This is a genomic window from Mumia xiangluensis (assembly GCF_010994095.1).
Taxonomy (GTDB): domain Bacteria; phylum Actinomycetota; class Actinomycetes; order Propionibacteriales; family Nocardioidaceae; genus Mumia; species Mumia xiangluensis.
This window is the reverse complement of the sequence record NZ_WJYO01000002.1, coordinates 794,855-852,525: the sequence shown is the minus strand read 5'-3', so window position 1 is coordinate 852,525 and position 57,671 is coordinate 794,855. Positions and strand designations below refer to the sequence as shown.

Genomic DNA, 57,671 nt, shown 5'->3' with positions numbered 1-57,671 from the left:
TCGCGACGTTGCTGCTTCTGCTCGCGACCTCGATCGCCACTCCCCAGAGGGCGTCGGCGATGTACATCGACGAGAACCCGGGTTATGGGCCGATCGGGAGCGGGCTACAGTTCGCGGACTGTCCGTGGGGCTACGCGTGCGTCTGGGAAGGGCTCCACGTCATCGGCAACCCGCCGACGGAGCACCGGTACTACCACTACGGCGCCTACAGCTTCGTCGCGGAGTACGGCGACCACGTGGTGTGGAACCATCAGACGGGCGGTGCAAAGGTCATGCTCTGCTTGGGGTACAACGGCACGAACTGCCTCGTCGTCCTACGCGCGGGTCAGGCTTTCCACGGTTCCCTGACGCCGTTCAACTCGATCAAGCTGACGGCTTGATACGGGCGCGTTCGAACCAGTCGATCGCGAGGTGGTCGAACGCGCCGTGCGCGCGCTCGCAGGCTCCTGACCGGAACGTGCGACGTCAGAGATCGTCAGGACGGTCGGCGGTCGCGATCGTGACGGCGTCCTCGGGGGGAACGATCTCCGGATCGGGCAGATCAGGGTTCGGCTCCCGCGGGTCGACGTCGGGATCGATCGGGACTGGGTCGCCCGAGGGCACGACCGACGGGTCGGGATTCGGTTCGTCTGGTGTGATCGTCATTCCGCCCTGGTACCCGCTTCCCGGCACCTCAGTCTCACCTGATCTCAGGCAGCTCCTGCGCAGCGCCGAGCAGGACGCGGAAGGGATCGCCGTCAGACTCCAGCCGGTCGAGCAGGGTTCGGATGGTCCACCGGTCGGGGCGCAGGTCAGGGTCGTCCAGCTCGTCCCAGGCGAGCGGCACCGAGACCGGTGCGCCGAAGGCCGGGCGGGGTGAGTACGGCGCGACGAGGGTCTTGTTGACGGCGTTCTGTGTGTAGTCGAGTCGCGCGAGCCCCTTGCGCTCCTTCACCTCCCACTTCCAGCTGACCAGCTCCGGCACGACCCGACCGACCGTCTTCGAGAGCTTCTCCACCCACGCGCGGGTGTCGTCGAACGAGTAGCCCGCAACGATCGGGATCCAGATCTGGATGCCCCGGCGGCCTGTCACCTTGGGTCGGCCTGTCACGCCGAGGTGCTCGAGCGCCGTACGGTGCAGCCGCGCGAGCACGAGCAGATCCGCCCAGGAGGTCGACTCCCCAGGGTCGAGGTCGATCAGCGCGTACGTCGGCTCGTGCGGTGCCGTCGTACGGGAGGTCCACGGATGCCACTCGAGGGCGCCGAAGTTCGCGGCCCACACCACCGTCGCCGGCTCCTCGGCGACGACGTACGTGGTGGTCTCGCCGTCGTCGGCCTCGGCGTTCTTCCAGGAGCCGAGCCACTCGGGTGCGTGAGCGGGTCGCTGCTTGTGCCAGAACCCCGTCTTGTCAGCGCCGTCCGGATAGCGGTGCAGGTTGAGTGCGCGGCCCTCGAGGTACGGCAGCGCGACTGGGGCGACGCGCGCGGCGTACGCGAGCAGCTCGCGCTTGGTCACCGGCGGGTCACCGGGGAAGAGCACCTTGTCGAGGTTCGTGACCTTCAGCGGTCGGCCGAAGACGTCCCACGTGCCCTGCTTGCCCAGGGACTCGAGCTCGCCGATCGCGTCGTCCGGCAGCGGATCGGGCAGGAGCGAGACGCTGGCCTCCGCGGCCGGCGCGTCCGAACGCCAGAGGAAGTGTGGGTCGGCCTTGACCTCGTCGTTCGTCCGTCCGCTCAGCACCGAGCGCGGGTGCTCCTCCGGGTCCCAGCCCTCGACGGCGTGGTCGTCCCGCTTGTGGAGCAGCATCCAGGCGTCACCGTCGCCCTCGCGCCGTACGAGGACCAGACGCCCGCGGAGCTTCTGGCCGTGCACCTCGGCGTGCAGCTCGCCCTTCTCCACGGCAGCGCGCGGGTCGTCCGTCTTGACGGACTCCCAGGTGCCGGTGTCCCACACGATGACGTCGCCCCCGCCGTACTCCCGCGACGGGATGACGCCCTCGAAGTACAGGTACTCGATCGGGTGGTCCTCGACGTGCATGGCGAGCCGGCGTGTGCCGGGGTCGAGTGTCGGCCCCTTGGGCACGGCCCAGCTGACGAGGACGCCGTCGATCTCGAAGCGCAGGTCGTAGTGCAGCCGGCTCGCACGGTGTCGCTGGACGACGAACCGGCCGGGCCCACCCGCGGCCGGCGCGTCGCCCGCCGGCTCGGGGGTGTGCGTGAAGTCGCGCTTGCGGCGGTAGACCTCGAGCGGATCGCTCATGCATGCCCCGTTCCCCGCGCGCGCCGCTCCATGCCGAGTCGTCGCAGCGATCCCGCAGATGGCCCAGCCTGCACCCTGATCAGCCGAAGCGCCCGCTCACGTAGTCGGCGGTGCGTGCATCGGCCGGGTTGTCGAACATGACGTCCGTCGGACCCTGCTCGACGACGACGCCCGGGGTGCCGTGCGAGGCCAGGAAGAACGCGCAGCGCTGCGAGACGCGGGCAGCCTGCTGCATGTTGTGCGTGACGATCACGATCGTGACGTCCTGCGCGATCTGGGTGATCGTCTCCTCCACGACGCGGGTCGACGTCGGGTCGAGCGCCGAGCACGGCTCGTCCATCAGCAGGATCTTCGGCTTCACCGCGAGAGACCGGGCGATGCAGAGGCGCTGCTGCTGGCCTCCGGACAGCGCCGAGCCGGGTTCGTCGAGCCGGTCGCGCACCTCCTTCCAGAGGCCGGCGCGGGTCAGTGACTCCTCGACGAGGTGGATGCGCTCGTCCTTGCCGATCCGCGAGCCGGTGATCTTCAGGCCCGCGAGGACGTTCTCGCGGATCGACATCGCGGGGAACGGGTTCGGCTTCTGGAAGACCATCCCGATCGACTTGCGCGCCTCCGTGAGCCGGCGTTCGGGGTCGTAGACGTCCTGCCCGTCGAGCAGGACCTGCCCCGCGAGCCGCGCCCCTGGCACGAGCTCGTGCATCCGGTTGAGGATCCGCAGGAACGTCGACTTGCCGCACCCGGACGGACCGATCAGCGCGGTGACCTGACCGGCCGGCATCTCGATCGAGACCCGGTCGAGGACCTTGGCGCGGCCGAACCACGCGGACACCTCCCGTGCGTGGAGGGTCGAGGCGAGCGACGGAGCCGGAAGCGTGCCCAGCGCGGGCACGATGACGGTCTGGTCAGTGGTCATGGTTCTGCTCCCGGTGTGTGCCCTGCGGGGACGCCGTACGACGTCCCCGCAGGGCGATCGGACACGTGCTCACTTCTTGGCGACGACCAGCGTCTTCGCGGCCGAGCTGCGCGGCAGGTAGACGGTGCTGCCGAGGTACTTCACGGTCACCTTCCACTTGCCGGCCTTCTGCTTGGGCACGGTCACGGTGACCTTGCCCGAGCTCGAGAGGGCCTTGTTGCGGATGACGACGGTCTTCTTGCCGCGCTTGAGCACGACGGTGACCCTGCCGGTGGGCTGGACGAGACCCGCTGGCCTCGCGACGGAGACGAGGAGCTTGCCGGCCTTCCTCGCCGTCACCTTCTTGCTCACCTTCCAGGTCGGCGCGGGAGCGGTGCCCCGGGCGACTGCGTACGCGTGCTCAGCGGTCGTCGCGGACCGGACGACGGCCGTGTTGGTGGACGTGAAGACGACCTTGACCCTGCGCACACCGGGACGCAGCACGCCCCGCGCGATCGTGAGCGTCGCCCGGCCGGATGCGTCCAGCGCCTTCGTGCTGCTCACGGCAGTGGACCCCGAGTACAGCCGTACGGTGCCCTTGGCGGCCGTGCTGCCGCCGCCCACGGCGACCGTGACGTTGCGCGTCGCGCCGTACGCGAAGCCGGCGCCCCACGTCGGCCGCACCGTCGCCACCGGCGCCGGTGGGGGCGTGGTCGGGACACCGCTGGGCGGGTCGGTCAGGGTCCAGCTCGAGCCGGTGACCTTGACGTACGCGGAGGCGTACGCGTTAGAGACGCCGCCGGTGGCCGAGCTGGTGCGCAGACGCAGCGCGTACACGCCCGGGAAGGTTCCGGTCGTCTCCGTGCTCGGCAGTGCCTCGACCGTCTGGTCCAGCGGAAGCGAGCCCGCCAGCGAGACGAACGGCTTCGCACCGACCCCGGTGGGGCCAGGGACGGCGCCGCTGCCGCTGAAGCGGGTCGTACCGGAGGCTTGCTGCCCGCTCCAGGCACCCGCCGCCGTCGCCGCCGAGGTGAGGTGGACGAACAACGACGCGGACGTGTCGCCGGCGCGGACCTCGTCCGCCGCGACGGCGAACGCGCCGAGCGGGTCGTCGAGCGTGCCCGAGGTGACCTCGGTCCCGTCGGCCCTGACGATCTTGAGTGTCGTGACGTCGTCGGGGTCGGCGACGGTCGCGCTGTCACCGTCGTACCAGTCGAGCGGGTCGGCGGCGACCGCGACGCCGCCGGCGCCCGCGACGAGCGCGAGGCTTGCGGCCACGCTCGCCACTGTTCGTGGAGTGATCTTCATGGTGGATCTCCTGATGGGTCGAAGAGGTCTGGTAGGGGCGACTCAGTCGCCGAGGAGGGCCGCCGCGCCGGTGCAGTCGGCGTGACCGCCGCGCACCACGTGCCACGATTCGCCGTCCACCTTGATGTCAGCGGTGTCGTACGACGTGGTGTTCGCGCCGAAGCCGCTGACGCTGGTGATCAGGCGGAGCTGGACGTAGCCGTCGAGGTCCGCGGGGAACACCTCGACGAAGTTCGCGATGCTCCACGCGTCCGGTACGACCCGCGTCGCCGGCCGTTCGTGATCCACGAACGGCACAGGTCCGCCGATCGGCGACCCGCTGAACTCCAGCGGCTCGATCGCCTCGCGCGGCTGGTAGCCGTAGAGCGTGGCGTTCGCGACCAGGTCGCCGGGAATCCGGCCGTCCAGGGGCGTCGCACCGACGACGATCGGCGCGAACGGGGTGTCGTCGACCCTGCCCTCGGTGACGGGCTTGCCAGACTCGTCGCACAGCGTCAGCAGCCCGGTGGACTGCGGATCGGTGTACGGGACGACCTGGTCACGGCTGGCGAACCACGCGACGGCCGTGGTGACGACCACCACCGTGGCGATGACGAGGACCCCCACCCGCCGGGGCATGCGGCGTACGCGTGCCCCGGTCGGGTCGGACTCGACTGGCCCGGACTCGACTGGCCCGGACTCGAATGGCTCGGAGTCGGTCGGTGCGGATCTGTTCAGCGAGGTGCTCACGGCTGGCTCTCCTCGAGATCGACGTCAGTCGACGTCGATCTCCTGGTTGTCGGTGCCGAAGACGCGGTAGGTCGGGACCTGGCCGGCGGCCTCGATGAGTGCCTTGCCCGCAGGCGTCTGGACGAACGGCGTGGCGCCACCCGGGTTGTAGAACAGCGTCCGCGCCCAGTTGAGCTTGCTGCCCGGCTGCCACGGGGTGGGGTCCTCGAGGTCGGACTCGCGGAAGATCGCGCGCAGCGCGAAGTTCTGACCGTAGGGGTCGGACGCGGTCGTGCCGGTCGAGGTCGCCGCGAGCAGCTTGATGCCCGAGGCGGTCGCGGAGACCCGGTGCCGGCCGAGCGTCTGCCCGCCCGAGGTGAACGAGCCGGTGTAGGTGCGGGTGCCGTTGTACGGGTTGGTCTGCCCCGCGCCGTCCTGGGCGACCGTGTAGTAGCCGTTGTTGACGACCGTGGCGCGGCTACGCGGGAACGGCACGATGGCGTTCCTGCGCTGGGCCTCCGGCAGGTTGGTGATCGCCGTCGGGTCGTTCTGCTGGACGTTGAAGCTGTTCGGGTTCGAGCGGGCGTCGGCGTCGGTCCACGTCGTCGAGGTCAGCTGGTTGGCGGCGCGGATGCCGGCGAGGAACGTGTTCCACATGCCCGCGTCGTCGGGCAGCGTGAGCGGGATGATCGTCTCGGGGCTGCCGCTCTCGTTGCCGGGGACCTGGTTCCACTTCGTGATCTCGCCCTTGTAGATCTTCTTCACCGTCTCGGCGGACAGCGTCGCCGGGGCGTTCGTCACGGCGGCCGTGGCGATGACCTGCCGGTCGGTGCCGAACTGGACGCTGTAGAGCTTCGTGCCGAGCTGTGCCTGGGCCTTGTTCTGGTTGGCCACCCCCGACGCGTCGACCGGGTCGGGGCTGCGGCCCACGTCGATCCAGTCGCCGATGCCCTTGTCGTCGACGTAGTCGTTGATGATCGCGTCACGGCCGCCACCGCCACCGCCCGAGGGACGGACCACCAGCGGCTGTCCCGCACGCAGGGACACCGTCGGGTTGAGGACCTGGACCTCGCTCTGCTTGACGTACTTGACGCCGCTCTCGCCGACGGTCCCGTTGCCGGTGATCGTGGTGAGCAGGCGCGGGTCCGTGTAGGCCGTACGTCCCTGGGCGTCGCCGGAGGAGTCGAAGTTGATGAAGCGCCAGCGGTTGCCGGCGGTGTTGTAGCCGGGCAGGTCGCCGTAGCCGTCGGCGAGGAAGTTGTACGCGGTCTGCAGGATGTCGGAGCCGGTCGAGACGACGTCCTTCTCCTGCGGGGCGGTATCGGCCTGGGCCGGGGTGGTGGCCAGCAGGGCGGTCGATGCGACCAGCCCGGCGACCGCCGTCGCGGCGAGGGTCCGGGTGCGGAACATGGTGAGCCTTTCGATATCGGGTGTGAAACGGGGACTGGGGTGGGTTCGGGTGTTGCGGTTCGGTGCCCTGGCCTGGGTGCGCACTCAGATCAGGCCGGGGATGAGGTGGGCGGACAGCGACGTCGCGAGCCACAGCGCGGCCACGACCACGGGGATGCCTGCTGCCCACACGACGCGGCGGTTCCCGCGGTGCCAGCCCCAGGCGAACCCGGCGACTGCGAGCAGGAGGAGCTGGAGGGCGAGGGCGAGCTGGGCGAGCGTCGGTACGTCGAGCCGGCCCGACATGTACGTCGCCTCGAGGTCGGTCTGGCCGACCGGTCCGGCGGCGACGGCACCGGACTCCAGCGCGGCGTCGACGTAGACGGTGTTCGCGGGTCGGAGCGCTCCGAGCGGTCCGGGTCCGGGCAACGAGCTGACCAGGGTCAGCCGGCCCTGGCCCTCCTTCGGGGGAGCGGGGACCGGGTCTCCCTTGACCCTGACGGCGACGACGTCGTACCGGAACGTCCCCTGCACCGTGGTGACGACGATCGGGTCGCCTGCGCGCAGCTCGTCGAGGCCGCCGAACGGTCCACCGAACGTCGTCGAGCGGCCCGCCAGGACGCTCACGCCGATCTGACCGGGGAGCACCGTGCCGGTGACGTGTCCGGGGCCGACCCGCAGCTGCTCGTTGCGTGATCCCTCGACCACCACCTCGTCGCCGAGATCGAGGGCGGGGATCGACAGCACGGCGAGGGGAGTGCCGGGCACGATCGGTGCACCGGACGGAGCCTCGCCGAGCGCGAGCTCGGTACGCAGCTCGGCGTACAGGCTCCGCTGCGCGTGGCCGTGCTGGAAGCTGCTCAGGACGGTCAGGTACAGCAGCAGCCACACGATGAGCAGTGCCAGCGCCTGCAGCACGGTCGCCACGGTGACACGGCTCGGGACTGCGGTGGACGAGGGCGGAGGCGACGCGTCGACGACCCCGTCGTGCAGCTGCGTCCGGGCCCGTTCCTCGAGGAGCGTCATGGTCGCCTGCCGCGCGTGATCGATCGTGCCCCTGAGCGGACCCGGCGACTGAAGGTGTCCAGCTGCTCGGGGCTCAGCCGCAGCACCGACCCCGCAAGCCCGGCGGCCAACGCCAGGACGAGCAGCAGCGGTGCTCCGATGCTGCCGAGACGCGAGTGCTGCCCCGAGGTCAGCGTGACCTCCTCCGAGACCGCGGTCGCCACGTCGACCGGCGCAGCCTTCTTGACCGGCACGTCAGGGGCGGCGAGCGGCGCCACCGGGGCGGGGGCGGCGGTCGGAGCGTCCGGAACCTTCGCTGTGGCCGGGGGATCAGAAGGGGCTCCCGTGGTCGGTGTCGGCGTTGCGGCGGTCCTGAAGCTGCACACCGAGTCGTACGACAGCGTCTTCGCGTCGAGCGCCGGGACCGACTTGGTCTGGTTGCGGATGGCCGAGACCGCGTTCAGGGTGTACGCGCGCTGCGCCCCGAGCCCGTTCGAGTCGGTGAGCGCGAGGTACCCGGCCGGGAGCGTCCCGTTCGCGGTGCCCTGCTTCGCGCCGCGCTCGGGGTCGACGGCGTAGCAGAGGAGCTTCGCCAGGTCTTGAGCGTTGGCGTCGGTCAGGCCGGTCGTGGGTGCGGCGAGATACACCGGCAGCGCACCGGGGTACGCCTGCTTGCCGTCGTCGGTCTGGAGCGTGGAGTAGTCGAACGACCACACCTTCGTCTCAGGGTCGGCCTTCAACCCGGCGGCGGCGGCCTTGAGGGCGGCGGTGTCCCCGTGCACGAACGTGCGGCCGGACGCGTCGGTGAACGTCGCGCCGTCGGGAACGGTCGACGCGGTCTGGAGGTCGGCCGTACGGAGGTTGTAGCGCTGGGCAGACGACAGGGTGACCAGGCCGAGGACGAACCGGTTGCCGATCGCCTGGCGTCCCTCCTTGCGCAGCGGTAGCGAACCGATCGGGTCCTCGGTGAGGAAGTTGCACGCCGTGAGCACCGCGGAGCTGGCGTACTGGAGGTTGATCGTGATGGCGGAGAGGTTCGCCTGGGGGTTGGCGACGAGGTTGAGGTAGGGCGACGGCGAGTTGCCGTAGCACTTGTTCGCGGTCTTGTACCAGTCGGGAGCCTCGAAGGTGTCGAGCAGGAACCCGTCGATGCTCGACAGCCGCTTGGCCTTGTACTGGTCGTTGACCCGCATGCCCCACGGGTCAGCCGAGCCGTCGAGCCACGCGCGCGCCTCGGGGTCGGCATCGATCCACGCCGTCAGTGCCGCGGTGAGGTCCGCCCGCTCCGACAGCAGCTGGAGCGCGCCGGCGGAGCTGAGGTCGGTGTCGGACTTCAACCCCGGGTTGAGGGCGCGGAACTCCGGGTCGACCGACATGTTGAGAGGGTTGTCGGCCAGGTCGTCGCGTCCCGACCGGAGCCAGGTCGTCACCGGGTACGACTGCGTGACCAGCTTGGCGACGAGCCTGGCGTTCAGCTTGAGCGTCTCCTGCCGGTTCTTGCTGGCGTCGTCGATCGCGAACGCGATCGCGAAACCACCGACGGTGACCGGCGCCGGCACGACGGGCCTGCTGAACTCCGTCCCGCGTGCCGTGCTCGCGAACGCCGCCGGCAGGGTGCCGCTGTCGACCTGGTCGAGGGCGAAGAAGTCGGCTTGCTGCACGTGGCTGAAGGCGAACAGCGAGTCGTCGGCGCAGAAGGCGGGTCGCCACGATGCGGTCAGCTCGTTGAGCACGACGGAACCGCCGATCTCGACGGCGTCGCCGGCGCCCGTGGCCGAGCATGCGTCGCCCGTCGGGGCGAAGGACAACGGCACCGTGACGCGGTTGCGCCAGTTGGACGCCGACCACCAGTACGCACCTCGTACGGCCTGGTCGGAGCTCTTGGTCGAGTCGCGTGTCTCCCCGGGGGCATAGGCACCCGTGCGTCGGCACGTCGCATCGGCGTTCGACTTCTGGGTGCTGGTCAGGGGAGTGCCGTTGGCCTGGAGCTGCGGTGCTCGGAGGTTGTTCCCCCAGGCGTCGCAGCTCAGCCCGGCGATCGGCACGACGACGAGTGCGCACCGGACGCTGGCAGAGCATCCGAGCGTGGCGTTCTCCGAGCGCGTCCAGACCGCGAACTCTGCCTGTCCGGTGCCGTCCTTGGCGGTCGCGCCGTACACGGTGTTGCTGGGCAGGCCGACGTCGGTCGTGTCGCTCGCCTCGGGGGCGGTGCTGGCACAGCCGACGCCGGGGTCGGGTCCGCCGTAGTAGGTCTCGCCGTCGATGGCGAGCAGCGGGAGCCAGCGCGCAGTGATCGGCTTCGAGAGGCGCGAGCACGCCTCCGGCAGCGGGTCGGGGGCGCCGACGGACGGGGCGCGGTCGGCAGCGCTCGCGTACGCGTCGACCCGCCACGGCGGCGTCTGCGACGACGAGGCGAAGTAGCGTTCCGGGGCGCTCTGGGTCCAGCAGGTCTCCGGGCCGAGCCGCGACTGTCCTCGTGGTACGGCGCCGGTCGTGTCGACGCCGCGGCACTGGAGCACGACGACCGGGTACTCCTGGTCCTTCGCCTCGGCCGAGGTCGGGTCCAGCACGACGCCCCCGGTGGGGTGAGCACCGCTCCACGCGACCCGCACCGACTGCCGGCCGCGGAGGTTCTCGACCGCGGACACCTTCACGTCCACCCTGGTCTGAGTGGCGTCGTCCTTCGACGCCGACCCGTCCTCGCCGATGTGTGCGCGCTTGGCGACGACGGACCCCGAGAAGGCCCAGTCGTCCGCTCCGGCGCTTCCGGCGAGCTGGACCACGCCGAGGGTGCCGGTCACCACGGCGGTCGCGAGCAGGACGCGCGACCAGCGTCGGGTCCTCATCGGCGACCCCTGGTGGAACGGCCGGCGAGGGTGACGACAGCGGCGGGCGCCGCGACGACGCCGACGAACAGGGCGACCACCAGCGCCGTCAGGAGCGGCCCCGGACCGGAGCGGGCGTCGCTGCTGAGGGTCGTCGGGACGACGGCGACGTCGCCCGCGGCGACGGCGGTGTCGGAGGTGACGACACCGAGGTCGTTGGGCGGCGCCGAGCCCGCCGATGGTGCGGCCGCGGACGGGCCGCCGCCCGCCGGCGGTGCGCCGTTCGCCTTCGGGCCGCCGTTCGCCTTCGGGCCGCCGCTGCCGCCGCTGCCGCCGGAGCCCGAGGGGGCCTTCGGGCCGGACGCCGCCGGCGCCTTGCCGTCCGACGTCGGGTTGGCGATGACCGCGTCCTCGTTGTTCTCGCAGGGCGGGTTGCCGGCCCTCGCGCACGCGGGCGGGTTCGGGGCGATCTGTGCGAGGTAGTTCTGGTTCGGCTTCCCCTTGATGAAGGTCGGGTTGTTGCACGTCGAGACGTTGCGGTCCTTCATCGTGGCGCCGAACGTCGTCAGCTTGCCGATCTGCTCGAAGCCGGCCTGGACCAGGTTGATCGGCAGCGGCGAGTAGCCGATCGGGCCGATGCCGCGCTGACCCTGGCAGATCGAGTGGTAGAGGAAGTCGGCGAGGCTCTGCGACTTCGCCTTGGTCATGCGCCGGTCCGACTTGGCCGTCGGGATGATCGCGTAGACGTAGGAGGACAGCGGGTACGTGCGCCGGTCGGCGTTGACGTAGACGTTGTCGAGGTCCTGGGTGAGGTAGTCCGGCGAGCCCTTGTCGGTGTTGATCTTCGCCTTCGTCAGGGCGACCGCGACGTTGTACTGGGTGGGCAGCACGTAGAAGCCCGCCTTGTTGAGCATGCGCGCGACGGGGTAGTTCGCGAGCAGCGGGTAGGAGTACTCCTCCATGGCGATGGAGCCGTTCGCGCCGCCGGACTTGATGTAGTTCATGACGCCGTCGGAGCCGGTCTGCGCCTTCTGCGGCCCCGATGACTTCCCGCAGTTGAGCGGGAAGTAGTCGGTCGGTGCGTTCGTCCCGCCGTTGCAGCCCCGCCACAGCGTCGGGAACTGGTCGCTCATCCAGGTCGTGAACTGGTTCGTGACCCCGGCACCGTCGGCGCGGACGACCGGGATGATCGGGATGGACGGCAGCTGCTTGCCGTTGTTGTCCCGGGTGACCGCAGGGTCGTTCCAGTTGGTGATCTGGTTCGTGAAGATCTTCGCGATCGTCTCGCCGGAGAGTCGCAGGCTGCGGTGCATCTTCCCGTTGACCTCCAGGTGGTACGGGAAGGAGGTGCCGCCGGAGACGACGGGCAGGTAGGCGAAGGAGCGCCCGAGGGACGAGTCCGTGGCGCCGGTCGTCGGGTCCTTCCCGCGGTAGGGGGAGTCGGTGATGCCGAACTCGGTGCGCACGTTGGCGTAGTCCTTGCGGCCCTGCGCGGCACCGTTGGCGGTGTAGACGACCTTGAGATCCTGGGCCGCCACGTCGGCGACCCACTGGTTGACGGCATTGGCGGCCCAGCTCGAGCCCGAACCCTGGATCAGCGCGTAGCCGGCCGCTTGCGCGGGGCCGGTCGGGCCGAAGAGACCGACCAGGACGAGGCTCACCGCCACGGCGACGGTGCGTCGTACGAACATGGCGGGCCTCATCCTCGGGCTCCCTTTCGGCGGGCGATCAGTCGGGCGGTGGTGAACAGGGTGAGCACGACGACGAGCAGCACCGCGGCAGCGGCGTTGGCGCGCTCTGCCATCTGGGGGATGCCCGACGACGCGCTCGAGTAGATGTAGAGCGGCAGCGAGTTCATCGGCTCGCTGAACGGGTTGGCGTTGAAGTAGGTCGACGCGCCGGAGGTCAGGAGGAGCGGAGAGGTCTCTCCGACGGCGCGCGCGACACCGAGGATCAGCGCGGTCGCCAGCGCCGGACGGGCAGTCGGCAGGACGACGTGCCAGACGGTCTGCCAGCGGGTGGCGCCGAGCGCGTACGACGCCTCGCGCAGTCCGCCGGGGACGACGCGCAGCACGACGTCGCTCGCGCGCGCCATGATCGGCAGCGCCATGATGGCGAGGGCCAGCGAGGCGGCGAACCCGCTGGTCTGCTGGCCGAGGTAGACGAGCCAGACCGTGTAGATGAACAGGCCGGCGACGACGGACGGCATCGCGGTCATCGCCTCGATCACCGACCGCACCGTGTTCGCCATCTTGCCGCCGACCTCGGCGGTGAAGATCGCGGTGAGCAGACCGAGCGGCATGGCGATCGCGACGGCGATGCTCATCTGGATGACGGTCCCGGCGATCGCGTGCAGGAGCCCGCCCTTGTCGAACGCGTCGTCGCCCTGGACCCCGCTCATGTCGTCGACGTAGAAGTTGGCGTGCATCAGCGGCTCGAAGCCCTCGATGACGGTCGACAGGACGGCGCTGGCCAGAGCGGCGCCGACGATCACGGGGGCGGCGACGACGAGGATCGTCGCGATCCGGTCGGCGACGATCGGCCAGGGCCTGGTCAACGCGGTCAGTCCCGCGAAGTAGGCGATGAACACGGCGTACCAGACGATGATGAAACCGAGGCGGCCCGACAGGGGCAGGACCTGCGTGTACAGGAGCCAGGTGGTGGCGAGCGACGCGAGGACGGCTCCCGCGAGCGCGATCCGGTCGTCGCGCGTCGTGGAGCGGGTCTGCCGCAGCGTCTCGGCGACAGGGCCTTGGGTGGAGGCAGGCGTTTCGGCGGCAGGGGTGAGGGTGCGGGCGCTCACAGCTCGCTCACCGCTCCGGATCGCGCCCGTGCCACGACGCCGGCGGCCAGGGTGTTGACCACGAGGGTCACCACGAACAGCAGGAAGCCTGCGGTCAGCAGCGCCGACAGCTGCGCCGGGCTGGCCTCCTTGTAGCCGGTCGCGATCAGGGCCGAGATCGTCGAGGTGCCGGACTCGAGGGCTCGGATCTTCAGCTCGAACGCCTGATTGATGACGAGGACGACGGAGATGGTCTCGCCCAGCGCCCGGCCGAGCGCGAGCATCGAGCCGCCGATGATGCCGCTCTTGCCGAACGGCAGGACGACGTTGCGCACGACTGCCCAGCGCGTGCCGCCGAGCGCCAGCGCGGCCTCCTTCTCCCCGGCGGGCGCCTGCGCGAACACCTCACGCATCACGGAGGTGGCCATCGGGAAGATCATCGCGGCGACCGCGATCGCAGCGATCGCAGCGGATCCCGCGTACGAGGGGTAGCCGGGCGCCTGGTTCCAGATCGGGTAGTCGACGTCGGTGTGGACCTCGAGGAACGGGATCCAGCCGAAGTGCTTGCTGATCCAGTGCGTGACGTGGGTGGCGTGGGGCTGGACGAGCAGCAGCACCCACAGACCGAACACGATTCCCGGGACGGCCGCCATCAGGTCGACGGCCGAGGTGAGCCCGGCCCGCCACTTCTCGGGCGACCAGTCGGTGATGAACAGGGCCGTGCCGAGGGCGAGCGGGATCGCGAGGACGAGCGCGATGATCGCCACCTGCACGGTGCCGAGCGCCACCGACGCGATGCCGATGATGTCCTGACTGGGGAGCCAGCGCGACTCGGTGAGGAACGAGAAGCCGTAGTGGGCGAACGTCGGTGCGGACTGCAGACCGAGGAACAGACCGATGGCGGTGACGATGACGAACACGAGGACGCCGACGCCTCGGGTGACCCCGACGAAGACACGGTCGGAACCGACGGGTCGCGCCGAGAGGTCGCGTGGGACGTCGTCGTCGAGAGCATCGTCGGCGACGTCGAGCGGGCTCGTCTCCGGGTGCACCGGTGCTCCAATCAGGCTCGAGAAGGCGGTGCCGAGTCGTGGAACTCGACGCCGTGGGGGGCCACGGCTGGATCACCTTGGCAGATTCCGGACCAACTCGATGTGTTTTGTAGACTTTCACTCAGCCTGATTGGATTCGAAGAAATCGATCCCGCGACGCCCTCCGGCAGGCACGACGACTCACGCCGTCACGTGGTCGGGCTGCTCACCCCTCGGGCGGCCAGGTCTTCGCGACCAGCGTGAGGACGTCGTACGTCGCCACGGGGTCGTCGTCCTGGTTGGTGACGACCGCGTCCCACCGGACCTCGCCGTAGTCGGCGTTCGCGCGTGCCGTGATCTGCTTCGCGACGAGCGTGACCCGGATCGTGTCGTCGGCCTTGACGGGGGTCAGGAAGCGCAGGTTGTCGACGCCGAAGTTTGCCAGCACAGGACCCGGGTTCGGTTCGACGAAGAGCCCCCCCGCCAGCGAGACGACGAGGTAGCCGTGGGCGACGATCCCGCCGAACAGCGGGTTCGCGGCCGCTGCCTCAGGGTCGGTGTGGGCATAGAACGTGTCGCCGGTGAGCTCCGCGAACTGGTCGATGTCGTCGAGGGTGACGGTGCGGGTGGCCGACTCGATGGTGTCGCCGACCCGCAGCTCGCGCAGGCTCTTGCGGAATGGGTGGGCGCCGTCGACCGTGCGCGCCGACCCCTTCGTCCACCGTCGGGTGATCGCGGTCATCGCATCGGGCGAGGCCTGGACCGCGGTGCGCTGCATGTGGTTCAGGACGCTGCGGATGCCTCCCAGCTCCTCGCCGCCGCCGGCGCGTCCGGGGCCGCCGTGCACCAGCGTCGGCAGGGGGCTGCCGTGCCCGGTCGACTCGGCGGCGTCGTCGCGGTCGAGGACCAGGATCCTCCCGTGCCACGGCGCGAGGCCCAGGACGACGTCGCGCGCGACACCGGGATCGTGGGTCACGAGCGACCCGACGAGGCTGCCTCGGCCACGCGCTGCGAGGGCGATCGCCTCGGCGTTGGACCCGTACGTCATGACGGTGCTGACCGGCCCGAACGGCTCCACGTCGTGCGGCTCGTCCGCACCGGGTCGCGCGCGCAGCAGCACGGGGGAGAGGAACGCCCCTCGCTGCGCGTCGGCTCCGACGACCTCGACGTGCGCGGGATCGCCGTACGCGATGTCGGCGCCGCCGCGCAGCTTCTCGATCGCGGTACGCACCTGGTCCCGCTGCTCGAGGCTGACCAGCGGCCCCATGCGTACGGACTCGTCGGCAGGGTCACCGACCGTCACTGCCGCGAGCCGGGCGCTGATCGCCTCGGTCACCTCGTCGGCGAGCGCCTCGGGGACGATGATGCGACGGATCGCCGTGCACTTCTGCCCGGTCTTCACCGTCATCTCCGTGACGACGCCCTTGACGAAGAGGTCGAGCTCGGGCGAGTCGGCGGTGACGTCGAGGCCGAGGATGGAGCAGTTGAGGGAGTCGGCCTCGACCCCGAGGCGTACGCCGTGGTCGAGCACGGACGGATGACGGCGAAGGATCCCCGCGGTGTGGGCGGAGCCGGTGAACCCGACGGAGTCCTGCGCGCCGAGGTGGTCCAGCAGCGTCCCGGTGGTGCCGCACACGAGCTGGAGGCTCCCCTCGGGGAGGAGACCCGACTCGATGATCCGGCGTACGACGGCCGCGGTGACGTACGCGGTCTGGCTGGCCGGCTTCACGATGCTCGGCAGCCCCGCGAGGAATGCGGGCGCGAGCTTCTCGAGCATGCCCCACACGGGAAAGTTGAAGGCATTGATCTGTACGGCGACGCCGGGCCGTGACGCGTAGAGGTGCTGGCCGACGAAGGTGCCGCGGCGGCCGAGCTGCTCCAGGGCGCCGTCCAGCACGACCATGTCGTCGGGGAGCTCGCGACGGGCCTTGCTGGCATACGAGAACACCGTCCCGATGCCGCCGTCGACGTCGACCGCCGAGTCGCGCCGGGTTGCCCCCGTGTGGAGGGAGAGGGCGTAGAGCTCGTCCGTGAGCTGCCCGAGATCGGTAGCGAGCGCCTTGAGGATCCCCGCACGCTCGTGGAAGGTCAGCGCACGCACGGCGGGGCCGCCCACGTCGCGGGCGTGAGCGACGACCGCTGAGTGGTCGAGTCCCTGGCTGGAGACGCGCGCGACCTCCTCCCCGCTGGTCGCGTCGAGGATCGGGCGACCCTCGTCCGGTGCGCGGAACCATCGGCCTGCGGCGTAGCTCTCCAGCAGTGGGCTCATGGAGTGACGCTAATCCAGAACGATTGGTCAGTAAACAGCGATGGCATGACCATCGCCGTCACGTCCGGGGTGGCTGATCCGGCGCCGTGAGCCGCCGCAGCCGGTCCCGCAGGTGGCCCTGCTCCGCGACGTTGACGGTGGCGGCGATCGCCAGGCGGTACGACGCTGCCGCCTCGTCGACCCGCCCGGCCCGCTCGAGGAGGTGGGCGCGTACGGCGTCGACGCGCGCGAGGCGCGGGTGGCTCGCGGCCAGGTCGTCCAGCTGCGAAAGCGCCTCCTCGGGCCCACGGAGCATCCCGTACGCGACGATCCTGTTCAGCGCGATCATCGGGTTCCGGCCGTCGGTGGTGTGCTCGAGCACCGTGTAGAGGGCGTGGATCTCGAGCCAGTCGGTCGTCTCCGTGTCGGCCGCGTGCGCGTGGACGCCGGCGATGCAGGCCTGCAGGAGGTACGGCCCCGCGTCGGCGCCGGGAGCCACCACGTCGAGCAGCGCGAGGCCCTCGTCGACGAGCCGGCGGTCCCATCGTGTCCGGTCCTGCTCGTCGAGCGGGATCAGCTCCCCCTGCTGACCCACGCGCGCGGGATGCCGCGCCTCCGTCAGGAGCATGAGGGCGAGCAGCCCTGCGACCTCGGTGGAGTCGGGGGCGGCCTGCCGGAGGAGGCGCGCGAGGTGGATCGCCTCGCGGGCGAGGTCGGTGTTCTGCGCGGGCGCGCCCGTGGTCGTGTGGTGCGCCTCGGTGAACATCACATAGAGGACGTCGAGCACCGGCGCGAGGCGCTCCGCGGCATCGCCGGGCCGTGAGAGGTCGCTGTCGAGGGTCGCGAGCCGGCGCTTCGCCCGGGTGATCCGCTGGGCGATGGTCGCCACGGGCAGCTGGTAGGCGTTCGCGATCTGCTCGGTCGTCAGTCCCGCGACAGCACGCAGCGTCAGGGCGACCTGCGCGGATCGCGACAGCGCGGGGTCGCAGCACAGCTGGAGCAGCAGCAGCGTGTCGTCGCTCTGGGCGCCCTCACGACCGAGCGGCTCCTCGAGCAGCGCGACCCGGCCCTCGCGATCGCGCCGCCGCTGGTCGCTGCGGACCCGGTCGACGTACCGCCGCCGCGCGGTCGTGGCCAGCCACGCCTGCGGATCGTCGGGCGGATCGGCCGGCCACCGGACGTACGCGTCGATCAGTGCCTCCTGGACGGCGTCCTCACAGAGGTCGAACTGGCTGCTGCCGTACGTGCGGAGCAGCCTGGCGAGGGTCTGGGGCGCGAGCTCGCGCCACAGACCCTCGCCGGCGGAGGACGGACGGCTCACCCGTCGCCCAGGTCGGAGAACACGACCGGGCGGACCTCGACGGCCAGACCGGGGATGCTCGCGTCGGGGATCAGGCTCGCGAGCTCGATCGCCCGCGCCTCGTCCTCCACGTCGAGCAGGTAGAAGCCGCCCATGAACTCCTTGGCCTCCACGAAGGGGCCGTCGGTGACCTCGGGCCCCTCGCCGTTGCTGCGGACCACCTTCGACCGGCTCGGGTCGCCGAGCGCCTGCGTCGAGATGAACTCGCCGTTCTCCTTCGTCGCAGCCATGAACTGGCCGTGGCCCTCCCCGATCGCCTGCTGCTGCTCCTCGGTGAGCTGCTCCAGGACGGCGGGGTCGACATGCATCAGGATCAGGTACTTCATGGGTCCTCCTCTGGACGGGGCACCGCGGTTCGGGAGCCACCAGGTGGTCGTCACCGTCCGCGCTCGCACGACACCCCGGCACGAGAATCTTTGCCGCTCCTCGCCGATCGTGTCGATCCGCGCGACCGGGCGACGACCGAGGAGTATGAACCGACCTCGCCTGAGCCTGATGCTCCTCCTGCTCCCGACGGCCGTCGTCGCCGTCGACATCAACGTCCTGTTCCTCGCCGTTCCCGAGCTCACCGCCGACCTCGGGGCCACGGCGACGCAGCAGCTCTGGATCACCGATGTGTACGGCCTGGTGGTGGGCGTCCTCGCGATCGTGGCCGGGGCCGTCGGTGACCGCGTCGGCCGACGACGTCTCCTGCTGCTCGGCTGTGCGGGGTTCCTCGCGGCGTCGGTGCTGGCGGCGTACGCGCCGACCGCTGAGGTGCTGCTGCTCGCCCGCGTCCTCCAGGGCGTGGCGGGCGCGACCCTGATGCCGTCGACGCTCGCGCTGATCGGCGACATCTTCCCCGACGAGGGCGCACGCACGAAGGCGATCGCCACGTGGGCGACCTGCCAGTTCGCGTTCGCATCACTGGGACCGGTCGTCGGCGGGCTGCTTCTCCACTGGTTCTGGTGGGGCTCGGTGTTCCTGCTCTCGGTCCCGGTGTGCGCGATCGTCCTCGCGCTGGGTCCGCGGTTGCTCCCGCGGTCGCGACCGGCCGACCGTGCACCGCGCGTCGACCTGCTGAGCGCGGGGCTGCTGATGGCTGCCCTCCTCGCGGTGTTCACCGCCATCAAGGCGTGCATCCCGGGCTCTGCCACCCCGACGACCGTCGCCGTGCTCGCAGTGGCGGTCGCCGGTGCGGCTGGCGTGGCCTTCGTCCGCCGCCAGCAGCGCCTTGCCGACCCGTTCCTCGACCTCGGTCTGCTCCGTGAGAGGGCCATCGTCGTGGCCGTGACGAGCCTGACCCTCGCCGCCGTCGCGCTCGCGGGGACCGGGTTCTGGGTGACCCAGTACCTCCAGTCGGTCGCGGGACTCACGCCGCTCGTGGCGGCGATCGTGTTCATGCCGATGGCGCTGGGCATCGCGGCGGGCGCGTCGGTCTCGCCGGCCCTCGCGAGGCGTGTCGACCCGGACCGGCTGGTTCCCGCAGGTCTGGTGGTCGCGGCGCTCGGGTCGCTGCTGCAGCTGACCGTCTCGGCGGACCTCGGCTACGCGCCGATGATCGTCGGCGTGACGCTCACCGCGTTCGGGTGCGGACCACTCTTCGCGTTCGGCACGCAGCGCATCGTCTCGAGCGCGCCGCAGTCCGCCGCCGGCTGTGCCGCCGCGCTCGCGGAGACGGGCAACCACCTCGGCTCGTCGCTCGGGTTCGCGGCCGTCGGCAGCCTCGCCACGACGGTGTACGCGCTGGCGCTCCGACCGGAGGCGGCCGCCCTCGGGCTCTCGGGCACGACGACCATGGCGGAGACGCGAGCCGCCGCACAGAGCTCGTCGGACCCGCAGGCCGTCCTCGACGCGCTCACCGCGGCAGGGAACGACGCGTTGCACGCCGTCGGGCTGTTCACCGCGCTCGTCCTCATCGCCTGTGCCGTCCTCAACACCCGTCGTACGGCTCCCGGGCGCGCACCGCTGTCTGCCGAGGACGGTAAGGTCCGTGCGTGACGACGACTCCTCTCGCGCTGGTCGGGGGCTACACCACCCGCGGCGCCCCAGGCCTGCAGTCTGTCCGCGTGCATCCCAGCGGCCGGCTCGAGCCGCTGAGCGTGCTGGAGATCGAGTCGCCGTCGTGCGTCGCCTGGCACCCGACGCTGCCCGTGGCGTACGCGACGAACGAGTCCGCAGCAGGCGGAGTCACGGCGGTGGCCATCGACGACGCGGGACACATGCGCGCGCTGGGCTCGGCTCCCACCGGCGGCCACCCCTGCCACGCGGCGATCACCCGTGACGAGCGCTGGTTGCTCACCGCCGACTACACCGGTGGCACCGTGTCCCTCATCAAGCTCGCGCCGGACGGACGACCCGTCGCCACGGTCGGCACCACCACGATCGTCGGGAGCGGCCCCGATCCCGAGCGCCAGCAGCACGCACACCCCCACATGATCGCGACCGACGTCCTCGGGCACAGCCTGATCTGCGTCGACCTGGGGGCCGACACGCTCACCTCGCTCGCGATCACACCGGACGGCGCGCTCCGGCAGGAGCGCACCTGGCACCTGCCACCCGGCACGGGCCCTCGCCAGATCGTCGCCCTCCCTGACGCCGACTCCGCCCTGGTCGTCGGCGAGCTCAGTGCGACGTTGCTGCGCGTCCGCCTGGGGGCGGCCGACGAGGCCGAGGTGCTCGCCGAGGTGCCGACGACGACGCACCCCGAGCGTTCGTGGCCCGCCCAGCTGACGACGTACGGCGACAGCGTCCTCGTCTCCAACCGCGGTCCCGACACCATCGCCGTCTTCACGGTGGGGACGTCTGAGCTCGACCTCGTCTCCGAGCACCCCACCGCGGGTCGCTGGCCGCGACACTTCGCCCTGACCGAGGGGCTCCTCCTCGCCTCGAACGAGAACTCGTCCACGATCGAGGCGTTCGAGCTCGGAGCGGGGGAGACGATCGGGCGTCGGGTCAGCAGCTTCGCGACCTCCACGCCGACCTGGGTGGCGCTGCGGCCGTAGACCCGCGAATCACACGCTGTGGGTGACGACGGTGGCGGTCTGCGGGTGGATCCTGGAGGTGCCGAACGGGCGACTGCTCCGGAGGCTCCGTCGTACGAAGGAGTGGCTGATGAGACGCGTCGCGACCCTTGCCGTGTCGACCGTGTTCCTGGGAGTGTCGCTCGCCGCCTGCAGCGAGGACACCGAGACCCCGGCGATCTGTGGTTCCGTGAACAGCCTCGAGGACTCGGTCCAGGACGTGAAGGACATCGACCTCACGGCTTCAGGAAGCCTCGACGAGGTCAAGGCCTCGCTGACCGAGGTCGGCAACGCCCTGGCGGACGTCAAGTCCGAGGCGAAGTCCGAGTTCTCCGATCCGCTCACCACGGTCGAGACCAGCTTCACCGCCCTCACGTCCAGCATCAACGCGGCGACCGCCGATGCGTCGGCGAGCACCCTGTCGGCGGTCGGCACCGCCCTGACCAGCTTCGGAACCGCAGTGGAGAGCCTCGTCAACGACGTCAAGGCGACGTGCTGACGAACGACGAGAAGGGACACGACCATGGGACTTCTGCGCGGACGAGGAGACGACGGGGACGTGCGGCGATTCCGCATGCGCGAGAAGCTCGCCTCGATCGGTGACGACTTCTGGATCGAGGACGAGGACGGCAACCGCGCGTTCCGAGTCAACGGCAAAGCCATGCGGATCCGCGACACCTTCGTGCTGGAGGACCTGTCCGGTCACGAGGTCGCCAGGATCCAGGAGCGCAAGCTGAGCGTCCGTGACAAGGTGGCGGTCGAGCGCGACGACCAGACGATCGCCACGGTCCGCAAGGCGCTGGTCGGCATCCGGGACCGCTTCGCGATCGACGTCGAGGGCGGGCACGACCTCAAGGCGCACGGCAACGTCGTCGACCACGAGTACGAGATCGAACGCGACGGGGACACGGTCGCTCGGGTGTCGAAGAAGTGGTTCCGCGTCCGCGACACCTACGGCGTCGAGATCGCCGCAGGGGAGGACGAGGCGCTCGTGCTCGGCGTCGTCGTGGCCATCGACTCCCTGACCTGACCGCGTCCGCGTCTACTGCAGCGCGGCGGTCAGACGCATGACGTTGTCGATGTAGGCGGAGCGCCTCGGGCGGTTGAGCCACTCGTCGAGCGTCAGCTCGTGGGAGACGGCGCGGTAGCTGTCCTCGACCGCGGTCACCTTCGCGACGGCGTCGGACCCCAGCAGCATCAGCGACACCTCGTAGTTCAGCGCGAACGACCGCATATCCATGTTGCTCGACCCGAGCACGGCGACGTCGTCGTCGACGGTGAAGAACTTCGAGTGCAGGATCGCGGGTGCCGGATAGAAGTAGATGCGTACGCCCGCCCGCAGCAGCGCCTCGTAGTACGAGCGCTGTGCGTGGAACACCATGAACTGGTCGCCGGCCTCGCTCACGAACAGCTCGACGTCGACTCCGCGCTGGGCCGCGGTCGTCACGGCGTACAGCAGCGACTCGTCGGGCACGAAGTACGGGCTGGTGATCGACAGCCGGCGCTGCGCCGAGTAGATGAGCGTCGTGAAGGCCCGCAGGTTGTTCTCGGTCGCGAACCCCGGCCCGCTCGGGATCACCTGCGCCTCGATCTCGCCCCGGGGCGGAGGCGGGGCGGCGATCTCGTTGATCAGCCGGACTCCGGACTCGGCGTACCAGTCGGTCGCGAACAGGAGGTTCAGGGCGCTCACCGCGGGTCCCTCGACGCGCGCCATGAGCTCGACCCACTCACGGCCGGCCTTGTGGTTCTTGGGCTTGTTGTAGCCGGGCTCGATGAGGTTCTGCGAGCCGGTGAACGCGACCGTGCCGTCGACGACCATGATCTTGCGGTGGTTGCGCAGGTCCGGGCGGCGCCACTTGCCTTTGAGCGGCTGGATCGGGAGCATCATGTGCCACTCGATCGCGGTGGTGTCGAGGCGCTTCTGGAAGTCCTCGAACCCGGGGATGCCGCGGGATCCCAGGTGGTCGAACAGCAGCCGCACGGTCACTCCGCGATCCGCGGCGCGCGCGAGCGCCTCGAACACCGGTGCGGTCACGTCGTCCCAGGCGCTGATGTAGAACTCCACATGCACGAAGCTGGTCGCCGCGTCGATCGCGACGGCCATCGCCGCAAGGCTGTCGGCATACCCGGGGAACAGGTCGATCCTGTTGCCGGGCGCGACCGGCTTGGCTCCGAGGGTCCGGTTCAAGGTGGCGACCGAGGAGACGTACGCCGGACCGTCGTACGCGGCCTCGAGCGTCGGGACGTCCGCCGTCTGCTCGGCGATCATCGCGTTGATCGCCGCCTGCTCCTGGTGGCGGCGCTGCTCGAGCTTCGTCCGACCGAGGACGAGGAACAGCACGAATCCGAACAGCGGGATGATGAGGATCAGGAGCAGCCACGCCATGCCGCTGGACGGTCGCCGGTTCTTGGGCACGACGCCCAGCGCGACGATCTTGATCGTCAGGTCGATCACGTACAGAGCCGCTGCGAGCCACGCCACCATGTGCCAAGGATCGCGTACGACGGTGGTCGCCGCGTCACTCGTGCAGGGTGATCACGCCTGCGTCGGCACCCCTGGATGCGGCCGGCCCAGGCGGCTCCGGTAGGGTCGTCACAGCGACGCGGGGTGGAGCAGCTCGGTAGCTCGCTGGGCTCATAACCCAGAGGTCACAGGTTCAAATCCTGTCCCCGCTACTCAGAGAAGCAGTGGCAGAGGCCGTTTTCGGAGTCACCGGAGGCGGCCTCTCGCCTTTGGGGGCAAGGGGACCGTATGACGACCACGGTGAGCGTCGACAATTTCGTGCGCGCCGAGACCGACCGGATGTTCGCCGCCATCCAGGCAGACGCCGGCGGCATCAACGCCTTCCGGCACAACCGGGAGCCGGCGCCGATCGACGAGCAGACCGTGATCCGGCTGAACCGCGACACGCTCTACAGCTTCGCTGTCGTCGACATCTCCGCCGGGGCGCGGGTGACGCTGCCTGACGCAGGCGACCGCTACATGTCGGCGATGGTGGTCAACAACGACCACTACGTCGACGCGATCTTCCACGGCGCGGGCACGTACGAGCTGACGGTCGACCAGTTCGGCACCGAGCACGTGATGGTCGGGGTCCGGACCCTGGTCGACCCGGCAGACGCCGCAGACATCGCCGAGGTCTCTCGGCTGCAGGACCGGATCACGCTGGAGGCGGGGTCCGCACGGCCGTTCGTCTCTCCCGAGTACGACGCCGTCAGCTTCGACGGCACCCGGGACGGACTGCTCCAGCTCGCCACGTTCTTGTCCGGGTTCGACCGCATGTTCGGGACCCGCGAGGAAGTTGACCCGGTCCGTCACCTGATCGGCGCGGCGGCAGGGTGGGGCGGGCTGCCGACCAGCGAGGCCTCCTACGTCGGGGTCGAGCCGCGCGTGGACCCGGGCGACTACGAGATGACTCTCGAGGACGTCCCAGTTGACGCGTTCTGGTCCATCTCGGTCTACAACGCCCGCGGCTTCTTCGAACCGACCTCCAGCGGCCGCTACACCATCAACAGCATCACCGGCGTCCCGAACGACGACGGTTCGATCACCGTGCGGTTCGTCACCGACCCCGAGGACCCGCGACCGAACGCGATCCCCGTTCCCGACGGCTGGAACTTCCTGGTCCGTCTCTATCGGCCGCGCGCCGAGGTCCTCGACGGAACCTGGACGGTGCCGCCGCTGGTGCCGGCTACCGAGGTGTCCCCGGGGCTCCAGGCCTGACTGCCGTATTGCCGGTCCGGCAACACAGATTGTCGCCGGCCGTGCGGGTCGGCAGGCTGGTGGGCATGGAGACGAACGAGTCGTACGACGCCCCCGCCGCCGCCGAGGCGGACACCCAGCCGCTGACCGAGGAGGAGGCGGCGATGTTCGAGCCGCCGAGCTGGGACGAGCGCTACTCCGGCGAGGAGACCGTCTGGAGCGGGAAGCCGAACGCCCAGCTCGTGGCTGAGGTGTCCGTCCTGACACCCGGCACCGCGCTGGACGTGGGATGCGGCGAGGGCGGCGACGTCATCTGGCTCGCGAGCCAGGGCTGGAAGGTGACCGGCGCCGACTTCTCGGCCAACGGACTCGCGCGGGCTGCACGGCACGCCAAGGACGCCGGCGTCGCCGACAAGGTCGACTGGTGGCAGGTGGACGCGCGCAGCTTCGCGGCGGACGGACGGGCGTACGACCTGGTCAGCACGCATTTCCTCCACCCGCCGAACGGCGGGATGGTCGAGGTCGTCGCCCGGCTCGCCGAGGCGGTCGCTCCGGGCGGACGCCTCCTCGTGGTGGGCCACGCGCCGTCCGAGGCGTTCTTCACCCACCTGAGCCCGAACCAGCGACGGGCGATGTTCGTGGCGGAGGACCTGCTGCCCGGACTCCCGTCGGACTTCGAGGTCCTCGCGGTCGAGCAGCGCCCACGGGCGATGGTTCGCGAAGGCGTCGAGGTGTCCGTGCACGACTCGACGCTGGTCGCGCGCCGTACGCCGTGACTGCGGGCGGTCAGGCTCGCACGGCGACCAGCCAGCTGAGGTAGACCACGTACGCGGCGACGAACACGCCACCTTCGATCCGGCTGATGCGGCGACCGGTCATGAAGACCGGCACACAGGCGACCGCGACGACGGCCATCAGCACGAGGTCGGCGGCCAGGACCTCGTCAGGCACGGGCACGCTCTCCGGAGCGGCAATCGCTGTCACGCCGAGGATGAACACGAGGTTGTAGACGCTCGACCCGATGAGGTTGCCGAGCGCCAGCTCCCGGTCGCCGCGGAACGTCGACACGAGCGTGGTCACGAGCTCGGGCGCCGACGTGCCGATGGCGATCACGGTCAGACCGATGACGGCATCGCTGATCCCGAGCGACGACGCGGCGTCGACCGCGCCGCTGACGAGCAGGTCGGCGCCGACGACGATGACCACGAGTCCGGCCACGAGCCCGATGACGTCGCGAGCGAGACCGCCTGAGGGGGAGCCTTCCGTCGTGGCTCCACCTGCACCCTCGGGCGTACGCTCCGCCGCGTCAGCGCGTCCTGCGCGGAGCACGCCGTACGTGTAGGCGACGCCGAGCACGAGCAGCACCGCACCCTCGACCGTGGTGAGCGTGCCGTCGCTGCCCATCACGAACACGACCAGCGCGGCGGCGGTCATCGCCGGGAGGTCGAAGCGGAGCGTGCGGGTTGCGAGCGCGATCGGCCGGATCGCTGCACTCAGGCCGAGGATGAGCAGGAGGTTCACCAGGTTGGTGCCGACGATGTTGCCCACGGCGAGGCCGCCGCTCCCGCGCCGGGCGGCATCGACGCCGATCGCGAGCTCAGGCATGCTCGTGCCCAGCGCGACGACGGTCAGACCGATCGTGATCGGGGCGATCCCGAGTCGTACCGCGACGCCGGAGCCGCCACGGACGAGGAGCTCGGCGCCGATGACGAGGCCGACCAGACCGAGCACCATGACGAGCACCGTCGACATGGGGACACTCTGGCAGGCTCCGACGGTGGACGCAGGCCCAGATGCCCTCGGGTCAGTGTGCTGCGGCGCGCCGTGGGACGACGTGCATCACGGCGACGACGATCGCGCCGACGACAAGGCCGATGATCGCGGACGCGATGGTGTTGACGAGCCAGCCGAGCGCCGCGCCGGCACCGGCCACGGCGTCGTGCACGGCCTCCTCGAGGTGGTGGACGAGCTCGTACGGCGCGTGCAGGCCGAGCTCGTCGGCGCCCACCAGCAGGATGTGGCCGCCGACCCACAGCATGGCGACGACACCGACGGCCGAGAGGGTCGCGAGGACCACGGGCATCGCCTTCACGAGCCCGTTGCCGACCGCACGCGACGCAGCGGACGTCCGCTGGGCGAGGGCGAGGCCGATGTCGTCCATCTTGACGATCAGCGCGACGACGCCGTAGACGAGAGCGGTGATGCCGAGCGCGACGACGATGAGGATGATCGCGCGCGACACGAACGGCTCGTCGGCCACCTCGTTGAGGGCGATCACCATGATCTCGGCCGACAGGATGAAGTCGGTCCGGATGGCGCCGGACACGACCGTCTTCTCCTGATCGGCACCCTCCGCCGTCGAAGGCTTCTCCGGCGCGTGGTGCCCGGAGACCTTCTCCCACAGCTTCTCGGCGCCCTCGTAGCAGAGGTAGGTGCCGCCGACCATGAGGATCGGGGTGAGGAGCCACGGGAGGAACTGGCTGAGGAGCAGCGCCGCCGGGAGGATGATCAGCAGCTTGTTGCGCAGCGACCCCTTGGCGATGCGTCCGATCACCGAGAGCTCGCGCTTGGGTGAGAGGCCCTGGACGTAGCGCGGCGTCACGGCTGCATCGTCGACGACCACCCCCGCAGCCTTGGCGCTTGCGCGGCCGGCAGCCGCGCCGACGTCGTCGACGGACGCAGCAGCGAGACGGGCGAGCGCGGCGACGTCGTCGAGCAGGGCTGCGAGTCCGACGCTCATGCGTGCGCTCCGACCGGGAGTGAGGTGGCGATCCGTGTCACAAGAGAAGGGTAGTTGTCGTTGCGGCCCTGCTTCGCACCCGCCGTACGATCCGGGGCATGCAGCGCTCATCCTCTGGTGCCTCGGGCCCGCTCGGCAGCCTCGCTGTCTTCATGGCGTCCCGCGACGGCAACGACTCCTCGCTCCTCGAGATGGCGTACGAGGTCGGTGCCCAGATCGCCGAGCGCGGCATCGAGCTCGTGTACGGCGGTGGCGGGAGCGGCCTGATGGGTGCCGTGTCACGGGGTGCGCTCGACCGCCGCGGTCGCGTGTACGGGGTCATCCCGTCGTTCATGGTCGAGCGCGAGTGGGGGCGCACCGGCGAGCCGGGGCTGGAGATGCACGTCGTCGACACGATGCACCAGCGCAAGGCGATGATGACGGCTCGGGCCGACGCCTTCCTCGTCCTTCCCGGCGGTCTCGGCACGCTTGAGGAGATGTTCGAGGTGTGGACCTGGCAGACCCTCGGCCTCCACGCCAAGCCGCTCGGTCTGCTCAACCCGGACGGGTTCTGGGACCCGCTCGTCGCCATGCTCGACCGCATCGCCGGCACCGGGTTCATGAGCCGCGAGCTCGTCGACGCCCTCGTCGTCGACGCCGACCTGCCTACGGTGATCGAGGGTCTGCAGCGCCGGGCGCTCGAGCGCTGAACGTCGCGCGGTACGCGCCGGGCCCGATCCCGACGTGCCGGGCGAACAGCCGGGAGAAGGTCGCCGCGTCACGGTAGCCGACGTCGCGCGCGACCTGTTGCGCGGTGCGGTCAGTGCGCGCGAGCAGGTGCTGCGCCCGGCGGACGCGCGCCCGTTGGAGGTAGCCGAGCGGGGTCTCTCCGGTGTCGGCCTTGAAGCGCCGCAGCAGCGTTCGCGTGCTCGTGTGGAAGGTGGCGGCGAGGCCCGGCAGGTCGTACGGCGTGTCGAGGTGCTGGTCGAGCCAACGCTCGACGCGGGCGGAGAAGCTGCCCCCCGTGGCCGGGAGGAGCCGGTCGTCCACGTACGGCGCTTGGCTGGAGCGGGCGTCGTCGACCAGTGCGATCCGCGCTGTGTGCCGAGCCGCGGTCGGACCGCAGTGCCGCCGGACGAGGTCGAGGACGAAGTCGTACATCGCGGAGAACCCGGCGGTGGTCGTGACGCCCGCGTCGTTGACGACCAGGTCTCCAGGCGTGACGACCGTACGGGGGAAGCGTCGGGCTAGCGCGTCGGCGAAGAGCCAGGACGTGGTCGCCCGGCGGTCGTCGAGCAGGCCCGCGGCGCCGAGGAGGAACGCGCCGACGCAGATCGACACCACCGCCCGTCCGCCGTCGGTGTGGCGGGTGATCGCCGCGATCTCGGGTCCGACGTCGGCGAGCCTCGCGTCGAGGTCCACAGAAGGCACGAGCTCGAAGCCGGGGACGACGAGCACGTCGACCTCACGCATCGGCCGCACGCCGATCGGCACGTCTCCCGTGGCGACGACCCGCCGACGCGGCGACATCACCGACGTCGTGAACGGCGTCGTCCCCGTGCCCTTGGCTCGGGCCACGTGGCCGCCGATCGTGAGCAGGTCGAGAACGCCGAAGACCTCCGACGCGAAGCACCCGGGGTACGCGAGCACGCCGACGCGCAGGGGTTCTTCCGTCATGGTGCCGCCTCCTCGTCCGAGGTGGCGAGATTACCTCTGATCATGGCGATTTCGCCGCTCCAACACCCCGTCCGAGGCGACGACGATGAGAGTCCGTCCGACCAGAGGAGACCAGATGAGGAAGCACGACGCGGGTGCCTCGCAGCTCGAGGACTTCGAGCGCCGCAGCTTTGCCGCCGACGGGAGCGAGAAGAACGTGTACGTCGCCGGCGCGGGTCCTGCCGTCATCGTGATGCCTGAGATGCCGGGGATCAGCCCGGACGTCCTGCGCTTCGCAGCGTGGGTCCGCGATGCGGGCTTCACCGTCTACGTACCGTCCCTCTTCGGGACCGACGGGGCGTACCCGACGGTCGAGGACGGCGCGGCGGTGATGAAGCGCGCCTGCGTCAGCGCCGAGTTCCGCGCGTTCGCCGGCGGCGGGACCAGTCCGGTCGTGACGTGGCTCCGGGCGCTGGCTCGACTGGCGCACGACGAGTGCGGCGGGCCGGGCGTCGGTGCCGTCGGGATGTGCTTCACCGGGAACTTCGCGCTCACGATGACGCTCGAGCCCTCCGTCGTCGCCGCTGTCCTCAGCCAGCCGTCGCTCCCGCTCGACGACCCAGCAGCGCTCGAGATGTCCACCGAGGACGCGGAGGCGGTGAAGGCGCGTTTCGCGAGCGCCGACCTGCGCGCGCTCGGACTGCGCTTCGAGGGCGACCGCTGGTGCACGGGGCAACGGTTCGCCGCGTACGCCCGGCTGCTGGGGGAGCGGTTCGACGAGCGCGTCCTCAGCGGGGAGGTCGCCAACGCCGAACCGCCGCCGTTCTTCCGCGACGTCGTCGGGACGCCGCACAGCGTCGTGACCGCGCACCTCGTCGACGAGGAAGGACACCCGACGGTGCAGGCGCGGGACGCGATCCTCTCCTACCTCACCGAGCGGCTCATCCCGCGGGCGCGATGAGTTCCGTCCTGCGGCGCGGTCCACCCGGCGTACCCGATGAACCCGATCAAGGAGTCGCCATGCGCAACGTCGTCGCCTACCTGCTCGTGTCCCTGGACGGTGTGGCCGAGGCGCCTGACCAGTTCGTCCTCGACTTCGACGAGGTGATGTACGCCAACCTGGGTCGCGTGATCGAGACCCAGGACGCGGTGCTCCTCGGCCGACGGTCGTACGACGAGTGGGCGCCGTTCTGGCCGACCTCCTCGCACGAGCCGTTCGCGAGCTTCATCAACGCGGTCGACAAGTACGTCGTGACATCGACGCCGCTCGAGCACGACTGGGCGAGCACGACCGTCGTCGACGGGTCGGTCGAGGACTTCGTGCGCGACCTCAAGCAGCAGCCGGGCGGGGACATCGGCGTGCACGGCAGCCTCGCACTCACCTCCTCGCTGCTCGCCGCCCAGCTCGTGGACCGGCTCCGACTCGTGGTCGCGCCGGTCTCCGTGGGCGAAGGCCGCCGGTTCTGGGACGGACCCGGCGACGCGCGACGGTGGGAGCTGGAACGCGTGGTCGGGACGCCGACCGGGAGCCTGCTCGCCGACTACCGGGCAGAGCCGTCGTCCTGACGGCGGTCTGCGCGCTCGGGTGCGATCGGGTTGTGTAAGACGCATGACCCGCTACGGCTTCCACGCCAGCCACGAGCAGATCGGCCCGCGCCAGCTGCTCGCCGACGTGCAGCACGCTGAGCGTGCGGGGTTCGAGGTGGCGATGTGCTCGGACCACTTCTCTCCGTGGAGCAGTCGCCAGGGACACTCTGCCTTCGCGTGGTCCTGGCTCGGCGCGGCGCTCGCCACCACCGACCTCACGTTCGGTGCGGTGAACGCGCCGGGACAGCGCTACCACCCTGCCGTGATCGCGCAGGCGATCGCCACCCTCGGCACGATGTTCCCGGGGCGCTTCTGGGTGGCGCTCGGCAGCGGCGAGGCGAGCAACGAGCACATCACGGGTGACGGGTGGCCCCGCAAGGAGGTCCGTACGCGCCGGCTCGAGGAGTGCGTGGATGTGATCCGTCGGCTGCTCGAGGGTGAGGAGGTCAGCCACGACGGCCTCGTGACCGTCGATCGGGCGCGGCTCTGGGAGATCCCGGAGCCACGGCCTCGGCTGGTCGGACCGGCGGTCTCGCTGGACAGTGCCTCCAGGGTCGCCGCGTGGAGCGAGGGCATGGTGACGGTGAACCAGCCGCTCGACGCCCTGCGGCAGCGCGTCGACGCCTACCGCGACGCCGGCGGCACCGGGCCCCTCGCGCTGCAGGTGCACCTGTCGTGGGCTCCGACGGAGGCTGAGGCGGAGCAGGTCGCGCACGAGCAGTGGCGGAGCAACATCTTCGGTGCCCCGGTCTCGTGGGACCTCGAGACCGCTGAGGCCTTCGACCTCGTGTCCGAGGACGTGACGGTCGACCGGGTGCGCTCGGTGGTCGACGTCTCCGCCGACCTCGGATGGCACCGCGACCGGCTCGCCTCGTACGCGGAGCTGGGCTTCGACGAGATCTACCTCCACCACGTGGGCCAGTCGCAGAACGAGTTCATCGACGCGTTCGGCGCGCAGGTGCTGCCGGGCCTGAAGGAGGCGTGACCGATGGCGCGGAGCGTGAGCACCGGTGACCTGTGGTGGAAGAACGCCGTCATCTACTGCGTGGACGTGGAGACCTACTCCGACTCCGACGGCGACGGCGTGGGTGACCTGATCGGGCTGACCCAGCGCATCGACTACCTCGCCGAGCTCGGGGTCACGTGCCTGTGGCTGATGCCGTTCTACCCGACGCCGGATCGCGACGACGGCTACGACGTGACCGACCTGTTCGGCGTCGACAGCAGGCTGGGCACGCACGGAGACCTGGTCGAGCTGCTCCGCGCCGCCGACGACCGCGGGATCCGGGTGATCGCCGACCTCGTCGTCAACCACACCTCGGCGCAGCACCCGTGGTTCAAAGCCGCGCGTCGCAGCAAGGACAACCCCTACCGCGACTACTACGTCTGGCGTTCGGACCCGCCGCCGGACACCTCGGACAAGGTCGTCTTCCCTGACAAGGAGGACGGCATCTGGGCGTACGACGAACGCACGGGCGAGTGGTACCTGCACCACTTCTACAGCCACCAGCCGGACCTCAACTTCGCCAACCCGAAGGTGCGAGAGCACATCGCCAAGTCGATCGGCTTCTGGCTGCAGCTCGGTCTGGCGGGATTCCGGGTGGACGCGGTGCCGTTCCTCATCGCCGACGTGGACACCGACGGGGACGACGTACCGGGAGACCCGCACGAGTACCTCAAGGCTCTGCGCTCCTTCCTCGGCAGGCGGCGCGGCGACGCGATCCTGCTGGGGGAGGTCAACCTGCCGCACAAGGAGCAGCGCGCCTACTTCGGAGGGTCCGACGGGGACGAGCTCACGATGATGTTCGACTTCCTCGGCATGGAGGCGCTCTACCTCGCGCTCGCGCGGGAGGACGCCCGCCCGCTCGCCAAGGCCCTGAAGGCGCGGCCGAGGATCCACCCGGACTGCCAGTGGGCGACGTTCGTGCGCAACCACGACGAGCTGATCCTCGACAAGCTGTCCGACCAGGAACGATCAGACGTGTTCGCCGCGTTCGGTCCCGAGCCGGCGATGCAGATCTACGGGCGAGGTCTCAAGCGGCGCCTCCCGACGATGATGGGCGGTGACCCGCGCCGGATCCGCATGGTCTACAGCCTCCTCTTCAGCCTCCCGGGGACCCCGACGCTGTACTACGGCGAAGAGATCGGGATGGGCGAGGACCTCGAGGCCGAGGGACGGATGGCCGTCCGGACGCCGATGCAGTGGGAGCCGACGCGCAACGGAGGGTTCTCCACCGCGCCGCCGCGTCGGCTGATCCAACGACTGGTCCCGGACGGCTACGGCCCCGAGCACGTCAACGTGGCAGACCAGTTGCGCGATCCCGACTCGTTGTGGAGCTTCATGCGCACGCTCATCCAGACCTATCGACTGTGCCCGGAGCTCGGATGGGGAGACTTCCGGGTCCTCGCTGCGCCGAGCAGAGCGGTGATGGCGCACCGGTGCCACTGGGAGGGGTCGACGGTGGTGGCCGTGCACAACCTGTCTGCAGACCCGGTCACGGTCCGGATCCCGATGGATCCCGACGATCTCAGGGGCGACGAGCACGTCTGGCTCGAGGACGTCATCGCGCACGAGGCGACCGAGATCGGTCGCGACGGCGCGGTCGAGCTGACGCTCGACGGCTACGGGCACCGCTGGATGCGGGTACGCCGGGGCGACCCGGGAGGTCTCTGAGCGACTGCTCAGCCGACAGGGTCGACCAGCTCTGCGAGCCGTGCGGGACGGGCCGCGTCCGGGAGCGCGCTCAGCGCGCCGATCAGTGCACCCACGCAGAGGTCGCGCACCTCGTCGCGGGACGCGGCCGGCGTCCCCGGCGTGTCGAGCCAGGAGAACGTGGCCGCCCGGAGCAGCGGGATCCAGCTGCTCACCGTGATCGTGAGGAGCGGGTGCGGCTCGTCCGGCTCGAGCGCCGCGAGGATGCGCTGCTCGTGCAGCCGGGTCGAGCGCTCGATGATCGCCTGGATGTCGGGATCGGCGCTCGCTGCGCCGCGGTGGATGGTGCGCATGCCGAGGCGGTTCGCTCGGCAGTGGTCGAGGTAGCTCTCGATCCCGGTGTAGAGCTGCTCGCGCGCGGAGTGGGCGGGGTCGGGCGCGGTGCTCTCGGCGAGGTGCGTCGCGGCGCGCTCGAGCAGGGCCGCGAAGAATGCGCGCTTGTTGGGGAAGTAGTGGTACAGGAGGCCGCGCGAGACCTCGGCGATCTCGGCGACGCGCTCGATGTGGACGTCGTCGTACGACTGCGTCGCGAAGAGCCGTGCCCCGTGAGCGAGCAGCTGCTCACGGCGTTGATCGGGGGAGAGGCGGGTGCGCGTGGCCACGGCTGGAGACTACTTGACAGCGGTTCAGTAGCGCGACAGGCTTTGTTGAACCGAAGTGCAACAAGGAGTTTCGATGCGCAACGCCTGGTCCGGTCACACGTTCCCGCACCCTCCCGGGCGTCGGCGCTGGATGAAGGACGCCCACAGCATGGATCCGGAGCGTCCGGTCCAGCACATCCTCGAGCACCATCGCGACCTGGGTCCCATCTTCGAGATCGTCGTCTTCGGCCAGAAGTTCGTGTTCGTCGCGGATGCTGAGCTCGCGGCCGAGCTCAACGACGAGAAGCGGTTCGTCAAGGCAAACTCGCCCGCGCTCGAGGGCTTGCGGGGCATCGCCGGCGACGGACTCTTCACCGCCCGCAACGACGAGCCCAACTGGCAGCTCGCCCATGACCTTCTCGTGCCGGCGTTCACCAAGCAGGCCATGCAGCGCTACCACCCCGTGATGGCCGAGACGCTCGACGAGCTCTTCGTGGTCTGGGACTCCGGCGACGGGCGCGTCGACGTCGGTGGGGACATGACCCGGCTGACCCTCGAGACGATCGGCCGTACGGGCTTCAGCCAGGCGTTCGGCTCGTTCACGACCGACGAGGTCCACCCGTTCGTCGAGGGGATGGTGACGGCCCTGACGCTCGGTCGGCGCAAGGGTGTCATCGGTGCCCTGCCCGGCGCGCGGATCCTCGAGCGACGGCTCGACCGCCGGCACGCCGACCAGCTCGACTACGTGCGCGGGTTCCTCGACGACATCGTGCGCTCACGCCGTACGGCAGCGACCACCGGCGGCGACGACCTTCTCGGCATCATGCTCGACCAGGCGCACCCCGTGACCGGGCAGCGGCTGAGCGACGAGAACATCCGCTACCAGATCCTGACCTTCCTGGTGGCCGGGCACGAGACGACGTCGGGCGCGCTGTCGTTCGCGTTCTACTACCTCGTCCGCCACCCGGACGTGCTCGCGAAGGCCGTTGCCGAGACCGACGCGATCCTGGGGGACGACCCGGACGCGACGCCGTCGTACGAGCAGGTCCCGCGGTTCCGCTACCTCCGCAAGGTGCTCGACGAGGCGCTCCGGCTGTGGCCGACGGCCCCCGGCTACGCCCGCAGCCCGCGCGAGGCGACCACGCTCGGCGGGCGGTGGACGATGACGCCCGACGACTGGGCGCTCGTGCTGCTGCCGCTGGTCCAGCGTGACCCCGCGGTCTGGGGCGAGGACGCCGACGTGTTCGACCCCGACCGTACGAGGCCTCGCCTCGCGTCGACCGCGAAGCCGTTCGGCACCGGCGAGCGCGCCTGCATCGGACGCCAGTTCGCGGTGCACGAGGCCACGATGGCGCTCGCCCGGATCCTGCATCGCTACGACATCGCCGGCGACGCGTCGTACGAGCTGACCATCAACGAGCGGCTCACGCTGATGCCGGAGGACTTCCACGTCACGCTCACGCGTCGCCGGCCAGCGACGGGTGGCACGCCGCTGCCTGCGGTCGAGGACGCGCCCGCCGCAGCGGCCGTCTGCCCGTACACCGGATCGACCTCCGGCTGATCCCTCCTGGGGTGGCGCGCCTACCGTGACAGTGGTGCTGTTACGGTGTGGCGTCCGTCATCCGGAAGACGCCTCTCGGAAGGTTGCCCTCATGTCGTCCCCCGCGTCGTCGCGCCGCCGCATCGTCACCGTCAAACGCGTCCTGATCGCGCTGCTCGCCCTCGTCGTCCTCGCGGCCGTCGCCTTCTTCACGATCGTGCCCGGGGTCGTCGAGCGCAGCATGAACACGATCGAGCCCGGACCCCTCCCTGAGGTGACCGAGGAGACCCAGGCGCTGCACGACTCGCTCACGATCCTCGACATGCACTCCGACACGCTGCTGTGGAACCGCGACCTCCTCGACCGCAGCGAGCGCGGCCACGTCGACCTGCCCCGTCTCGAGGACGGCAACGTCGCGCTCCAGGTGTTCTCGTCGGTGAGCAAGTCGCCCAAGGGCCAGAACTTCGACTCGAACAGCGCCGACACCGACAACATCACGCTGCTCACGATCGTGCAGCTCCAGCCGCCGCGGACCTGGGGCTCGATCTTCGAGCGCTCGATGTACCACGCGGATCGGCTCCAGGACGCCGAGGAGCGGTCGGACGGCAGGCTGCGCATCGTTCGTACCAGCGAGGACCTCACCTCCCTGATGGCCGACCGAGCCGCGGGCGAGGACGTCACCGGAGCACTGCTGTCCCTCGAAGGGCTCCAGCCCCTCGAGGGGGACGCCGGCAATCTGGAGAAGCTGTACGACGCCGGCTACCGCATGGCGGGCTTCACGCACTTCTTCGACAACGAGGTCTCGGGCTCGATGCACGGCGAGGAGAAGGCAGGACTCACCGACCTCGGTCGCGAGGTGTTCGACGAGATGGAGCGCCTCGGCATGATCGTCGACGTCGCGCACGCCAGCCACCCCGCGGTCGCCGAGATGCTCGAGCGCGCCACGAAGCCGGTCGTCTCCAGCCACGGCGGCGTCCAGGCCACCTGCGAGGTCAACCGGAACCTCACCGACGACGAGATCCGCGGGATCGCCGCCACCGGTGGCGTGGTCGGCATCGGCTACTTCGACGGAGCGGTGTGTGACACGAGCGCCGAGGCCGTCGTCGACGCGATGGTCCACGTCCGTGATCTCGTCGGCATCGAGCACGTCGGGCTCGGCAGCGACTACGACGGCTCGGTCGCCGTCCGCTGGGACACCTCCGACATCGCCGTCGTCACGCAGGAGCTCGTCGACCGAGGCTTCAGCGACACCGACATCGCCGCGATCATGGGCGGGAACGTGCAGCGGGTGATGACCGAGGTGCTGCCGAAGGGCTGACCGGCGCGCTCGCCGCCAGGACACCGAGGCAGACGATCCAGATGCTCATCGCGGCGATCTGGAAACGCTGCGCGATGCCCGACTGCCACGAGGACGAGTCGATGGCGGCGAACCCGCCGAAGAGCAGGATCCCGACGACGCCACCGATCCAGAACGTCAACCAGCCGGCGCGGCGGACCCAGCGCTGCCGCTCGTCGGCGGCCAGCGCCACGGCCACCGCGCCGAGGAACAGCGCTGCGGCGGACACGATGCTGGATCCGTCGTGGACCCACCGCTGCCACTGGTCGGCAGCCGTTGTGCAGACCTCGTCGGTGCGACAGGGGAGAGGAACGATTGCGGCCACGATGCCTCCGAGCGCGAAGACCGCGGTGAGCCAGAGTCCGGCGGTGCGCCAGCGTGAGGCCGGCAGCGCGGCCCGCACCCAGGGGAGCAGCGCGAGCACGAGCACCGCGCAGACGACGTCGGTGACACGGAGGAGCCCCGCCGTCGGAGAGCCCGGGACCTCGAGCTCGCTGACCACCGCGAACCAGTCGTGGTCCTGCGAGACCATCACGTCGAGAAGGAAGTTCGAGTAGAGGAATCCCGCCACGACACCGGTGGCGACGAGCAGCACCCCGCGCCAGCTCTTCACCCGGGAAGCCTAGTCCGGCCGACTGACGGACGCTCACGGGTCGCGTACGCCCGGGCGCGGTGACTCGACAGCGCCAGCACCACCAGGATGTTGACACCCACCGTCATCACGCCGGCCAGCGTGATCCCCGCGCGGCCTACCACGTCTGTGAGAAAGGCCGTGCTCGTCGCGACGACACACACGCTCATCAGGACGAGCCGTGCGACGTTGCTCCCGCGCAGCACACCGATCGCGAGTCCGAGGTCGATCAGCCCGAGGAGAGCGAGGACGGGGGCGGCGAACGCGGTCACCCGCCGGACGTCGTCGGCCGACACCGTCTCGCCTGCCCCGCTCACCGAGTCGGCGAGCGAGTCCGGCGACACCACCACCACGACGACTGCGGCGAGATAGAAGATCGCTCGGAGTGCAGCCACACCTGCTCCGAACACCGTTGGACCGGGCAGGCGGCTCCGGCTGTCGCTCGGCGTGACCGGAGCATCCGGTGGCACGCCAACTTCGCGAACATCGACCACCGGAAGGTCGCCGTCGGTCTCGATCAGATCCCCGCCACCGTTGCGTGAGTGGTAGCCGGTCGAGAAGTTCGCGATGGTCGCGACGCTGGCGCGTGGCTCGGCCGACGTCACCGTCGAGACGACGTGGTCGCGCTCGACGTCGGTGTCGGCATCGATCTTGTGGGTGACCTGGAGCGTGAACAAGGAGAGGCCGACACGCTTGTCGTACGTCGCCGCGGCCAGCCAGTCGACGGCGAAGCCGCCGGGCAGCATCCACCCGTCGGGACATCGCCAGAAGCGGACGTGGTGGCGCTGAGAGGGCGTGCCGTCGACCTCCCGCTCGTACGCGAAGTCCTGCTGCCGGTCGAAGAGGACGAGCGGGCTGACAGGTGCTCGCGGGTAGCTCCGCCGTCGCAGTGTCGAGGTGACGATCTTGCGTCCCGCGCTGAAGTCGAGATCGTCGGCGCGAACCCACCCCGCCGTCTCCATCGCCCGGTGCAGCTGGACTTCGTGCCCGCGCCAGGCGACGTTGACCGGGTCGCCGAGCAGACCGTCGCTGGTGCGCGCTCGCCCGATGAAGTACCCGGGGAGATAGATGTGCGTCAGGATCCGGTGCAGACGGGGGAGCAAGAGGTAGGCGACGAACACCCAGAAGACGACGAGAAGGATCGACTGCCAACCTGGCCGCACGCCCTCGATCAGGAGGAGCACGGCGAACCACGCCGCCGACACGGCGGAGAACGCGAAGAACGCGCCGTCGATCGCGTCCAGGACCGAGGTGCGGCTGGTAAGTCGCCTGCGCGTCCCCCGCATGGGCACAGTCTCGCCGACGCGCCCTGCCGCCGCCCGCGAACTCGGTTAGGTTTCGGGAGTGACCTGGGGGCTGATCGGCGCGTTCGGCGCTGCGCTCTGCTACGGCGTGGGCTCGATCCTGCAGGCGGTGGCTGCGCGCGAGACCGACGTCGCCGAAGGCCTGGACCCTCGCCTGCTGCTGCGCCTCGCCAGGTCGTGGCGCTACCTCCTCGGCGTCGGCCTCGACGGGCTCGGCTTCGTCCTCTCTCTCGTCGCCGTGCTGTCGTTGCCTCTGTTCGTCGTGCAGTCGATCGTCGCCAGCTTCCTGGCGATCACCGCCGTGCTCGGCGCGGTGTTCCTCCGGATGCCGCTGACCTCCCGCGACAAGGTGGCCCTGGTGGTCGTCATCGGCGGACTCGTCCTGGTTGGCCTCTCCGCCGCTGAGGACCGGGCGGTCGACGTCAGCGACGCCGAGCGGTGGGGTGTCCTCGTCGTGTCGATCGCGCTGGCGGTGATCGCCGTACCGTGCGCGCGGCTCGCCGGTGCCGCCGGAGCGGTCGCCCTCGGCGCGATCGCGGGTCTCGCCTTCGGCGCGACGGCCGTCGCAGCCCGAATGCTGCCCGAGACCCTGTCGTACGACGCTCTCGGCGAGGACGTGCGCCTCCTGCTCGGCGATCCAGCGACGTACGCGCTGCTGGTCGCGGGAGCCGTCGCCCTGCTGACGTACTCGACCGCGCTGCAGCGGGGCACCGTGACCCAGGCGACCGCGCCGCTGGTGGTCGGGGAGACGATCGCTCCCGCCCTGGTCGGCATCGCGCTCCTCGGCGACCGACCGCGCGAGGGGTGGGAGTGGGCGGCGATCGTCGGCTTCGTCCTGGCGATCGCCGGCGCAGTGAGCCTGGCGCGGCATGGTGAGGTCTCTGCCGAGCAGCCCGTGGACGTTCCCGTGGAAGGAAGCACCGCATGAGCCGTACGCCACAGGGGTCCGAGCCGGCCCGCTCCGACGAGGCAGGGAGTCGCGCCACGGCGGGCTCCCGCCGGCTGCTCGACGACCGCTGGCCGGACGTCTTCGCGGCAGTCGTGTACGCGTTCGCGACGTTCGTCGTGATCGTGGCCCTCGTCCCGCCGTGGCGGCGCTACTTCTCGCGAGACGACGACGTGGTGTCGCTGATGACGATCCCGATCGTGCCGAGCCTCGTGTACGGAGCGCTGCTCGTCGTCCTTGCCGTGGCGCTGCGGCGCCGATTGCGTGCGGCCTGGTGGGTGCTGGCCCTCTGGTGGCTCCTTCTTCCCGAGGTCGGACGGATCGTCGCCGTCGCCGCCGGGGATGCGAGCGTGCCGCTCGTGATCGGGCTGGTGGTCGGAGCGGGCCTGCTGGTGGTCGCCTGGGTCGCGCGACCGCAGTTCACCGCACGGCGCGTCCCCGGCAGCCTCCGGTCGGCCCTCGCCTTCTTCCTTCTCGGCGGAGCGGTCGTCCTTCTGGGTGGGGCCGCCCTCGTCCACCGTGTGGGGGACGCCCCGACGTTCGAGGCAGCAGCCGAGTACGTCTGGGGTGGGATGCTCTCCGACGTCGGCCGGTTCGGCTCGGAGACGAGCGTGTCCGCGCCGATCTGGGTCCGTGCCCTGATCGGGCTGAGCGGCGCTGCGGTCGTGCTGTTCTCGGCGCTGCTGCTCTTCCGACCGCCGCGCAGCGCGCGCACCGGCGCCGTCGCCGACGAGGCGCGCATCCGCACCCTTCTGCGTGAGTTCGGCGACGAGGACTCGCTGGGCTACTTCGCGACGCGGCGGGACAAGGCCGTCGTCTGGGACACGGAGAACCCCGAAGAGGCCCGGGCGGGCGTGTCGTACCGGGCCGTCGGCTCCGTCAGCCTGGCGAGCGGAAACCCCGTCGGCGACCCGGCACGCTGGGACGTGGCGATCGCCCGGTGGCGCGACGCCGCCCGGTCCAACGGTCTGTCGCTCGCCGTCATGGGTGCCGGCGAGAAGGGTGCGGCTGCCTACGCCGAGGCGGGTCTCACCGCGTTCGACATCGGCGACGAGGCGATCGTCGACCTCCAGGCCTTCTCGCTGAACGGGCCGGGGATGAAAGCGGTACGGCAGTCGGTGGCGCGTCTGCAGCGGCACGGCTACACGACCCGCATCGTGCGGCACGAGTCGCTGAGCGCCGACGACTTCGCCGCGCTCGGCGAGGCGGCTGCCGACTGGCGCGGCGACGGCGGCGACGAGCGTGGCTTCTCGATGGCGCTCGGCCGGATGGGCGACCCCCTCGACGGACGCTGCCTGATGGTCCAGGCACACGATCCCGAGGGGGCGCTGCGAGGGTTCCTCAGCTTCGTGCCGTGGGGGAGGAGCGGGCTGTCGCTCGACCTCATGCGGCGTGACCCGTCGGCAGACAACGGGCTGGTCGAGCTCATGGTCGCCTCGCTCGCCGAGCACGCGGTCGACTTCGGCGTCGGCCGCGTGTCCCTGAACTTCGCGATGTTCCGAGAGGCCTTCGAGCGCGGCGCGCAGATCGGCGCCGGACCGGTCGCCCGGCTCTGGCGGCAGGCACTGCTGCTCGCGAGCCGCAGCTGGCAGCTCGAGTCGCTGTATCGGTCGAACGCGAAGTACCACCCGGCCTGGCAGCCGCGGTTCATGTGCTTCGAGTACGCCTCGGACCTGCCACGGGTCGGTACGGCCGCGGGCAGCGCCGAGGGATTCCTGACGCGGCCGACCCTCTCGAGCCTCCTTCACCGCCGCGACGGGGGCAACGCCCTGGACACGGCGAGCGCCAGCCACGCCGAGGCGGTCCTCGCCCTCATCCCGCCCGAGCCGGACCTGGTCGCGGAGGCGCTCTCGACCACCCACCTGCCCGAGCAGATGCGCGTCCGCCGCGAGAAGCTCGACCGCATCCGCGCCAAGGGGATCGACCCGTACCCGGTGGGCTGCCCGCGGACCCACACTCTCGCCCAGGTCGTCGCAGAGTCGGGGGAGCTGCCGCCGGACACCACGACCGGACGGCAGGTGTCGGTGGTGGGCCGCATCCTGCTCAAGCGCAACCTCGGCGGGCTCGGGTTCGCCACGTTGCGTGACGGCAGCGGCGACCTCCAGGTGATGGTCGACGAGGCTGACGTCCCGGCCGAGACGTTCGACCTCTGGCAGCACGACATCGACCTCGGCGACCAGATCGGCGTGACCGGCGAGGTCATCACCACCCGGCGAGGCGAGCTGTCGGTCCGCGTCCAGGAGCTGATGCTGACCAGCAAGTCGCTGCGGCCGCTCCCGGACAAGCACAAAGGGCTCACCGACCCGGAGGCGCGGATCCGCAACCGCTACCTCGACCTGATCGTGCGTCCGGAGGCCCGCGACATCGCCTACACGCGGTCGACGGTCGTACGCAGCGTCCGCGACTCGCTCCAGGCGCGGGGCTTCTTCGAGGTCGAGACGCCCGTGCTGCAGCTGATCCACGGCGGTGCGAACGCGCGTCCGTTCGAGACCCACCTCAACGCGTACGACCTCGACCTCTACCTGCGCATCGCGACCGAGCTCCATCTCAAGCGGCTGCTGGTCGGAGGGATGGAGAAGGTCTTCGAGGTCGGGCGCCAGTTCCGCAACGAGGGCGTCGACTTCAAGCACAACCCGGAGTTCACGTCGTTGGAGGTCTACGAGACGTACGGCGACTACCACACGATGCGGGTGCTGACGCAGGAGATCATCCAGGAGGCGGCGATCGCCGTTCACGGCTCACCGGTCGCGCTGCACACCGGACCGGACGGGAAGGTCACCGAGCACGACCTCTCGGGCGACTGGCCGGTGAAGAGCATCTGCGAGGCGGTCTCGGAGAAGCTCGGCGAGGAGATCACCCCGGACACCGCCCGCGAGGACCTGCTCCGGCACGCGGGAGCGATCGGGCTCGAGGTGGATCCCGACGTGCACTGGGGGCCGCTGCTCGAGGAGATCTACGAGGAGCTCTGCGAGAGCCGTACGACCACGCCGGTGTTCTACACCGACTTCCCCAAGGAGAACTCCCCGCTGACGCGCCAGCACCGCGACGACCCGCGGCTGGCGGAGAAGTGGGACCTCGTGATCTTCGCCGCCGAGCAGGGCACGGCGTACTCGGAGCTGGTGGACCCGGTCGACCAGCGCGAGCGCCTCGTCTCGCAGTCGCTGCGTGCGGCGGCCGGCGATCCGGAGGCGATGCAGGTCGACGAGGACTTCCTCCGTGCGCTGGAGTACGGGATGCCGCCGACGGGAGGGATGGGACTCGGCATCGACCGGTTGGTGATGAACCTGACCGGACTCTCGATCCGCGACACCATCCTGTTCCCCCTCGTTCGTCCGGAGCGCTGACGCGGGGATGACGACGAACGATCGGACCAGCACCAGCGCGGTCCAGAAGGTCGGCGTCCTCACCCTGGCGGGACTCGTCGTCGGCTCGATGGTGGGCGGCGGCGTCTTCACGCTGCCGAAGGAGTTCGGCGCGGCCACGGGTGTGCTCGGCGCGGTCGTCGCCTGGACCATCGCGGGCACGGGCATGCTCATGCTGGCGTTCGTGTTCCAGTCGTTGGCGATCCGCCGGCCTGACCTCGACGCCGGCATCTACAGCTACGCGCAGGCGGGATTCGGCAACTATCTCGGCTTCAACTCCGCGTGGGGCTACTGGGCGAGCAACGTCGCCGGGAACGTCTTCTTCATGGTGCTCACCCTGGCGACGCTGGGCGAGTTCTTCCCGGGGCTCGGTGACGGCGACACCGTGCTCGCGGTCGCGATCGCGTCCGTCGGTGTCTGGGTGTTCCATGCGCTGATCGCGCGAGGTGTCCGTCAGGCCACGGTGGTCAACCGGGTCGTGACGGCGGCGAAGCTCGTGCCGATCCTCGTGTTCATCGTGATCGTCGCGGTCGCGTTCGACCCGGCCACGTTCGCCGACAACATGCTCGGCGAGCAGGGCGGCGGCTCCAGCTCGTTGTTCGAGCAGGTCACGGACACGATGCTGATCACGACGTTCGTCTTCCTCGGGATCGAGGGTGCGAGCGTCTACTCACGTCTCGCGGCACATCGGCGTGACGTCGGCCGCGCGACGGTGCTGGGTCTCCTGAGCGTCCTCGCGATCTTCGTGGCCGTCACGATGGTCTCGTACGGCGTCCTCCCGCGTGCCGACCTCGCCGACGCGCGGCAGCCGTCGATGGGGGCTGTGCTCGAGTCCGTCGTGGGCCCGTGGGGAGCGACGTTCATCAGCATCGGCGTGATGATCTCGGTCCAGGGCGCGTACCTCGCGTGGACGCTGCTCAACGCGGAGATCCTGTACACGCCGGCGAGGTCCGCGGTCATGCCGAGGTTCCTCGCCCGGACGAACCGGCACGAGACACCCATCGCCGCGCTGCTCGTGACGAACATCGCCGTCCAGGCGCTGCTGCTCCTGGTGCTGGTCATCGACGACGCGCTCGACTTCATGCTCAAGCTCGACACGGCCCTGACCCTCGTCCCGTACCTGCTCACGGCCGGCTTCGCGCTCAAGCTGACGATCACGCGCGAGACGTACGGGCCCGGCGACGAGCGTGAACGGCGTCGGCAGCAGCTGGTCGCCGTCCTTGCGGTCGTCTACTCCTGCTTTCTCCTCTACTCAGCGGGCGTGGAGTACCTCCTGCTCGCGTGCATCGTCTACGCGCCGGGCACGCTCCTGTACGTCGTGGCCCGACGCGAGCGGTCGCGCAGGGTGTTCACCCGCGCGGAGGCCCTGTGCTGCGTGGTGCTCATCGGCGCAGCAGTCGCGGGTGTCGCGCTCGTGGCGGCGGGGACCATCGACCTCTGACGCCCGACCTCACCCCGCGTGCCGCACGCGGGACAGGTCCTTCGACACGTCCTGCAGCTCCGCGTTCGTCGCAGCCGGGTCCAGGATCGTCTCCTCCGCGTCGAACATGAGCGGGAGGAATCCCACCGAACCCTGCCCCCCGCCGAGCGGGACGGTCGCGTCCCAAGAGACAGCGCCGCTCGCGAGCTCGAGCCAGGCCAGCAGCAGGTCGGCGCGTGCACGATCTCGCCGGTCGCCACCGGTCGGCTGGAGCACCGCGTGGGCCTCGGAGGGCGTCAGCGCCGAGGTGTCCTCGGAGAACACGCTGGACACCGCGTCGACGATCTCGAGGTAGCCCGCGGCGAAGGCCGGGTCGACGTGAGGCTTGCCCTTGCCGCTGTACTGGTGCTTCCACCAGCCCTGCCCCTGCGTGGAGGTGGCGTCTCCCGTGACGATCACGCCGAGGTCGTCGGAGGCCGTCGCGCCGTCGTCGTCCGCGAGCTCCAGGAGGAGCTCGACCACACCCGGCACGGTCTCGTTGACGTCCACATCGTCGCTCGCGAAGAACGGGAAGGTCCCGAGCGGGGTGGGCGTGGGCGGCTCGTCGGGCTCTGGTCCGACGCCGTCGTTGAAGGAGGTGATGCTGATCGGACCGCTGCCGTCGTCCCAGGTGAACGTGAGGTCGTCGGAGCCCGGGTCGGACCCGTCGGCCTCCACGGTCGCCGTCTCGCCGATCTCGGTCACGACGTACGCGCCGCCCGGGAAGGTCACGGCGTCGCCGTCGTCGATGGCGACGCTCGGACCGAGGTTGGTGACGACCACCGGGAAGTTCGCCGTACCCACACCGCCGTCGTCGTCGGTGACCGCGACCGTGACCGTGTAGGACCCGTTGTCGCCGTACGGGAAGTCGGCCGTGATCGTGCCCGTCCGTGGCGCCCCCGGGCCACCCGGGTCGTCGACCGTGACGGTCGCCGGCCTCGGTCCGCCCGTGCCGGTGCCGAAGTCGACGGTCGCCGTGTGGGTGTCCGGCCACCCGGGATCGGCGAACGTCGCCTCGACGGAGATGGTTCCGCCCTCGTCCGTCGCGGTCACCTGCGCCGGGTCGACCGTCACCGTCGGGACGACGTTCGTGACGTCCCGGGTGAAGGTGACCGAGCCTGTCTCGCCCTTGTCGTCGGTGGCCGTGATCGTCACCGGGTCGGAGTCCGGTCCGTCGCTCGTCTGCTCGCTCCACGTCCACGTCCCGGCACCCATCACCACGGCGCCGCGTGAGGCCGACAGGCTCGTGACGGTGCTGTCGGGATCTGCGAACGTGCCCGAGTTCGTGGCTGTCGAGCCCTCCGGTGCCGTGACCGTGGCCGCGTCAGCCGTCACGGTCGGCGGCTCGTTGGGCGCGCGCAGAGCTGCGAGGAGGTCGATGCGCGGTGTCGTCGCGGTCGTCGTCCCGGCCGCGTTCGTCGCATAGGTGATCGGCACCCCCGTCGTACGCAGGTCGTTCATGAGGTCGCCGACCGTACGCGCCGGGTAGGCGGCACGCAGCACGGCGAGGGCTCCGGTCACGTGGGGCGCCGCCATCGACGTACCGGACTTGCTCCCGTACGTGTCGTCGGGCTCGGACGAGATGATCGAGCTTCCCGGTGCGAACACGTCGAGGAGCCCTCCGCGGTTGCTGAAGCCGGAGACGGCGTCGGCATCGGTGGTGGAGCCGACGGTGAACGCCGTCGAGATGCAGCCCGGTGCGCCGGTCGCGTTGAGGTGGCTGTCGTTCCCGGCGGAGATGACGGTGGCGACGCCGGCCGTGAGGAGGCCGTCGATCGCGGTCTTGCGCGTGTCGCCGTCGCACGCTGTCCCGTTGTTACCGCCGCCCAGGCTCATGTTCGCGGCGACGACGTTCCAACCGGGGTTCGCGGCGTCCAGGGCGATGAGCTGGTTGAGCGCGTTGATCTGGTCGCTGGGATAGGTCAGCACGCAGGGCGTCGGGTCACCGACGCCGTCGGGGTCGCAGTCGGCGGTGTCGTTGAACCGGGTGAACACCTGCATCGCGATGAGCTGTGCTCCGGGAGCGACACCGTCGCCCGGCGCGTTGGTGCTGTCGGTCGCCGCGCTGCCCGCAGCGATGCCGGCGACGTGGCTGCCGTGGTCGCAGATGTTGGCGTTGGTCGCGTTGAGGCAGGCCGCCACTCCGTCGACGGTCGCGTTGGTGTCGGTCGTCGTGCCGTCGGGGCACAGGCTGTCCTCGTCGGAGGCAGCGGGCGTCGACGAGCAGAACTGGGAGACGATGCGCGCGCCGCCCGTGCCGTAGAACGGGTGGTCGGCGTCGATGCCGGTGTCGAGCACCGCGACGGTCGCTCCCGTGCCGTCGAACCCGAGCCCGTGGACGTCGTCGCCGTTGATGACCGGCAGCGACGACGCGAGCGACGGTCGTTCGGGGACGTCCTCCATCAGCGAGACAACGTCGGGGTGGGCGGCCAGCTGCTCGAGCTCGTCCGCGGGCACCTCGAGCACGGCGACCGGCAGGCGGCTCATCGTCCGCACGACGTCGGCGTCGGTGTCCTCGGCCACGCCGGCGACGTCGCTGCGCTGCTCGACGCCGACGACCACCCGGACGGGATCACCCTCCGGCGCCGCGACGGCGCCTCCTTGCCCGAGCCAGACGAGCGTGCCTGCCGCCAGCGCGACGGTCGATGCTGCTGCCAATAGCGTGCGTGACGTCCCCATGATCGCCCCCCGGTCGATGCTTCTCGCGACGTTACGACCTCAAGGTGTCATGCATTGTCTGTTTTGTTCCTCGGTGCGTCACAGCATCGCCTGTCCGCCGTCAGCGAACGGTCGTCGGCGTCGTGAGGAGTGCCGGGCTAGCGTGGTGATGTGAACGACGCTCCCTCCACGGTCGGCGAGCTGCGCGCCTCCGGCCACGTCCAGAAGTCCGTCCGCGAGGAGGTCCGCGACAACCTCCTCGCTGCCCTCGCCGAGGGCAGCGATCCGTGGCCCGGCCTGCACGGCCTCGAGGACACGGTGATCCCTCAGCTCGAACGAGCGCTCATCGCCGGTCACGACGTGGTCCTGCTCGGCGAGCGCGGGCAGGGCAAGACCCGGCTGCTGCGCACGCTGGTCGGCCTGCTCGACGAGTGGACGCCGGTGATCGCGGGATCCGAGCTCGGCGAGCACCCGTACGAGCCGATCACACCCGTGTCGCGCCGTCGCGCCGACGAGCTCGGTGACGCGCTCCCCGTCGAGTGGCGGCACCGCGACGAGCGGTACGCCGAGAAGCTGGCGACGCCTGACACCAGCGTCGCCGACCTGATCGGGGACGTGGACCCGATGAAGGTGGCAGAGGGCCGTTCGCTCGGCGACCCGGAGACGATCCACTTCGGTCTCGTCCCGCGCTCCCACCGCGGCATCGTCGCGATCAACGAGCTGCCCGACCTCGCCGAGCGGATCCAGGTCGCGATGCTCAACGTGATGGAGGAACGCGACGTCCAGATCCGCGGGTACGTCCTTCGGCTGCCGCTCGACGTCCTCGTGATGGCCACCGCGAACCCGGAGGACTACACGAACCGCGGCCGCATCATCACACCGCTGAAGGACCGCTTCGGGGCGGAGATCCGTACCCACTACCCGCTCGAGCTCGAGGACGAGATCGCGGTCGTCAAGCAGGAGGCGGCGCTGGTCGCGACCGTGCCCGACTTCCTCCTGGAGATCCTCGCGCGCTTCACGCGGGCGCTGCGCGAGTCCAACGCCGTCGATCAGCGCTCCGGCGTCTCGGCGCGGTTCGCGATCGCCGGCGCCGAGACCGTGGCCGCTGCTGCTCTGCACCGCGCGACGATCCAGGGCGAGGAGCACGCGGTCGCACGGGTGGTGGACCTGGAGACGGCCGTCGACGTGCTCGGAGGGAAGATCGAGTTCGAGACCGGGGAGGACGGTCGCGAACGCGAGATCCTCGCGCACGTCCTGCGTACGGCGACGGCGGAGACCGTGCGCCACCGCCTCCGAGGCATCGACTTCGCGCTGCTCGTGGAGGCGTTCGGGTCCGGCGCAACGGTGATGACGGGTGAGCAGGTCGCCGCGACGGACGTGCTCGCAGGGCTCCCGGTGCTCGGCGAGTCCGAGCTCTACGACGAGGTCATCGCGCGGCTCGGCGCCACCGACGACGGTGAGCGCGCCAGTGCGATCGAGCTGGCGCTCGAGGGTCTGTTCCTCGCGCGCAAGATCGGCAAGGACTCCGGCGGTGGGGAGACGGTGTACGGATGAGCGAGGCCGTCCCCGATTCGGGCAGTTCGGGAGCTTTCTGGGACGCGATTCGGTCCCAAAGTGCCCAAATCGGGGTCGGGACGGGGGCGGGGATGAGGGGACAGGAAGGTGGGCGATGAGCAGGCGCGACAGCAGGTACGGCCGGTACGCCGGAGGTGACCCGTTGGCGCCACCGGTCGACCTCGCGGAGGCGCTGGACGCGATCGGTGAGGACGTCATGGCGGGCTACTCGCCGGAGCGTGCGATGGCCGAGGTGCTGCGCCGGGGGACCCAGGGCCAGCGCGGTCTGGACGACCTGGCCCGCCAGGTCGCCCAGCGCCGACAGGACCTGTTGCGGCGCCACGACCTCGACGGCACGATGCGCGAGGTGCGCGAGCTCCTCGACCACGCGGTGCTCGAGGAGCGCAAGCAGCTCGCGCGCGACCTCGACGACGACGCGCGCTTCGCGGAGATGCGGATCGAGAGCCTGCCGTCGTCACCGGCAGCCGCGGTCTCCGAGCTCGGCGACTACGCGTGGCGCAGCCCGCAGGCGCGCGAGGACTTTGAACGCATCAAGGACCTCCTGGGCCGCGAGATGCTCGACCAGCGGTTCGCCGGGATGAAGCAGGCCCTCGAGAACGCGACAGAGCAGGACCGCGAAGCCGTCGCCGAGATGCTGACGGACCTGAACGCGCTCCTCGACGCTCACCGCAGGGGCGAGGACACCGAGCAGCAGTTCCGGGAGTTCATGGACAAGCACGGCGAGTTCTTCCCGGAGGACCCGCAGGACGTCGACGAGCTGATCGACGCGCTCGCTGCGCGGTCGGCCGCGGCGCAGCGGATGCTCAACTCGATGACGCCGGAGCAGCGCGAGGAGCTCATGGCGCTGTCGGCGAGCGCGTTCGGCAGCCCCGCGCTGCAGGAGGCGCTCGGCCAGCTCGACGCGAACCTCCAGGCGCTGCGGCCCGGCGAGGACTGGGACGGCGCGGAGCAGTTCGGCGGTGACCAGGGGCTCGGGCTCGGCGATGGTACGGGTGTGCTGCAGGAGCTCGCCGACCTCGACGCGCTGGGCGAGCAGCTGTCCCAGGCGTACCCGGGCGCCCGCATGAGCGACATCGACCTCAACAAGCTCGAGCGGCACCTCGGCCAGGACGCGGCCGTCGACGCTCGCACGCTCACCGACCTCGAGCGCGCGCTGCGCGACAGCGGCGCGCTCAAGCGCGGGACGGACGGCACCCTGCGCCTGTCGCCGAAGGCGATCCGACAGCTCGGCCGGTCGCTGCTGCGCGACGTCGCGCAGCGGATGTCGGGCCGGCAGGGTGCGCGGGACGTCCGTCGTGCTGGCGCGGCAGGCGAGATGTCGGGCGCGACGCGAGAGTGGGAGTACGGCGACACCGAGCCGTGGGACGTCACGCGCACCATCACCAACGCCGTCGTCCGCACCGTCTCCGCAGGCGACGACGCGCGCAACGGCGTACGCCTCGACATCCGTGACGTCGAGGTCAGCGAGACCGAGGCGCGCACGCAGGCGGCCGTCGCCCTGCTCGTCGACACGTCGTTCTCGATGGCGATGGACGGGCGCTGGGTGCCGATGAAGCGCACCGCGCTCGCGCTCCACACGCTGATCCAGAGCCGCTTCCGCGGTGATCACCTCCAGCTGATCGGCTTCGGTCCGTACGCCGAGGTGATGGACATCGACGAGCTGACGGCGCTCGACGCGAAGTGGGCCAAGGGCACCAACCTCCACCACGCGCTGCTGCTCGCGCGGCGCCACTTCCGCAAGCACCCGAACGCCCAGCCGGTGCTCCTGATCGTGACCGACGGCGAGCCGACGTCGCACCTCGAGGCCGACGGCCAGCTGTTCTTCACCTACCCACCGTCGCCGCGCACGGTCGCGTTCACGGTCAAGGCGCTCGACGACGTGGGTCGGTTCGGCGCGCAGACGACGTTCTTCCGGCTCGGCGAGGACCCGGGGCTGGCCCGCTTCATCGAGCAGATGGCGCGCCGGGTGGACGGACGGGTCGTCGCGCCGGAGCTGGAGGACCTCGGTGTCGCCGTGGTCGACAGCTACCTCGGCTCGCGCAGCGGCTCTTCCTCGTACGACAACGGCTCCGCGTACGGCGGGTCTTACGGCGGCTGGTTCGGCGGCCGCGGGTTCTGGGTGGACGAGTAGCGCCGTCACGCGGTAGATGCCGCACGCGACTTTTTCCGGAACTGGCCTGCGCTGGCCCGCGGCACTGTAACCTCCGTTTGCCTGCCCCCACGCCTCCGGAGCTGACCGTGCCCTCGAACCGCCCCCATTTGCGCCGCTTCGGTGTGATCGTTGCCCTCCTCGCCGTCCTCGCGGCCCTGCTGCCGGCGACGGCGAGCGCGGCCGTCGACACGATCTCCGGACGCGTGACGAACGCCGCCGGACAATCACTTGCCGGCATCGAGGTGTCTCTCTACACGTACGTCGAGGACGGCGACGACATCCCATACTGGGACTGGGCCGACTCCACGATCACCGCCGCGGACGGCGCTTACCACATCGGGGTGACCGACGGTGAACAGTTCCGCGTCGGGTTCGAGGACTGGACCGGGACATACGCTCGGGAGTTCTGGGACGAGGCCGACCACCTGTCCACCGCGACCTCATTCGACGTCGCGGAAGGGTCCGTCGACGGGATCGACGCGACGCTCGAGCCCGCGTCGTCGATCGGCGGGAGGGTCACGGACGAGGGAAGCCACGCGCTCGGCGAGGTCACGGTGATCGCCCGCCAGCTCGTGGGCCACGGATATCCATGGATCACCGAGACAACGACTGCGGAGGACGGCACGTACGTCCTCGACGGCTTGCGCGCAGGCACGTACCGCATCGAGTTCGTCTCCGAGACCCACGCTGGCGAGTTCTGGGGCGACGCTGCCGAGCTTGCGGACGCCGACGACGTCGTCGTCAGCACCGGAGAGTCACGCCGGGGGATCGATGCGGCCCTCGGTGTCGGTGCGACGCTGTCGGGAAAGGTCACCGGGAGCGGTGGCGCACCACTGGCCGACGTCGAGGTCACCGTGTTCGAGCCGTCAGAGGAATGGGGCGGCTGGATGCCCGTCGGGTACGCGTACTCCGACGCAGGTGGCGTCTACACCGCATCCGGGCTCCGTGCGGGCACCTACCGCCTCGAGCTCGAGCCGGAGGATGGCCGGCACGTCGCCGAGTACTGGGACGACGCGGCAAGCCTCGATGTGGCCGACGACGTCACCGTCACGGCAGATGGGGTCGTGACAGGGCTCGATGCTGCGCTGTCTCTCGGTTCGTCCATCTCGGGGAAGGTCAGCTTGCCCACGGGTGGGACAGCGAGGGACGTCGACGTCACTGCGTACGTGTGGAGTGACGAGGTCGGATGGGACTGGGCTGCAAATGGCGAGGTCCGATCCGACGGCACGTACACCCTCGGCGGGCTGGGGCCGGGGACCTACACCCTCGGCTTCTACCCCCACTCCGGCATGTACGCCCGCCAGTACTGGAAGGGGCGTGGTTCGGTGGACAATGCCGACCGCATCGAGGTCGGACGCTCAGCGCACCTGACCGGGAAGGACGTGACCCTCGCGAGAGCCGGGTCTCTCTCCGGCGTCGTTCGTGGTGCGTCCGGGCCGCTCGCTGACGTCAACATCGACGTGTACGCGCAGAACGCCGTCACTGGTGCGTGGTCGTCCGCGGAGTCGGGATGGACCGAGGAAGACGGCTCGTACACGGTCACGGGCCTTCAGCCGGGAACGTACCGGGTCGGATTCCAGGACTACGAAGGCGTTCACGCTCAGGAGCTTTACGACGACAGTCCCAGCCTCAGCGACGCGACGACCGTTACCGTCACAGCGGGAGGGACGACGCGGCTCGCCGACGCCGTTCTCGCCCGAGCGTCCACGGTCTCCGGGACCGTACGTCGTCGCGACGGCGCGCCTCTGGCCGCGATCTCGGTCAGTGCGTACCGCTGGGAGCGGGTGAACAACGACTGGATCGAAGTCGCGTGGGACGAGACCGCCGCAGACGGCTCGTACACGTTGCGCGGGCTTGGTCGCGGGACCTATCGCCTGCGGTTCGACGACTGGGAGTACGGACGCTATCTCTCACGGTGGTGGGAGGGCGCCGGGTACGTCGAGGACGCCACCGACATCGTCGTCGGTGGCGTGCAGTCCGTCACGGGCAAGGACGTCGTCCTCGTCGACCGTCGAAGCGAGCTCGGCAGCACCGCGCGTCCGACCGTCGCGGGGACGCCGGTTGTCGGGCAGCAGGTCGTCGCCAGTCCGGGCAGCTGGACGCAGGACGGGCTCGACTACGCCTACGCGTGGCGGGCTGACGGCACACCGATCCTGGGCGCGGCCACGAGCACGCTCGACGTCACGCCGGACCTGGTCGGTAAGAGGCTCACGGTGGTGGTGACGGCCAGCGCGTCCGGGACCGCTCCGGTCACCGCTCCGTCCCAGCCGACCGCGCCCGTGCGTCCCGCGGCGCCTTTGGGGCTGACCGTGACCTCGACGTCGGCGAGCGGCGCCACTCTGTCGTGGGCCGCGACGCCGGGCGCGAGCGGCTACCGAGTCCTTCGTCGCAGCAGCAGTGGGAGCAGCGTCACCTCGATCGAGGCGGGATCCGCGACCTCGGCGACGGTGACAGGGCTCGCGCCGAGCACCTCGTACGAGTTCGCCCTCGTCGCGGTCGGCGGCTCGGCGCCGTCGGAGCCGAGCGACTGGGTGGCGGCGACGACGAAGCCGGCACCAGTGGTACCCGTCATCCGGGCGACCGCAGTCCCGACGATCACCGGCAAGGCGCGCTACGGGACGACGTTGCGGGCGTTCGCCGGACGATGGAGCGTGTCGGGGACCGCGGCTTCGTACCAGTGGTTGCGCGCGGGCGTTCCGATCCCCGGCGCCACCCGTGCGACGTACACGCTCGGCGCCGCGGACGTCGGCAGGAACGTGTCGATCCGGGTCACGGCGCGCAAGACCGGCCATGCCTCTGCGGCCGCGACGTCACGGGTGACTGGTCTCGTCAAGCGAGCCGCTCGGGTGAAGGTCGCCGCGAAGGCCGGGCGGACGAGGGTGACGCTGACCGTGAGGCTTGCCGTGGACGGTGTCGTCCGGCCCGGTGGCAAGGTCGTGATCACCGAGCGCGGCAAGCAGGTCAGGACGGTGGCGGTCCGTGGTGGCAAGGCGGTCGTGCGCCTCAGCGCGAAGAGGGGCCGTCACGCCTACAAGGTGACCTATCGAGGCACGCGGACGACGACGCCGGCCGCGCGGGCGGTGAGCGTACGGGTTCGGTGAGCGCGATGGCCGACTGACAGACTGCCGGGCATGAGTGAACGGCAGTTCCCGGACATGTGGGTCGACCCCGAGGACGACCCCCGCGACACCGACGCCGTGCTGGTCGGTGAGCGGGCCACCCTGATCGACTACCTGGGCACCTATCGGACGACGCTGCGGATGAAGTGCGACGGCCTGAACGCCGAGCAGATGGCTCGGCGGTCGGTGCCGCCCTCGACGCTGTCGTTGCTCGGCCTCGTGCGCCACCTGGCGGACGTCGAGCGCACGTGGTTCAGGCAGGTGATGGCCGGGGAGGACGCGCCCCGCCACTACCGGACCGCCGAGGACCGCGACGCCGACTTCAACGGCGCCGTCGGCGACGACGCGGTCGTGGCCGACGCGTGGCGGCGCTGGGAGGACGAGGTCGCGTACGCCGAGCGGTTCGTGGACGACGCAGACGACCTCGGCATGATGGCGCGCAACCTCGACCGTGGTGAGATCGCCCTGAGGGAGGTCCTCGTGCACATGATCGAGGAGTACTCGCGGCACGTCGGTCACGCCGACCTGCTCCGCGAGTGCATCGACGGACGCACCGGCCAGTAGGTCACGGCGCCGTGCCGCGAGCCGTCTGACGCGCGCGGCGGACGGCGTCCTCGGCGTCGTACCACGCGCAGCGGTACGCCGAACCGACGAATCCACGCCGGTCGAGGTGACGCAGCAGCCGTGCGGTGAGTGCGACGTGGGACCGAGGGTGAGGAGTCGTCTCGAGCCACGGCCCCTCGAGGAACCCGGGCAGGCAGCACAGCAGCTCGCCGGGTCCGAAGAGGCGGAAGAACGACCCCTCGGCTCCGGCGACCTCACGCTCGTGGGCGAGGAGCGTGCCGTCGTGCGTCCCGAGGTGAGGGGACATGTCGTCGGTGTCGAGGTAGCGCTGGAGGTGGAGCACGACAGCGGCATAGGCGCGCTGCGTGCGGGCAGTCCGGTCGGGCTGCACGTCGGCGAGGAAGTCGGCAAGGATCGGGGACGGCGACGAGGCCATGGCGTCGAGGATGTCGGCGGGCACTGACAGTCCGTCAGCGGGCGTGCAGGCGGCGGTCGAGGGTGGCGGCGGTGCTGCGTACGGCGGTGACGACGGCCGACTCGGCGACGTCGGCGCGAGACTCCCACGTGACGGCGACCGCGGCCCGGACGGCCGGGGCCGACAGCGGTACGGCGATGGATCGGAACCCGGGCGTGATCTCGCCGTCCTCGGTGGCGTGACCGCGTCGCCGAGTCTCGCTCAGGAGGTCTCGCAGCTGTCCGGGCGTGCTCGGGCCCAGCGTCGTACGGGTGACGAACGCGGACTCGCCGGGGTAGAGCGCCCGGACCTGCGGGCGAGGCAGGGTGGAGAGGATCGCGCGGCCGGACGCCGTGAGGTGGGCCGGCAGGCGTACGCCGACGTCGGTGACGAGCGACGGTCGTCCCGGCGCGCGCTCCTCGAGCACGTAGAGCACGTCCGCACCGTGCAGCACGGCCAGGTGCGCCGACTGGCCGAGCGTGTCGACGAGGCGAGCCAGCGGTACCCGCGCGAGGCGTGCGAGCGGTTCCTGCTGAGCGAATGCGAGCCCCACCTCCCAGGCGCCGACGCCGAGTCCCCACGTGCGGTCCTCGGGGTAGTGGACGACGAAGTCCTCGGCGGCCATCGCGGCAAGCAGGTGGTACGTCGAGGAGCGGGGGAGCCCGATCTCCGCGGCGATGCGCCCGGCCGGGACCGGGACTGGCTGGCCGGAGAGGAACCGCAGCACGCGCAGGGTGGAGGTCGCGGCTGGGACGGGACGGGACACGGCTCGATTGTCTCGGGTACGAGACGGGTGCGCTCAGTCGCTGCGGACGGTCACCCGCTCGGCCTGGTGGCGCAGGTGGTCCACCAGACGCCGTACGGCATCGGACGGCCGGCTGCCCCGACGCAGCAGCAGGACCATCCTGATGGCAGGGGTGGCGTCCGCGAGCGGGCGCGCGGCGATCAACCCGGCCGCCACCAGCGGGTCGGCCTCGATGGTGAAGTCCGGCATCAGCGAGAGCCCCAGGCCCGTCGCGACCATGTGCTTGCCGATGTCGGCACCGTCGCAGGTGTGCCACTGGACGGGCAGCTCCTCGCCGAAGAGGCGGTGTGCCACGCGGTGCATGAGGAACCCTTGCCGCGCGCCGACGAAGGGCTCGCGCCGCAGCTCGTCCACGGTGACCCGCGGCCTGGCGGCCAGCGGGTGCTCGACGGGGAGCACGGCAGCAGGTCGCCCCTTGATCAGCTCGACGCCGAGCAGGTCGGGTGGTACGTCGTCGCCGGGCAGGAGGTTCACCAGGCCGACGTCGAGCGTCCCCTCGCTCAGCCCGAGGTGGATCTCGTCCTGCTGCAGCTGGCGGAGCTCGAACGGGACGCCAGGGTCCTGGAGCTGATAGGTGCGCAGGGCCGGCAGCACCACGGTGGCCGCGCCTGTGTTGACGCTCCCGATCCGCATCGGCCTGCGGGCGTCACCCTGACCGCGTGCCGCGGCGCGCAGTCGGTCCACGGCGGCGAGGACGTCGCTGATGTGCGGCAGGAGGTCGCGTCCCGTGTCGCTGACGCGGGCGCCCGAGCGGTGGCGGTCGAGCAACACCGTGCCGAGCTCGCGCTCGAGCTTGCTGATGGCCTCGCTCAGGGCGGGTTGGGAGATGTGGAGGTTCTCGCCGGCGCGGCGCAGGGATCCGTGCTCGGTCACCGCCGTGACGTACGCGAGCTGTTCGAGGCGCATCGTTCCCCTTCGGGTGTGTGGAAGGTCACGTGATCGGTTCTGCCGATCGCTCGGTCCGCAAGACAGGGTATCCAACAATGTCTATCAAGATTATTGTGTTTCGAGTCGCGCTGACACGAGGTCGGCGCCGGGCACACCGGGAGGACCCGATGGCGAGCTGGCTCACCCGCCGCCACCACGTCGACCTCTGTCGCGTCATCAGCGCTGCCTGTCGCTGACAACCCCCGCCTCCGCCCGCGGACGTACGAGCGCGCCCGCGCCGCCCAGTCCAGCCCAGCTTCCACCACCTCCAGACCAGAGGGACCCATGAACCGACTTCGTACCGCTCCACTTCGTACCGCTCGCCGCCGGCTCCTCGCCGCCTTCGCCGCGCTCACGCTCGCCGCATCGGTCGCCGCCTGCGGCGGTTCCGGCGCCAACGCGAGCGGGGAAGAGGTCACGACGATCCGCTACCAGAGCTATGCCGGCGCTGTGGACGCCTTCCTCCTCGCCGACGCGCTGGGCAAGTTCGAGGGCCTGACGCTCGACCGGGTCGGCGACGTGACCGGCGGGCCGCAGGCCCTGCAGGCGCTCGCCTCGAACCAGACCGACATCGGCAGCTCCGCCTTCTACGGCGCCATCGCCCAGCTCGTCGCGACCGGGGCGCCGATCAAGGCCGTCATCCCGTTCTACGGCTCCAACGCCGACAGCAACCAGAAGCTCGTCGTACGGGACGAGTCCCCGATCGCCTCCGCCAAGGACCTCATCGGCAAGAAGATCGCCGTCAACACGCTCGGCGCCAACGCTGAGGCCGTCCTCGACACGTGGTTCGACCAGGAGGGTCTCTCCGACGCCGAGCAGGACAAGATCACGCTCGTCCCGCTCCCGCCGCTGAACACGCCCGAAGCGCTCGGCAAGGGCCAGGTCGACGCCGCGGTCGTGAGCTTCCTCGGCTACCAGGCGACGGCCAAGCAGTTCAAGGTCCGCGAGCTGACCAACGACGTCGAGGTCGTCGGCAGCCCGTACGCCGGTGGCGGCCTGACGCTGCGCAACGAGTTCATCGAGAAGAACCCGAACACGACCCGTCAGCTCGTCGAGGGTGTCGCGGCAGCCATCGAGTTCATCGAGACGCA

47 protein-coding genes and 1 tRNA gene (2 of these 48 running past the window's edge) are annotated in these 57,671 nt (G+C 70.5%); 23 read left to right on the top strand and 25 right to left on the bottom strand.

What is annotated here, in order from left to right; translation table 11 throughout:
* On the top strand, positions 1-380 hold the 3' portion of the coding sequence (locus GH747_RS10260; RefSeq protein WP_149769440.1) for a hypothetical protein. Its footprint begins 31 nt before the window's first position; only the last 380 of its 411 coding nucleotides appear in the window; the start codon falls outside the window, past its left edge; the stop codon is at positions 378-380.
* An 85-nt stretch (positions 381-465) separates the two neighbouring features.
* Here the strand turns inward: GH747_RS10260 and GH747_RS10255 are convergent, their stop codons facing one another.
* From GH747_RS10255 to GH747_RS10190, 14 genes are all read right to left on the bottom strand, one after another.
* Positions 466-645, bottom strand: coding sequence for a hypothetical protein (locus GH747_RS10255; RefSeq protein WP_149769439.1), 180 nt, complete (start codon positions 643-645; stop codon positions 466-468).
* 34 nt (positions 646-679) lie between these two features.
* Positions 680-2,239 (bottom strand): non-homologous end-joining DNA ligase LigD, encoded by a 1,560-nt coding sequence (locus tag GH747_RS10250; protein WP_149769438.1) that lies wholly within the window; start codon positions 2,237-2,239, stop codon positions 680-682.
* A 79-nt stretch (positions 2,240-2,318) separates the two neighbouring features.
* The gene (locus GH747_RS10245; RefSeq protein WP_149769437.1) at positions 2,319-3,152 is read right to left on the bottom strand and encodes a phosphate ABC transporter ATP-binding protein; all 834 of its coding nucleotides are present in this window, start codon (positions 3,150-3,152) and stop codon (positions 2,319-2,321) included.
* Positions 3,153-3,221: 69 nt separating this feature from the next.
* On the bottom strand, positions 3,222-4,439 hold the full coding sequence (locus tag GH747_RS10240) for an Ig-like domain repeat protein (protein WP_149769436.1): 1,218 nt from the start codon (positions 4,437-4,439) through the stop codon (positions 3,222-3,224).
* A gap of 42 nt (positions 4,440-4,481) precedes the next feature.
* Positions 4,482-5,168, bottom strand: coding sequence for a hypothetical protein (locus GH747_RS10235; protein WP_149769435.1), 687 nt, complete (start codon positions 5,166-5,168; stop codon positions 4,482-4,484).
* Between the two features lie 24 nt (positions 5,169-5,192).
* Positions 5,193-6,557 (bottom strand): substrate-binding domain-containing protein, encoded by a 1,365-nt coding sequence (locus tag GH747_RS10230; RefSeq protein WP_149769434.1) that lies wholly within the window; start codon positions 6,555-6,557, stop codon positions 5,193-5,195.
* Between the two features lie 84 nt (positions 6,558-6,641).
* Positions 6,642-7,562: a class E sortase gene (locus GH747_RS10225; RefSeq protein ID WP_149769433.1), complete on the bottom strand. Its 921-nt coding sequence runs from the start codon at positions 7,560-7,562 to the stop codon at positions 6,642-6,644.
* Entirely contained in the window at positions 7,559-10,387 is a 2,829-nt protein-coding gene (locus GH747_RS10220) for a hypothetical protein (RefSeq protein ID WP_149769432.1), read from the bottom strand. Before GH747_RS10220 ends, GH747_RS10225 begins: the two co-directional genes overlap by 4 nt.
* Positions 10,384-12,057, bottom strand: coding sequence for a substrate-binding domain-containing protein (locus GH747_RS10215; RefSeq protein WP_163695457.1), 1,674 nt, complete (start codon positions 12,055-12,057; stop codon positions 10,384-10,386). Before GH747_RS10215 ends, GH747_RS10220 begins: the two co-directional genes overlap by 4 nt.
* Before the next feature lie 8 nt (positions 12,058-12,065).
* Positions 12,066-13,169: a phosphate ABC transporter permease PstA gene (gene pstA, locus GH747_RS10210; protein ID WP_228552861.1), complete on the bottom strand. Its 1,104-nt coding sequence runs from the start codon at positions 13,167-13,169 to the stop codon at positions 12,066-12,068.
* Positions 13,166-14,200, bottom strand: coding sequence for a phosphate ABC transporter permease subunit PstC (gene pstC, locus GH747_RS10205; RefSeq protein WP_163695454.1), 1,035 nt, complete (start codon positions 14,198-14,200; stop codon positions 13,166-13,168). Before pstC ends, pstA begins: the two co-directional genes overlap by 4 nt.
* A gap of 205 nt (positions 14,201-14,405) precedes the next feature.
* A complete protein-coding gene (gene paaZ / locus GH747_RS10200; RefSeq protein WP_149769429.1) occupies positions 14,406-16,448 on the bottom strand; it encodes a phenylacetic acid degradation bifunctional protein PaaZ in 2,043 nt (680 codons plus the stop codon).
* Between the two features lie 58 nt (positions 16,449-16,506).
* Positions 16,507-17,748 (bottom strand): RNA polymerase sigma factor, encoded by a 1,242-nt coding sequence (locus GH747_RS10195; RefSeq protein ID WP_149769428.1) that lies wholly within the window; start codon positions 17,746-17,748, stop codon positions 16,507-16,509.
* On the bottom strand, positions 17,745-18,113 hold the full coding sequence (locus GH747_RS10190; RefSeq protein ID WP_149769427.1) for a YciI family protein: 369 nt from the start codon (positions 18,111-18,113) through the stop codon (positions 17,745-17,747). The genes GH747_RS10195 and GH747_RS10190 overlap by 4 nt, the downstream gene beginning before the upstream one ends.
* Before the next feature lie 145 nt (positions 18,114-18,258).
* Between GH747_RS10190 and GH747_RS10185 the strand changes: the two genes are divergently transcribed.
* The 4 genes from GH747_RS10185 (at position 18,259) to GH747_RS10170 (ending at position 21,819) form a co-directional block, all read left to right on the top strand.
* Complete coding sequence (locus tag GH747_RS10185) at positions 18,259-19,767, top strand: MFS transporter (RefSeq protein ID WP_163695450.1); 1,509 nt, start codon at positions 18,259-18,261, stop codon at positions 19,765-19,767.
* Complete coding sequence (locus GH747_RS10180; protein WP_149769425.1) at positions 19,764-20,771, top strand: lactonase family protein; 1,008 nt, start codon at positions 19,764-19,766, stop codon at positions 20,769-20,771. The genes GH747_RS10185 and GH747_RS10180 overlap by 4 nt, the downstream gene beginning before the upstream one ends.
* 109 nt (positions 20,772-20,880) lie before the next feature.
* On the top strand, positions 20,881-21,288 hold the full coding sequence (locus GH747_RS10175; RefSeq protein WP_149769424.1) for a hypothetical protein: 408 nt from the start codon (positions 20,881-20,883) through the stop codon (positions 21,286-21,288).
* Positions 21,289-21,312: 24 nt separating this feature from the next.
* Positions 21,313-21,819 carry an LURP-one-related/scramblase family protein gene (locus tag GH747_RS10170; protein ID WP_149769423.1) on the top strand — a complete coding sequence of 169 codons (507 nt, stop codon included), beginning with the start codon at positions 21,313-21,315 and terminating at the stop codon, positions 21,817-21,819.
* Positions 21,820-21,831: 12 nt separating this feature from the next.
* Here the strand turns inward: GH747_RS10170 and cls are convergent, their stop codons facing one another.
* Entirely contained in the window at positions 21,832-23,274 is a 1,443-nt protein-coding gene (gene cls, locus GH747_RS10165; protein WP_149769422.1) for a cardiolipin synthase, read from the bottom strand.
* 117 nt (positions 23,275-23,391) lie between these two features.
* On the opposite strand from cls, the gene GH747_RS10160 reads away from it, so the two are divergent.
* The 3 genes from GH747_RS10160 to GH747_RS10150 all read left to right on the top strand — a co-directional run bounded on the left by GH747_RS10160 (position 23,392) and on the right by GH747_RS10150 (position 25,268).
* Positions 23,392-23,465 (top strand) — tRNA-Met (locus GH747_RS10160).
* Between the two features lie 76 nt (positions 23,466-23,541).
* Positions 23,542-24,513 (top strand): DUF1214 domain-containing protein, encoded by a 972-nt coding sequence (locus GH747_RS10155; RefSeq protein WP_149769421.1) that lies wholly within the window; start codon positions 23,542-23,544, stop codon positions 24,511-24,513.
* 65 nt (positions 24,514-24,578) lie between these two features.
* Entirely contained in the window at positions 24,579-25,268 is a 690-nt protein-coding gene (locus GH747_RS10150; protein ID WP_194842901.1) for an SAM-dependent methyltransferase, read from the top strand.
* 10 nt (positions 25,269-25,278) lie between these two features.
* On the opposite strand, the gene GH747_RS10145 is transcribed toward GH747_RS10150, so the two are convergent.
* Together GH747_RS10145 and GH747_RS10140 are read right to left on the bottom strand one after the other, a co-directional pair.
* Positions 25,279-26,244, bottom strand: coding sequence for a calcium/sodium antiporter (locus GH747_RS10145; RefSeq protein WP_149769420.1), 966 nt, complete (start codon positions 26,242-26,244; stop codon positions 25,279-25,281).
* 52 nt (positions 26,245-26,296) lie between these two features.
* The gene (locus tag GH747_RS10140; RefSeq protein WP_149769419.1) at positions 26,297-27,232 is read right to left on the bottom strand and encodes a DUF808 domain-containing protein; all 936 of its coding nucleotides are present in this window, start codon (positions 27,230-27,232) and stop codon (positions 26,297-26,299) included.
* Positions 27,233-27,330: 98 nt separating this feature from the next.
* On the opposite strand from GH747_RS10140, the gene GH747_RS10135 reads away from it, so the two are divergent.
* The gene (locus GH747_RS10135; protein WP_149769418.1) at positions 27,331-27,921 is read left to right on the top strand and encodes an LOG family protein; all 591 of its coding nucleotides are present in this window, start codon (positions 27,331-27,333) and stop codon (positions 27,919-27,921) included.
* Here GH747_RS10135 and GH747_RS10130 read toward each other — a convergent pair.
* Positions 27,878-28,888: a GlxA family transcriptional regulator gene (locus GH747_RS10130; protein ID WP_149769417.1), complete on the bottom strand. Its 1,011-nt coding sequence runs from the start codon at positions 28,886-28,888 to the stop codon at positions 27,878-27,880. The two genes, GH747_RS10135 and GH747_RS10130, sit on opposite strands and share 44 nt — an antisense overlap.
* 115 nt (positions 28,889-29,003) lie before the next feature.
* On the opposite strand from GH747_RS10130, the gene GH747_RS10125 reads away from it, so the two are divergent.
* From GH747_RS10125 to GH747_RS10110, 4 genes are read left to right on the top strand one after another with little or no spacing between them, the layout of a single operon-like run.
* Entirely contained in the window at positions 29,004-29,828 is an 825-nt protein-coding gene (locus tag GH747_RS10125; protein WP_149769416.1) for a dienelactone hydrolase family protein, read from the top strand.
* Between the two features lie 59 nt (positions 29,829-29,887).
* Entirely contained in the window at positions 29,888-30,433 is a 546-nt protein-coding gene (locus GH747_RS10120; protein ID WP_149769415.1) for a dihydrofolate reductase family protein, read from the top strand.
* A 43-nt stretch (positions 30,434-30,476) separates the two neighbouring features.
* A complete protein-coding gene (locus tag GH747_RS10115; protein ID WP_149769414.1) occupies positions 30,477-31,439 on the top strand; it encodes a TIGR03885 family FMN-dependent LLM class oxidoreductase in 963 nt (320 codons plus the stop codon).
* 3 nt (positions 31,440-31,442) lie between these two features.
* A complete protein-coding gene (locus GH747_RS10110; protein WP_149769413.1) occupies positions 31,443-33,128 on the top strand; it encodes an alpha-amylase family protein in 1,686 nt (561 codons plus the stop codon).
* Positions 33,129-33,136: 8 nt separating this feature from the next.
* On the opposite strand, the gene GH747_RS10105 is transcribed toward GH747_RS10110, so the two are convergent.
* A complete protein-coding gene (locus GH747_RS10105) occupies positions 33,137-33,769 on the bottom strand; it encodes a TetR/AcrR family transcriptional regulator (RefSeq protein ID WP_149769412.1) in 633 nt (210 codons plus the stop codon).
* 73 nt (positions 33,770-33,842) lie between these two features.
* Here GH747_RS10105 and GH747_RS10100 point away from each other — a divergent pair, with 73 nt between their 5' ends.
* Both GH747_RS10100 and GH747_RS10095 read left to right on the top strand, forming a co-directional pair.
* Positions 33,843-35,309, top strand: coding sequence for a cytochrome P450 (locus GH747_RS10100; protein WP_149769411.1), 1,467 nt, complete (start codon positions 33,843-33,845; stop codon positions 35,307-35,309).
* A gap of 91 nt (positions 35,310-35,400) precedes the next feature.
* Positions 35,401-36,606 carry a dipeptidase gene (locus GH747_RS10095; RefSeq protein ID WP_149769410.1) on the top strand — a complete coding sequence of 402 codons (1,206 nt, stop codon included), beginning with the start codon at positions 35,401-35,403 and terminating at the stop codon, positions 36,604-36,606.
* Here GH747_RS10095 and GH747_RS10090 read toward each other — a convergent pair.
* A complete protein-coding gene (locus tag GH747_RS10090) occupies positions 36,554-37,237 on the bottom strand; it encodes a DUF998 domain-containing protein (protein ID WP_149769409.1) in 684 nt (227 codons plus the stop codon). The genes GH747_RS10095 and GH747_RS10090 overlap by 53 nt on opposite strands.
* Positions 37,234-38,541 carry an LssY C-terminal domain-containing protein gene (locus GH747_RS10085; RefSeq protein WP_149769408.1) on the bottom strand — a complete coding sequence of 436 codons (1,308 nt, stop codon included), beginning with the start codon at positions 38,539-38,541 and terminating at the stop codon, positions 37,234-37,236. Before GH747_RS10085 ends, GH747_RS10090 begins: the two co-directional genes overlap by 4 nt.
* A 58-nt stretch (positions 38,542-38,599) precedes the next feature.
* On the opposite strand from GH747_RS10085, the gene GH747_RS10080 reads away from it, so the two are divergent.
* Genes GH747_RS10080 through GH747_RS10070 form a run of 3 tightly spaced genes read left to right on the top strand, consistent with a single transcriptional unit; the run spans position 38,600 to position 44,308 of the window.
* A complete protein-coding gene (locus tag GH747_RS10080) occupies positions 38,600-39,487 on the top strand; it encodes a hypothetical protein (RefSeq protein WP_205602868.1) in 888 nt (295 codons plus the stop codon).
* The gene (gene lysX, locus GH747_RS10075; RefSeq protein ID WP_149769407.1) at positions 39,484-42,849 is read left to right on the top strand and encodes a bifunctional lysylphosphatidylglycerol synthetase/lysine--tRNA ligase LysX; all 3,366 of its coding nucleotides are present in this window, start codon (positions 39,484-39,486) and stop codon (positions 42,847-42,849) included. Before GH747_RS10080 ends, lysX begins: the two co-directional genes overlap by 4 nt.
* Before the next feature lie 7 nt (positions 42,850-42,856).
* On the top strand, positions 42,857-44,308 hold the full coding sequence (locus GH747_RS10070) for a basic amino acid/polyamine antiporter (RefSeq protein ID WP_149769406.1): 1,452 nt from the start codon (positions 42,857-42,859) through the stop codon (positions 44,306-44,308).
* Positions 44,309-44,317: 9 nt separating this feature from the next.
* Here the strand turns inward: GH747_RS10070 and GH747_RS10065 are convergent, their stop codons facing one another.
* A complete protein-coding gene (locus GH747_RS10065) occupies positions 44,318-47,005 on the bottom strand; it encodes a S8 family peptidase (protein WP_149769405.1) in 2,688 nt (895 codons plus the stop codon).
* A gap of 150 nt (positions 47,006-47,155) precedes the next feature.
* Between GH747_RS10065 and GH747_RS10060 the strand changes: the two genes are divergently transcribed.
* The 4 genes from GH747_RS10060 to GH747_RS10045 all read left to right on the top strand — a co-directional run bounded on the left by GH747_RS10060 (position 47,156) and on the right by GH747_RS10045 (position 54,394).
* Positions 47,156-48,538 (top strand): MoxR family ATPase, encoded by a 1,383-nt coding sequence (locus GH747_RS10060; protein WP_149769404.1) that lies wholly within the window; start codon positions 47,156-47,158, stop codon positions 48,536-48,538.
* A gap of 115 nt (positions 48,539-48,653) precedes the next feature.
* Positions 48,654-50,690, top strand: coding sequence for a vWA domain-containing protein (locus tag GH747_RS10055; protein ID WP_149769403.1), 2,037 nt, complete (start codon positions 48,654-48,656; stop codon positions 50,688-50,690).
* A 107-nt stretch (positions 50,691-50,797) separates the two neighbouring features.
* Positions 50,798-53,812 carry a fibronectin type III domain-containing protein gene (locus GH747_RS10050; RefSeq protein ID WP_163695446.1) on the top strand — a complete coding sequence of 1,005 codons (3,015 nt, stop codon included), beginning with the start codon at positions 50,798-50,800 and terminating at the stop codon, positions 53,810-53,812.
* A gap of 30 nt (positions 53,813-53,842) precedes the next feature.
* Entirely contained in the window at positions 53,843-54,394 is a 552-nt protein-coding gene (locus GH747_RS10045) for a DinB family protein (protein WP_149769401.1), read from the top strand.
* 1 nt (position 54,395) lies between these two features.
* On the opposite strand, the gene GH747_RS10040 is transcribed toward GH747_RS10045, so the two are convergent.
* Genes GH747_RS10040 through GH747_RS10030 form a run of 3 tightly spaced genes read right to left on the bottom strand, consistent with a single transcriptional unit; the run spans position 54,396 to position 56,559 of the window.
* Positions 54,396-54,854 (bottom strand): hypothetical protein, encoded by a 459-nt coding sequence (locus GH747_RS10040; RefSeq protein WP_149769400.1) that lies wholly within the window; start codon positions 54,852-54,854, stop codon positions 54,396-54,398.
* 10 nt (positions 54,855-54,864) lie between these two features.
* Positions 54,865-55,614 (bottom strand): IclR family transcriptional regulator, encoded by a 750-nt coding sequence (locus GH747_RS10035; protein ID WP_149769399.1) that lies wholly within the window; start codon positions 55,612-55,614, stop codon positions 54,865-54,867.
* Between the two features lie 33 nt (positions 55,615-55,647).
* Entirely contained in the window at positions 55,648-56,559 is a 912-nt protein-coding gene (locus GH747_RS10030) for a LysR family transcriptional regulator (RefSeq protein WP_149769398.1), read from the bottom strand.
* A 306-nt stretch (positions 56,560-56,865) separates the two neighbouring features.
* On the opposite strand from GH747_RS10030, the gene GH747_RS10025 reads away from it, so the two are divergent.
* On the top strand, positions 56,866-57,671 hold the 5' portion of the coding sequence (locus GH747_RS10025) for an ABC transporter substrate-binding protein (RefSeq protein ID WP_149769397.1). Its footprint extends 238 nt past the window's final position; 806 of the gene's 1,044 nt are visible here — the first part of the coding sequence; the start codon lies at positions 56,866-56,868; the stop codon falls past the right edge of the window.

Bases quoted from the DNA above. Each gene is read 5' to 3' on its own strand.
- GH747_RS10255 (WP_149769439.1), bottom strand. From the start codon at position 645: ATGACGATCACACCAGACGAACCGAATCCCGACCCGTCGGTCGTGCCC.
- GH747_RS10250 (WP_149769438.1), bottom strand. From the start codon at position 2,239: ATGAGCGATCCGCTCGAGGTCTACCGCCGCAAGCGCGACTTCACGCAC.
- GH747_RS10245 (WP_149769437.1), bottom strand. From the start codon at position 3,152: ATGACCACTGACCAGACCGTCATCGTGCCCGCGCTGGGCACGCTTCCG.
- GH747_RS10240 (WP_149769436.1), bottom strand. From the start codon at position 4,439: ATGAAGATCACTCCACGAACAGTGGCGAGCGTGGCCGCAAGCCTCGCG.
- GH747_RS10230 (WP_149769434.1), bottom strand. From the start codon at position 6,557: ATGTTCCGCACCCGGACCCTCGCCGCGACGGCGGTCGCCGGGCTGGTC.
- GH747_RS10225 (WP_149769433.1), bottom strand. From the start codon at position 7,562: ATGACGCTCCTCGAGGAACGGGCCCGGACGCAGCTGCACGACGGGGTC.
- GH747_RS10220 (WP_149769432.1), bottom strand. From the start codon at position 10,387: ATGAGGACCCGACGCTGGTCGCGCGTCCTGCTCGCGACCGCCGTGGTG.
- GH747_RS10215 (WP_163695457.1), bottom strand. From the start codon at position 12,057: ATGTTCGTACGACGCACCGTCGCCGTGGCGGTGAGCCTCGTCCTGGTC.
- paaZ (WP_149769429.1), bottom strand. From the start codon at position 16,448: ATGAGCCCACTGCTGGAGAGCTACGCCGCAGGCCGATGGTTCCGCGCA.
- GH747_RS10190 (WP_149769427.1), bottom strand. From the start codon at position 18,113: ATGAAGTACCTGATCCTGATGCATGTCGACCCCGCCGTCCTGGAGCAG.
- GH747_RS10185 (WP_163695450.1), top strand. From the start codon at position 18,259: ATGAACCGACCTCGCCTGAGCCTGATGCTCCTCCTGCTCCCGACGGCC.
- GH747_RS10175 (WP_149769424.1), top strand. From the start codon at position 20,881: ATGAGACGCGTCGCGACCCTTGCCGTGTCGACCGTGTTCCTGGGAGTG.
- GH747_RS10170 (WP_149769423.1), top strand. From the start codon at position 21,313: ATGGGACTTCTGCGCGGACGAGGAGACGACGGGGACGTGCGGCGATTC.
- cls (WP_149769422.1), bottom strand. From the start codon at position 23,274: ATGGTGGCGTGGCTCGCAGCGGCTCTGTACGTGATCGACCTGACGATC.
- GH747_RS10155 (WP_149769421.1), top strand. From the start codon at position 23,542: ATGACGACCACGGTGAGCGTCGACAATTTCGTGCGCGCCGAGACCGAC.
- GH747_RS10150 (WP_194842901.1), top strand. From the start codon at position 24,579: ATGGAGACGAACGAGTCGTACGACGCCCCCGCCGCCGCCGAGGCGGAC.
- GH747_RS10145 (WP_149769420.1), bottom strand. From the start codon at position 26,244: ATGTCGACGGTGCTCGTCATGGTGCTCGGTCTGGTCGGCCTCGTCATC.
- GH747_RS10140 (WP_149769419.1), bottom strand. From the start codon at position 27,232: ATGAGCGTCGGACTCGCAGCCCTGCTCGACGACGTCGCCGCGCTCGCC.
- GH747_RS10135 (WP_149769418.1), top strand. From the start codon at position 27,331: ATGCAGCGCTCATCCTCTGGTGCCTCGGGCCCGCTCGGCAGCCTCGCT.
- GH747_RS10130 (WP_149769417.1), bottom strand. From the start codon at position 28,888: ATGACGGAAGAACCCCTGCGCGTCGGCGTGCTCGCGTACCCCGGGTGC.
- GH747_RS10125 (WP_149769416.1), top strand. From the start codon at position 29,004: ATGAGGAAGCACGACGCGGGTGCCTCGCAGCTCGAGGACTTCGAGCGC.
- GH747_RS10120 (WP_149769415.1), top strand. From the start codon at position 29,888: ATGCGCAACGTCGTCGCCTACCTGCTCGTGTCCCTGGACGGTGTGGCC.
- GH747_RS10115 (WP_149769414.1), top strand. From the start codon at position 30,477: ATGACCCGCTACGGCTTCCACGCCAGCCACGAGCAGATCGGCCCGCGC.
- GH747_RS10110 (WP_149769413.1), top strand. From the start codon at position 31,443: ATGGCGCGGAGCGTGAGCACCGGTGACCTGTGGTGGAAGAACGCCGTC.
- GH747_RS10100 (WP_149769411.1), top strand. From the start codon at position 33,843: ATGCGCAACGCCTGGTCCGGTCACACGTTCCCGCACCCTCCCGGGCGT.
- GH747_RS10095 (WP_149769410.1), top strand. From the start codon at position 35,401: ATGTCGTCCCCCGCGTCGTCGCGCCGCCGCATCGTCACCGTCAAACGC.
- GH747_RS10085 (WP_149769408.1), bottom strand. From the start codon at position 38,541: ATGCGGGGGACGCGCAGGCGACTTACCAGCCGCACCTCGGTCCTGGAC.
- lysX (WP_149769407.1), top strand. From the start codon at position 39,484: ATGAGCCGTACGCCACAGGGGTCCGAGCCGGCCCGCTCCGACGAGGCA.
- GH747_RS10070 (WP_149769406.1), top strand. From the start codon at position 42,857: ATGACGACGAACGATCGGACCAGCACCAGCGCGGTCCAGAAGGTCGGC.
- GH747_RS10065 (WP_149769405.1), bottom strand. From the start codon at position 47,005: ATGGGGACGTCACGCACGCTATTGGCAGCAGCATCGACCGTCGCGCTG.
- GH747_RS10055 (WP_149769403.1), top strand. From the start codon at position 48,654: ATGAGCAGGCGCGACAGCAGGTACGGCCGGTACGCCGGAGGTGACCCG.
- GH747_RS10045 (WP_149769401.1), top strand. From the start codon at position 53,843: ATGAGTGAACGGCAGTTCCCGGACATGTGGGTCGACCCCGAGGACGAC.
- GH747_RS10030 (WP_149769398.1), bottom strand. From the start codon at position 56,559: ATGCGCCTCGAACAGCTCGCGTACGTCACGGCGGTGACCGAGCACGGA.